Source organism: Kribbella sp. NPDC050470 (assembly GCF_044458365.1).
Taxonomy (GTDB): Bacteria; Actinomycetota; Actinomycetes; order Propionibacteriales; family Kribbellaceae; genus Kribbella.
In genome coordinates, this window is record NZ_JBITHV010000012.1 from 54,629 (window position 1) to 109,546 (window position 54,918).

Consider the following 54,918-nt stretch of genomic DNA (forward strand, 5'->3'; position numbering starts at 1 on the left):
CCGCCATGCGTGGCGAACTAGGGCACCAAGCTGACCCACACATCAGTCAGAAGAGCCGGTTAACCCCAGCAGCAATGGACAACACGTCCGCAGCCTCGAGCGCCTTGGAATCGGCCCGCCACTGAGCAAGGGCATCCGGGTGATCGGTCTCGTTGAGCATGCCAACCCCGTCGTCAATCAGCCGCCGAGCCTCCGCCGGCCCAATCTCCGTATACGAGAACCAACGCTCCATGTAGCTCGTCTTCTTCCACCAAGTAGCGCCTCATCGGAGGTCCGCGACGACGGTGGCGAACACCTGCTCGGGGACGAATGCCTTGGGGTCGGCCCGCCATTCGGTCAGGTGGTCTGCCATCACGTCAGGGTCGAGCGGGTCGAGGCCGGCCTCGATCAGCGCCTTGGCTCTGGACACGGTGATCTGCTCGTACTGAAGCTCCTGCTCAACGAAGAAGTCGCCCCGCAGGCCCTCGTTGCGGTGGAAGTTCCCCGTCTCCGGCACAAAGCCATAGACATCCTCACCGACCACGGCCACCACCCACAGGAGGCGCTCCCCATCCCTCACGACGTACAGACTCATATGTCTAGGCGAGGTCCGCTGCCATGGAGGCGAAGACGACCTCGGCGTGCATGCCGTCCGGGTCGTCGCGCCACCGCTGGAGTGAGTCGGCAAGCTCCTGCTCGTCAACTGTGCCTATCCCGGAACGGATCAGACGCTCGGCCTCGGCGATGCCGATTTCGGCGTACTCCAGCTCGTTCAGAAAGTAGAAGTCGTGCCGGGCACCCTCGTTCCGGTGGAACTTGCCCGTGTTGACGACGTACGTCCACACGTCCTCATCCACCAACGCAGCCACCCACAGCTCCCGCGCCCCATCCTTCACGAGATACAAGCGCGTCATGTCAGCGGTGGTAGCCAGCGGCTATGGAGAGTACGTCGGTGGGGTCGAGGGGTTTGGGGTCCGACTGCCAGATCGCGAGGTCTTCCGCCTCCTCGACCTCGTCCAAGCGACCGATGCCGTCATCGATCAGCCGCCTGGCCTCAGCCGGCCCGATCTCCTCGTAGCTGAAGTGCCGTTCCATGTAGTAGTCGTTGCGCAAGGCATTGTTGTCATGGAACTTTCCCGTGTTCGCCACGTACCCATACATCGTCTCGTGCGCCAGCGCCGCGACCCACCGCGGATCGTCCTCTTCCTTCACCAGATAGAGCTTCATCGCATCATCCCGTCGTTCTTCGTGATCACTGGCAGGTGCTCCGTCGCTGGTGATGAGTCGGCCGACAATTGCTCGGGGGCATTCGGCCGCTGTCGGGAGTCACTGTAGTTGCAGACCGCCACCGACCGGCCGCCGAGCACGGTCAGGCTCTCGATGCCCCTTGGAGGTGACAGCGTCGCCGACAGATCAACGCATTTCTGCCGCGCGGCGGCGCGCTCCTCCTTCGGGAACTCGCCGCTGCGCTCGATCTCGTACCAAGGAGTCGTCAACTCCTTGACGTTCACAGAATCGGCGGAGTGAAACTGCACCTCGACCCGCTCGATCCCGTCGGCGGCGAGGTAGGCATGAAGCCCCTTGTAGCGGGATCCATCGGTGTAGGACTGCACGGCGTACTTCACCCGCCACCCCTGGTCCGTCAGGCTGTCAATCGCACGGCGTGCGGCCTCGACCAGTTCGTCGGGCGAGGCGGTGAGCGCCGTGTAGCGCAGCACGTCGTCCAGTGGCACCCGCCGCCGCTTCGTCGCGGTGTTCTGGATCTTCCGGGCGAGCGATTCCGGTGACTTGACGCGGCGGGCGAGGTGGTACGGCGATGCAGATGGCGGCAGCGAGGCGAGGAACTGGGCAGTTATCCGGGGCTCGAGGCCGACTGTGTGCTCCAGCAGCCGAAGGCTCCTTCTCGTGGCCTTCGCGCCGTGAAGCCGGGCGATGTCTGCCGCGGACACGACGTTGTCGCCCCAGTCGACAGGGCCGTTGCGGCGGAAGGCTTCGTGGAGGGCGGACGGCTCGGGTGGGCGGTCCGGAGCGGGTGGCATGTGGTCTCCCCAGGTCGATTGGTGCTTTGACCGTAGTGAGTGGGGGAGGGGGTTGTGGGGTGGAAAACGGGATCTGTGGATAAGTCGGGGTGGTTACGGATGGGGTGGGGGTGTGACTTGGGATGGGTGGGGTCGTTGGAAATCGGGTAGGGACCCAACCGGAAGTGGGATTCGGGGGTAGACGAGGTATGCCGACGATGACGGAAGAGCCGGCTGTGGTGGTGGGGCCGCCTTCGGACGGGGCCGGGTTTGCGGAGTGGGTGCGGCCGCACCTGCCAGCGATGGCTCGGTTGGCGGCTCGGCTTGCCGTGGGCGCGGACCGGGACGACATCGTGCAGGAGGCGCTCGCGCGCGCCTGGGCGAAGCGGAGTCAGTACGACGCCAGCCGTGGGACTGCCTCGGCCTGGCTGCTCGCGATCACCGCGGACCAGGCCCGGAAGGCGGCCCGGCGGTTGCGCCCGGCCGCGGAGCTGGACGAGCACGACGGGCCGATGTCGCGACCGGATCTGGACGCCCGGATGGACGTGGACCACGCGCTCACGAGCCTGTCGGCACGGCAGCGCCTCGCGGTGGACTGTTACTACTTCGCCGACCTGTCGATCGCCGACACGGCCGCGGTGATGGGCTGCTCCGAAGGCACCGTCAAGTCCACCTTGTCCGATGCGCGGGCCCGCCTGCGCACCCTGCTGGAGGTCAGCGAATGAACCCGACCGACGAGGTCGACGACCTGCTCACGCGGGCCGGCGCGCGATGGCGCGCGGACCAGCCGTCAGCTCCCGAACCAGACCTGGACCGGATCATGGGCGGTCGCCGCCGCCCTCGCGCCTGGGTCCCGGCCCTGGCGGCCGCCAGCGTCGCCGCGATCGCCGCGGCCGCGCTCACCGTCCTGCCGGGTGGCGAGCAGGAGCCCACGGCCGGACCGCCATCAGTTGCTGAGGGCAACGCGACACCGCAGCTCGCGGAAGCGCCGGCGGATCCGGCGAATGATCAGTTGCTCGTCCGCCCTGGCGACAAGGTCCAGGCCGGCGGCGAGATCATCGCCGCACCCGGCCAGGACCCCGTCTTCTGCCCGTCCCGGCCGACGAACCTGGTGGGATATCCGCCCGGTCAGGAACCAGCCCCGGTCTGTCCGGCGGAGCTCGCTGTGACCCTGAAGAATGTCGACCTCGACCGGCTCGGCAACGTCAGGACGACCAAGGGAGTACGAACGGGCACCGCGACGCTGACCGGGACCTGGGCCGATCGGTCCATCGAGGTCCAGGAGCAGAAGGCCTTCGTCCCACCGCAGGCCACGCCGTTGCCGACACTGCCGTGCCCGCCGCCGACGGGCGGTTGGGTGGCCAAGCCGAGCAACCTGAACTCACCCGCGGTCCTGGCGTTCCTCGACGCGCACAGCGACCAGATCGCCGACCCGGTCGTCCAGCACCCGAGGGGTCATGGCCGGGGCAAGCCGGTCGTTGTCCAGATCGGCGTTGCCCACGGGGATCTCGCCGCTTTCCAGACCAGCTTCGAGAACGTGTACCACGGCAACCTCTGCGTCTCCCGCGCCCTGCTCAGCCGCGGTGACACCAACAGGATCTACCAGAAACTGACGACTCTGACTGGCCGCAAGGAACTCGGCATGCTCGTGACGACCGCTTCGACCCCGGGTGGTGGCCCGGCGGAGGTCGGGGTCGTGGTCTACACCGAGCAAGTCAAGGCCGCGCTCGCGCCGGTCGGGCTCGAGTTGCTGAAGATCAACCCGGCGGTGAAGCCGCTCCGTTGAGGCGGTGACGTCCCGGGTGGATGGCGTGTGAGCTACCCCTCGAAGCGGTCCCGGTCGTGGAAGAACCGCACCAGGAGCTTCGCGGTCGCGGCCGGTTGCTCGATGGCGGGGGAGTGCAGGGCGTCCGGGATGACCTCGGCCTCGACGCCCAGCCCCTCGGCCATTGCGCGCTGGACCGGAAGCGGCCAGCCGTCGTCGCCCTCGCCGTACAGGACCTGCGCGCGTACGCCGGACTTCGCTAGCTGATCGGTCTTGTCCTGCGCGTCCATCAGCCGCCGGGTGATCTCGGCCAGGCTGACCGGGACGTTGCCGGTGAACCGCTTCCGCAGGAAGGCCGCGATCTCCTCGGGCGGCGCGATGTATCCGGCGGCCAGGCTGTCGTGCTGGAGCTTCAGGTCGTACACCTGCTCGATGGGCAGGTTGTCCAGCCCGTACGCCAGCATCTGCAGGCCCTGCACCTTCGCCTCGTCAGTGAAGGCCGCCGGGCCGGAGCACAGCAGGCTGATCGTCGAGAACACCGACGGATCGGTCAGCACCGCCTCACGGGCGACCAGCCCGCCGAACGAGTGCCCGACCAGCTGGCTGTAGCCGCCGAGCGCCATGCTCATCGCGACCACGTCCGCGCCGAGCTCGGCCAGCGCGTACGCCGAGGGGTCAGCCGGGCCGGCCGTCTCGTACTGACCGCGCTGGTCGACCGCTACCGTGCGCCAGCCGTAGCGGCACAGGTGGTCCACCAGCGGCGTGAAGTCCTCCTTGCTGCCCGTCCACCCCGGCACGAGCAGCACCGTGCCCAGCGGCGTGCCGATGTCCGGCACCGCCATCAGGGTCGCAAAGGACCCCCGGTCGGTCTCGAGGGTCGCAGGGTGAACCCCGTCGGGCAACGTCAGCGAACGCGGCGTACTCACAAGTAAAGAGGGTATCCGCTCAGTCCGTCCGAACCAGTGTGGCCGTGGCCACGCCGAGCAGAATCACGATGGCCGCACTGACGACGACCGCCAGCTGTACGCCGTTGGTGTACGCGTCACGCGCGAGCGACAGCAACTGCTCGGCGGCCGGACCAGGCAGGCGATCCGCAGCCGCAATCGCACCACTCAGCGTGTCGCGCGCAGCGTCCGGCGCGTCCGCCGGGACTCCGGCCCGGTAGACGGCCGTGACCAGGCTGCCTGCGATGGCGATCCCGAGCGCCATGCCGAGCTCAGTGCCCGTCTCGCCCATCCCGGACGCAACACCGGCCCGCTCGGGCGGCGCACTGCTCACGATGACGTCGTACGTGAGGGCCAGCACCACCTGGATGCCCAGGCTGGCGACGGCCAGGCCGAGCACCACCGGCAAGCGGTCCGTCAGAGCCATCAAAGCCAGCCCTGGTACGGCGGCCGCGAAGCCGAGCGTCATCGCCGTACCGGCCCGCAGGTGACGCACGACCCACGGCGCACCGAGCGTGCCGGCGATCCCGGTCACCATCATCGGCAGCATCCACAGCCCGGCCTCGAGCGGCGACATGCCGAGCACGAGCTGGAAGTACTGAACCGTCAGGAACTGCATCGCCGCCAGCACGTACAACCCGAACGTCTGCGCCCCGAGCGACGCGCCGAACGCGGCCCGCCGGAACAGCCGCAGATCGATCAGCGGCTCGGTGAGCTCCAACTGCCGCCGCGCGAACACCCATCCCAGGAGTACGCCGGCCACGGCGATCCCCAGGTTGCTCAGGTGGAAACCCGTCCTTCGCGGTCTCCTTGATCGCGTACACGACCGGGAGGATCGCGCCCGTCAGCAGCGCGACGCTGGCCAGATCGATCCGCCCGGCGTGCACGTGGCGGAACTCCGGCAGCAGGATCGGCGCGGTCACGAGCAGCACGATCAGCGGCGGCACGCCGATCAGGAACACCGACCCCCACCAGAAGTGGTCGAGCAGGATGCCGCCGACGAGCGGACCGGCCATCCCGCCGATCATGAAGTTGGTCATCCAGATCGCGATCGCCAGCCGCCGCTGACCGGGGTCGCGGAACATGTTGCTGAGCAGGGACAACGTCGACGGCATCAGCGTCGCACCGGCCAGGCCGAGCAGCGCGCGGGCCGCGATCAGCAGCTCAGCGCTGGTCGCAAACGCGGCCAAGACCGACGCGGCCAGGAATCCGGCGGCGCCGAACATCAGCAGCCAGCGACGGCCGATCCGGTCGCCGACCGTCCCCATGGTTACGAGCAGGCCGGCCACCACGAACCCGTACACGTCGATGATCCAGAGCAGCTGGGAGGAGCTGGGCGCCAGGTCGGCGCTGAGCGCCGGGGCCGCGAGGTGCAGCACCGTGCCGTCCATGCCGATCAGGATGGTGGGCAGCGCCAGTACGGCGAGCCCCAGCCACTCCCGCCGCCCGGCCTTGACCTCTGTGGTCGCTGTCATCTGGTCCATGCCAACCGATGGTGGGAGTTAAAGCAGGGTTGAGGTCAACCCCCGGGGTGCGGTCCGGCGTTCCGGAGTGCGGCACAATGGCCGGGTGCCTCGCACCATGGTGGTAGCCAACCAGAAAGGCGGCGTGGCCAAGACGACCACCGTCGCGACGCTCGGCGCTGCCCTGGCCGAGCGTGGTCAACGGGTGCTTCTGGTCGACCTGGACCCGCAGGCCTGCCTGACGTTCTCGATAGGTATCGATCCCGAGGACCTGGACAAGTCGATCCACCACGTGCTGCTCGGCGGCGTGAAGGCGCGCGAGGTGCTGGTCGAGTTCGACGAAGGTCCGGATCTGCTGCCGGCCACGATCGAGCTCGCGACCGCCGAGGTGCAGCTGGCCCGCGAGAGCGGCCCGGAGCAGGTGCTGCGGACCGCGTTGCGCCCGCTGCGAGCGTCGTACGACTGGATCATCGTCGACTGCCCGCCGACGCTCGGCCTGCTGACGGTGAACGGGCTGTCGGCGGCGTCCGACGTACTGATCCCCTTGCAGTGCGAGACGTTGGCACATCGTGGCGTAGGGCAACTACTTGACACGATCCACGACGTACAGCGGCTGACCAACCCGAGCCTCAACGTTCTCGGCGTGCTGCCGACCCTGTACGACGGCCGGACGACGCACGCCCGCGCGGTGCTCGAGACGATCGCCGACACGTACTCGCTGGATGTGCTGGAGCCGGCGATCCCGAAGTCGATCCGGTTCGCGGAGGCGCCGGCGATCGGCGAGACGGTGCTGACCACGTCGCCGGCCTCGCCCGGTGCGAAGGCCTACCGGGCGCTGGCCGGCGCGTTGCTCTGACCTACGGCCCGCTGACGGACGGCCCGCTGTCCGGCGCCGGCTGCCGCCGGACCCGGTTCCGGAACTTCCACAGCGGTACGGCGATCAGCGCGATCAGCACCAGGAACGGCAGAAGTGCGCCAAGTGCCGTCGCCAGGAAGGCGAACGCCGCGGCGAACGCGTCCCAACCGCCCTTCAGCCCGGCCACGAAGCCACGATCCGGGTCGGTCGGCACCGGCGGCTCGCCCTTGGCCGTCAGGGTGAGCGCGAGCGTGGCGAGCTCGGTCTGCAGGGCGAGGTTCTTCTGCTTGGCCAGCAGGGACTCGAGGTCGGCCTCGCGCCGGGTCAGCTCGGTCTCCACGGAGACGATCTCGCCGATCGTGTTGGCCTTGGTGAGCAGGGTGCGCATCCGCTCCAGGCTGGCGCGCTGGGAGGCGATCCGGCTCTCCACGTCGACCACCTGCTCGGTGACGTCGCTCGACTCCTGGTGGATCTGCATCCGCTTGCCGAGCTCGGACAGCCGCTGGATCGCGGTCTCGTACGACGCGGTCGGCACCTTCAGGACCAGGTTCGCCCGGGTGATCTTGCCGTCGTCGTCGCTGCCGGTGTCCTCGGAGGCGACCTGGCCCTTGAGCCCCGAGATCACCGTGATCGCCTGCTGCCGCTGGGCGTCGACGTCCTCGGCCTCGATCGTCAGCGACCCGGTCTTGATGATCGCCCGGGTCAGCGTCGGCTGAGCTGCCGCCTTGTCCTGCCCCTGTGGTGCAGTGCCTGACGCGTTGCCGTTGGCCGACTCGTTGGAGCCGGTGTCCTGCCGGTCAGCGGGTGCAGCAGTTCCGGCCTCGCTGTTGCCGCTCTCGCCGGAGCACCCTGCCAGCAGCACCATCCCCAGCAATGCCACCCCGGCCGCGGCAGTCTTGATCCGCCTCATCACCCATGCCCCTCTCTCGTGGTTACCGCTAGGACGGCCACCGAGGGGCAGGGTGTTGCAGGCTCAGATCACCGTTCAGCCACGGTCGGGCGACGGGCAGGTCACTCCGGAGCGGTGAAGGTCGGCAGGGTCGGGCTGGTCCCAGGGGCGGGCAGCTCAGCGGCGGGTGCCTCAGCAGCCGGCGCGTCGGCAGCGGGTGCCTCAGCAGTCGGTGCTTCGGTAGTCGGGGCCTCGGCCTTGGCGGCCGCGGTCTTGCGAGTGCGGCTCCGGGTGCGCTTGACCGGCTTCTCGGCCGGCTCGTCCGCAACCACCTCGGCGGCAGCCTCGGCCACGACCTCGTCGGCAACCTCAGACACGACCTCGTCGGCAACCTCGGCCGGCGCCTCCGCGGTCTTCCGGGTCCGGGTGCGCTTGCGGGGCTTGCGCTCGCGCGGCGCCTCGGCGGCCTCGGTCGACGACTCCTCGGTCGGCGGCACCTGGGTCTTGGCGGTGACGTCGGCCTCGGACTTCTCGTCGCCCTCGACCGGCTGCCCCGAGCGAGTGCGCTTCCGCGTCCGGGTGCGCTTGCGCGCCGCCGCCCGCTCGCCGCTCTCCTCGGTACGGCGCCGCGGCTTGTCCTCCCGCGGCTCGCGAGCCTCGCGAGCCTGTCGGATCCGGCCCTTGGCCTCGTGCGGGATGCCCAGGTCGTGGTAGAGCTCCGGCGACGTCGAGTAGATCTCCTGCGGCTCGTCGTACGGCAGGTCGAGCGCCTTGTTGATCGTCTTCCACCGGGTCACGTCCGGCCAGTCGACGAAGGTGATCGCGATCCCGCTCGCCCCGGCCCGGCCGGTCCGGCCGATCCGGTGGATGTAGGTCTTCTCGTCCTCGGGGCAGGTGTTGTTGATGACGTGGGTGACACCCTCGACGTCGATCCCGCGGGCGGCGACGTCGGTGCAGACCAGGACGTCGATCTTGTCGCCGCGGAACCGGGTCAGCGCCCGCTCCCGGGCCTGCTGGTTCAGGTCGCCGTGGATCGCGGCCGCCTTGAAGCCGCGGTCCTGCAGGTCGTCGGTCAGCCGGGACGCCTCGCGCTTGGTCTTGCAGAAGATCATCACCCGGCCGCGGTCCTCGGCCTGCAGGATCCGGGCCACCACCTCGGGCTTGTCCAGGTCGTGCGCGCGGTAGACGAACTGGGCCGTGGTCGGCACCATCTGGGTGTCCTCGTGCGACTCCGCCCGGATGTTCAGCGGGTGCCGCATGTGGGTGCGCGCCAGGCCGATCACGGCCGACGGCATCGTTGCCGAGAACAACATCGTCTGGCGCAGCTCGGGAGTCTTGCGCAGGATGCGTTCGACGTCGGGCAGGAAGCCGAGGTCGAGCATCTCGTCGGCCTCGTCCAGCACCAGCACCTTGATGTGGCTCAGGTCGAGCACACCGCGGTTCGCCAGGTCCAGCAGGCGGCCCGGGGTGCCGACGACCACGTCGACACCGGTCTTGAGCGCGTCCAGCTGTGGCTCGTACGCGACCCCGCCGTACACGGTCAGCACCCGGACGGTCCGGACGGTGGATGCGGTGGTCAGGTCCTTGGCGACCTGGATGGTCAGCTCGCGAGTCGGGGTGACGACCAGCGCCTGCGGCTTGCCGGGCGCGGCGAGTTCCTCGTAGTCGGCCTCACCGGGGGAGATGGTGCGCTGCAGCAGCGGGATGCCGAAGCCGAGCGTCTTACCGGTCCCGGTCCGGGCCTGGCCGATCAGGTCGGTGCCCATCAGGGCGACAGGGAGCGTCATTTCCTGGATCGGAAACGGCTCCACGATGTTGACGCGGTCGAGCGCGTCACAGATCTCGGGCAGCACCCCGAGCTCTCGGAAGGTGGTCAGGCTGATCGCCTCTCACATGCTTGTGCGGACAGTTGCATCAGTGGCCGGGCGCCTGGGGCTCTGCAGCCCCGTCGTGAGGCGCGGGGACACTGTGCAAGCACCTCGCACCAGCTTGCCCATCTGGGCGCGTCACCGGCGAATCGCCCACCAGTGTAACTGCTGAAGCTGTCAACGCCGCTTCGTGTGGTTTGCGCCACTCGTGGCGGTGGACAGATAAGGTGCCGGGCATGGAGCAGACGGCCTTTGATGATCCCGCCTACCGGGCCGCGGCGGTGGATCTGCTGGGAGTGCTCGCGTACGGCGAGCTGATCGCCTTCGAGCGGATGGCCGAGGACGCCAAGCTGGCGCCGACGCTGAACGACAAGGCGGAGCTCGCCGCGCTCGCGACGACCGAGTTCGGCCACTTCCAGCGGCTGCGGGACCGGCTGGTCGCGCTCGGGGTGGACCCGATGGAGGCGATGCGGCCGTTCGTCACCCCGCTGGACGCGTTCCACGACCACACCGCCCCATCGGACTGGCTCGAGGGCCTGGTCAAGGCGTACGTCGGAGACGGCCTCGCGAACGACTTCTACCGCGAGATCGCTTCGTTCGTGGACGCGGAGACCCGGTCCCTGGTGCTCGAGGTGTTCGCCGACTCCGGGCAGGCCGAGTTCGTGGTGGACCGGGTCCGGGCCGCGATCGAAGAGGACCCGAAGCTCGGTGGCCGGCTGGCGCTGTGGGGACGCCGCCTGGTCGGCGAGGCCCTCAGTCAGGCGCAGCGGATCGCCGCCGACCGCGACTCGCTGGCCGCGCTGCTGGCCGGCAGCGTCGACCGCCCAGGCCTGGACCTGGCCGCGATCGGCCGGATGTTCACCCGCCTCACCGAAGCCCACACCGCCCGAATGACCGCCCTCGGCCTCCAGGCCTGAGCACGGCAACGGCCGCCTGCCCTTGAAGGGCGGCGGCCGTTGGGAGAGTGCGTCAGGCGGCTGATGGTTTGCTGTTGCGGGCGGAGATGACCGCGATCACGATCGCGGCGCAGACGATCTGGATCAGGTACTGGATCCAGTCCGGGCCGCTGGTGTCCTTGACGCCGAGGAAGTAGGCGATCAGGCCACCCAGGAAGGCGCCGATGCCGCCGCCCAGGATGGTCCAGCCGAGGCTGATGTTCTGCTTGCCGGGGAGCACCAAGCGGGCCAGCGGCCCGAAGATGATGCCCGCGATGAGGCTGACGATGATCATCCAGACCCAGTACACGGTTCCTCCTTGAGGGATGGCTGACCTGCGCCCTGTCCGGTGCCCCGTGACCAAACCAGACCACCGCAACGCAGGTCTACCGCCATCGTGCCCATTGCACGGCACTCCGCAACCGGGACACGCGCGACTGTGTCCGGACCGGGATCAGATCGCGCCGAAGCCGACCTTGCGGATCGACACCTCACCGATCTCGACGTACGCGAGCCGGTCGGCGGGCACGATCACCCGGCGGCCCTTGTCGTCGGTCAGCTGCAACAGGCCGGACTTGCCGCTGAGCGCGTCGGCGACGGCCTGCTGCACCTCGTCCGGGCTCTGCTCGCTCTCCAGCACCAATTCACGATTGGCGTGCTGCACGCCGATCTTGACCTCCACGAAACCCTCCGGGCACGTTCCGACCGGCGGCTCTCGCCGGTGACTGTTCGAGCCTATCCGCTGCACGCCGCCAGCTCTCACCCGTCCGCCGAGAGCAGAACGGGTCCTGCGGCCGCGCGGTCAGCCTTCGGTGCGCGGGAAACCGCCGATACCGCGCCAGGCCAGGGACGCGACCAGGTTGGCGGCGTTGTCCTGGGTCAGCGACGGGGTGTCCGCGGCCAGCCAGTAACGGGCGCTCACCTGGGCCATGCCGACCAGGCTGACTGCCAGCACCATCGACTGCTCCCGGTTCAGGCCGGCGTCCGCGCTGATCACCTCGGACACCGCCTCGGCGCAGGTGTGGGTGACCCGGTCGACCCGCTCCCGCACGGCCGGCTCGTTGGTCAGGTCCGACTCGAACACCAGCCGGAAGGCGCCCTGCGCGTTCGCCACGTACTCGTAGAACGCGTGCATGGTGGCCGCGACCCGCTGCTTGTTGTCGTCGGTCGACTTCAGCGCGTCCCGGACCGAGGCGACGATCGCGTCGCAGGACGTGTCCAGCAGCGCCAGGTACAGCTCCAGCTTGCCGGGGAAGTGCTGGTAGAGCACCGGCTTGGAGACGCCGGCGCGGTCTGCGATGTCGTCCATCGCGGCGGCGTGGTAGCCGTTGGCGACGAAGACTTCCTGGGCGGCCTCGAGCAGCTGCGCACGGCGGGCCAGCCGCGGCAGGCGGCTACCGCGCTTCGGCGCGGTCTCGGGTGTCGTCGACACGTCGGCTCCTTCGGTGGTGCGGCACCGGCGGCTCGGGCTCGACCGCCGGGTCGTTCCCCGAATCCTACCCAGCAGTCCTTCCGGCCAGTAGCTTCCCCGCCGATGGGGGTTTCCATCGTGGTACTGCGCGTCCTTCCGGCGTACTGATCCACGCTCAGCGGTAGTCGTCCTCGTCCTCGTCGCCGATCTCCCGGCGCTGCTCGTCCACATCGGCCGGGTCGGCCTCGATCGGCGCCCCGGACTCCCCGGAGTGGTCGTCCACCACGGTCGAGCTCTGGCGTTGCTCCAGCACGTCGGCCTCGGGCGCGTCATCGGGGACGCTGTCGAAGCCGGGACCCTCGTAGTCGGTCTCGCTGGTCATGCGACTCAGTCTCCTCTCGGTGGAACGGCGGTCACGAACAGTTACTGCGGGAGGGGCTTCGGGTCGTCGTACATGCCGTCCAGGACGTCGCCGTACTCCTCGATCCGGGCCAGCACCTCGTGCGGGAGGAACCTGAGCTCCTCCGGGCTGGTCGCCGAGGCCACCTCGTCCCAGTCGATCGGCGTGGACACCCGCGGCTCGTCGGAGCCGCGCAGCGAGTACGGCGCCAGGGTGGTCTTGGCGCTGGCGTTCTGGCTCCAGTCGATGAACACCTTGCCGGGCCGGAGCGCCTTGGTCATGTTGGCGGTCACATTCTCCGGCAGTGCCTCGGCCAGCTGCTCCGCGAGCTGCTTGGCGAACGCGCTGGTCTGCTTCGACGGCGCCGGCTCGATCGGCACGTACAGATGCATGCCCTTATTGCCGGACGTCTTCGGCCATCCCTCCAGCCCGAAGTGGCTGAGCAGCTCCCGCAGGGCGAGCGCCACGTCGCAGCACTCGACGATCGTGGCTCCCGGCCCCGGGTCGAGGTCGAACACGATCAGGTCGGCCTGCGGATCCTTGCCGTGGTCCGACAGGCCGATCCGCCATTGCGGCACGTGCAGCTCGAGTGCCGCGAGGTTGGCCAGCCACACCACCGTCTGTACGTCGTCAGCCACCACGAACTCGGCCTCGTCGCGCCCGGTCGAGCTGCCGGGCGTCGGCAGTGTGACGGTCCGCACCCAGGCCGGCGTACCGCGGGGAGCGTTCTTCTCGAAGAAGTACGCCGCCTCCGTGCCGTCAGGCCACCGCTTACGGGTCAGTGGACGGTCGGACAGGTGTGGCAGCAGCAGCGTGGCGACCTGGTGGTAGTAGTCGATCACCTCGGCCTTGGTGAAGCCGGTCTGCGGGTACAGCACCTTTCCGAGGTTGGTGAGCTTCATCGTCTGCCCATCGACCTCGGTCGTCAGTTGCTGCGCTGCGGCTGCCATGCCTCCCAGTCTCCACCCGCAACCCGTCCTAACGTGTGCTTCTTCCTCGTGGGCTGGGGCGGTTGCTGGTACTGCGTCCTGCCTGGAGTGTCCCGGACCTAGGGGTCTTACCATGGGACTCGTGGAGAGTTACGCGTCAGTAACCGAAAGCGGCGTGCCGCTCGGCGCGCAGGAGTGGCCGGCCCGGCAGGTGCCGGTCGCAGGGGTGGATCTCCTGGTCCGAGAGGTCCCTGGGGTCGCGGCGGACCTCCCGCCCGCGCTCTTCGTGCACGGCCTCGGCGGATCATCGCTGAACTGGACCGAGCTCGGGCTGCGGCTCAGCGACTCCGTGCGCGGCATCGCACCGGACCTCCCCGGCTTCGGCCGTACGCCGCTTGCCGGGGCTGCTGGGATCCACGGGCAGGTCGAAGTTCTGATCGAGTTGATCGAGCGCGAGTGCGGCCAACCGGTGCACCTGTTCGGCAACTCGATGGGCGGAGCGTCGTCGGTGGCGCTGGCCGCGCGCCGGCCCGACCTGGTCGCGTCGCTCACCCTGATATCGCCCGCGCTGCCACATCCGCGGGTCTCCGCCAGTGCGCTGTGGTTCACCGCGGTCGCGACCCCGCGGCTCGGCCGGGTGGTGCTGGAGCGGACCCGGCGGCTGCCGTTCGACCGCCGGTTCCGGGCGTCGCTGGCGATGGTGTTCGGTGAGCCGCGGATGCTGCCGGCCGAGGTGCGGGCGGCGTACGAGGCCGAGTTGCGCCGCCGCGACGGCGACCCGTGGGGGATGCAGGCGATGGTCGAGGGCGCCCGGAGCATCCTGCGCTCGTCGGTCGCCCTGCCGCACCGGTCGCTTTGGGCCGTCGCGGCCCAGGTCGAGTGCCCGGTGCTGCTGGTGTACGGAGGCAAGGACCGCCTGGTCGACCCGCGGATCCGGACCAAGGCCCAGCGCAGCTTCCGGAACGCGCGGTCGCTCTACATCCCGCAGTCCGGGCACGTCGCCCAGATGGAGCACGCGCCTCAGGTCGAGCGCGCGTTCCGCCAGTTGATCGAGTCCTAGCTGTGGTCGTACTGAGACACGGTTGAGCGCCTGGTCGGATCAACTTTCCTCTCGCCCATGAAGTCGGACGAACATCGAGTTCGTCGAACGAGAGGACCACTGTGCGGGTAACGGGCAGACTCATCAGAAGCCTGTCGCTGGGGATGGTCGCACTACTGGGTGTGGGGGCGCTGCAGGCGCACGCCGCACCACAACTTCCGCCATCATCAGTTGCTACTGGCAACAATTGGGACGTGCAGCCGGTGGCCGGGGGTTACCGGCTCACCTTGCGCCTCGAAGCGCCGGCGCCGATGCGCGCGTCGCTGCCGCTGCTGGCCGTGAACGGCACACCGGTCGGTGTGGCGAGGCAGTCGCCGGACCAGCGGACGCTGACCCTGGTCACGACTGATCCGGCTGTGCTCAAGGCGCGCGACGTACGCCTGGTCTGGTCGGGTGACCTCGGCAAGAGCGCCGGCCGGAACCGCGGCCAGGTGGCTGGGCCGACCGACGCCGACTGGCTGAAAGCGAAGCAGGGGCCGCTGCTGAAGGACGATCCCGGTGCTTCGGGCAAGTATCAGGTCGACACGGCCGAGTACGACCTCGGCGACGAGGCCGTCTACCTGCCGGGAATCAAGCAGCGGGCCGAGATGCGCGGGAAGGTGTACTCGCCGCGTGGTGCGGTCGGGCCGCGGCCGCTGGTGGTCTTCCTGCACGGCAGGCACCAGTACTGCTACGGCGAGGACGTCGAACAGCCGGAGAAGCCGTGGCCGTGCCCGGCCGGCATGAAGGCGGTGCCGAGCTTCCGTGGGTACGACGGTCCGGCAGCGGCGCTCGCGAGCAACGGCTACCAGGTCGTGTCGATCAGCGCGAACGCCGTGAACGCGTACGACGGTGACGTCTACGACTCGGGTGCGCAGGCGCGGGCCGAGCTGATCCTGGATCACCTGGCGTTGTGGAAGAAGTGGTCGACGACCGGCGGTGGACCGTTCGGACGTCAGTTCGTCGGCAAGGTGAACCTGCAGAACGTCGGTCTGATGGGCCACTCGCGGGGTGGCGAGGGCGTCGCGCGGGCCGCCGTACTGAATGCTGATCGCGGTGGGCAGTACGGCATCCGCGCGGTGCTGCCGCTGGCGCCGACCGACTTCGCGCGGGCGACCGTGCCGGGTGTGGCGATGAGCGTGCTGCTGCCGTACTGCGACGGTGATGTCGCTGACCTGCAGGGGCAGAAGTTCTACGACGACACGCGCTACTCCGTCAGCGGCGACACCGCACCCCGGTCGACAGTGACCGTGCTCGGTGCGAACCACAACTTCTTCAACACCGAGTGGACTCCGGGGCAGTCCGAGGCGCCGTCGGGTGACGACTGGTTCGGCGAGGAGAAGGAGTCGCCGTGCGGCGCGAAGTACGCGGGTCGGCTGGCGGCCAAGGAGCAGCAGGCAGTCGGTACGGCGTACGTCGCGGGCTTCTTCCGGTTGCAGCTTGGGCACGAGAAGCAGTTCCTGCCGCAGTTCGACGGGTCTGACTCGCGGGCGGCGTCGGCGGGCCGGGCCGTCGTACGGGTGGTGTCGCAGGCACCGCTGGTGTCGCGGCGGGACGTGAACGCGCTCGACAAGGCGCTGCCGGCCGGCGCGGTCACTGGCAAGGCGTCGGCCGAGGTGTGTGCGGGGCTTAGCGAGCCGTCCGGTCGGGCTGCCGCGGCCGCGACGTGCATGACGACCGACGACTGGGCCAACGCGCCGCACTGGGTCGCTTCCTGGTACGCCGCACGCACACCCACCACTGCGGTCACCAAGCTGAAGTGGACGGGGAAGGACGGGGTCCTGCGACTCAACCTGCCCGCTTGGCAGCGTGACGTACGGCCCTTTGCCGCACTGTCGTTCCGTGCGGCTCCGGACCCGGTTGGTGCGCCTCGGACCGATCTGAGTGTGCGTGTGGTCGACGGGAAGGGCCGGGCGGCCGCCGTACCGGTCTCCAGTGTGAGTGATGCGCTGGTGCGGATGCCGGGGAGTGACGGCAGTGGGCTGCCGAAGAACCTGCTGCGGACCGTGCGGATCCCAGTGGGATCGCTGAGCGGTGTGAACCTGCGGGACGTCCGTGCGGTGGAGTTGCGGACGGATCGGGTGGCCAGCGGGTCGGCGTACGTGAGCGATGTCGCGTTCTCGTCGCCTGGGGTGGGGCTGTCGGCGCCGGCGCGGTTGCTGCCGCAGTTGTCCGCGTCGAGCGTGACGGTGAAGGAGGGCGACAAGGGCACGAAGTCGATGGACTTCTGGGTGACGATGTCGCGCCCGAGCATCCGCCCGGTGAGCGTGTACGTCGAGACCAACGGGGACCTGGGGACGGCCGTCGGGGATGTCGCGCGGCAGCTGGTGTTCAAGCCGGGGCAGGTGCGACAGAAGGTGAGCGTGCCGGTCGCCGGGAACACGCGGGACAGCTACGACCTGCCGTTCAGCCTGGTGCTGTCGGCGCCCCGGAACGGGTTGCTGAACCAGTCGTTCGGTCACGGGCTGGTGCTCGACGACGACGCCACGCCGACCCTGACGATCGGGAACGGGACGGCGTCGGAGAAGGCGGGCGCTGTGCGGTTCCCGGTCACGCTGTCCGCGCCCAGTGACAAGTACGTCAACGTCCTGGGCCAGCTGAAGGACGGCACGGCGGTGATCCGGAAGGACTACATCGGCGAGCACGACCACGGCGAGGACCCACCCGACCGCGGCGTCAACGGATATGTGGAGCCCGGTCGGACCACCGGTGAGCTCGTCGTCCGCCTGGTCGACGACAAGCTGAAAGAACCCGCCGAGACCTTCACCATCCAGGTCACCGCGGTCGAGGAAGCCGAAATCAGGCTCCCGCTCACGCTGAAGGGCGCCATCACCGACAACGACTGAGGTGGGGGCGGACCTGCAGGCCACACCAATCGAGCCCGCGAGCTGCTGCCGAGCGTGGCGCCGCTCACATCGGGCGCGTTGTGATGGCCTGCAGGTCCGCATCCCACCGTGAGACATCGGTCCCGCGATACGGACCCGGGCCGGGGTGCTTGGGGATGTGCGGGAACATGGAGGTGGGACGGATGGTTGAAAACCGGAGAGCCTGACTTACATCGTTCACGAGGAGCCGACAACGTGTCATTGCCACCGCTGGTCGAACCGGCTGACGAGCTGACCATCGACGAGGTTCGCCGGTACTCGCGGCACCTGATCATCCCCGAGGTGGGGATGGCCGGGCAGAAGCGGCTGAAGAACGCGAAGGTGCTGGTGATCGGTGCCGGCGGCCTGGGCAGCCCGGCGCTGCTCTACCTGGCCGCGGCCGGGGTCGGCACCCTCGGCATCGTCGAGTTCGACACCGTCGACGAGTCGAACCTGCAGCGCCAGATCATCCACGGCCAGTCCGACGTCGGGAAGTCCAAGGCGCAGTCGGCCAAGGAGTCGATTCTCGAGGCCAACCCGTACACGAACGTGGTCCTGCACGAGGAGCGCCTGGACAACGACAACGTGTTCGGGATCTTCGAGCAGTACGACCTGATCGTCGACGGCACCGACAACTTCGCCACCCGGTACCTGGTGAACGACGCCGCGGTGCTGCTCGGCAAGCCGTACGTCTGGGGCTCGATCTTCCGCTTCGACGGCCAGGTCAGCGTCTTCTGGGCCGAGCACGGCCCGTGCTACCGCTGCCTCTACCCCGAGCCGCCGCCACCGGGCATGGTCCCGTCCTGCGCCGAGGGCGGCGTGCTGGGCGTGCTGTGCGCGTCCGTCGGCGCCGCACAGGTGACCGAGGCGATCAAGCTGCTCACCGGCATCGGCGACCCGTCGCTGGGCCGGCTGAACATCTACGAGGCGCTCGACCTGAACTGGCGCGCCCTGAAGGTCCGCAAGGACCCGAACTGCGCGATCTGCGGTGAGAACCCGACCGTCACCGAGCTGATCGACTACGAGAGCTTCTGCGGCGCGCTGACCGAGGAGGCGGCCGACGCGGCCGTCGGCTCGACCATCTCCGTCAGGCAGCTGAGCGAGTGGATCAAGCTGAAGGACAACGGCGAGAAGGAGTTCGTGCTGATCGACGTCCGGGAGCAGAACGAGTACGAGATCAACCGGATCCCGGGCTCGGTGCTGATTCCGAAGGCGGAGTTCCTGACCGGCGTCGCGCTGGAGAAGCTGCCGCACGACAAGCAGCTGGTCTTCCACTGCAAGTCCGGCGTCCGCTCGGCCGAGGTCCTCGCCATCGCGAAGGGCGCCGGCTTCGCCGACGCCGTCCACGTCGGCGGCGGTGTGGTCGCGTGGGTCGACCAGATCGACCCGAGCCAGCCTGCCTACTAGAAAGGCATGCGGCAGCTTGCGACCGCCTCGGCGGCCAATGGGTCGCCGGTGACGACTGGGTTGTCGTCGCGGCCTGACAGCGTTCGCATGTAGCTCACCGCGTCCACGGCGGCGCGGCCGACCGGCTCGTCCCTCCCCAGCCGGTAGGTCCCGCCGCCCTGGCCGGTGAGCTCCAGCACGACACTCGGCCGCTCACCCCAGAACGGCAGCGTGTCCACGTCGTACACGACCTGTGCGATCACCTCGTCGGCGTACGGACCGGCGTCGAACGGCCGCCCGAGCGCCTGGCACATGTCGTCGCGGTGCATCCACAGGTCCCGCGCGAGCAGGATGTCCTGGATGTACCCGAGGGCCATCGGAAGGCCCTCGACGTTCATGCTGATCCGCCGGAACAGCTCCGGATTGCGCGAGATCTTCCGCGTCGCCTTCGCCCACACCTTGTCGAACAACGCCCGCAGTTCGGCCGGCGGCGTACCCCGGTGCTCGTCGGCCTGGACCATCATGTGCGCGTCGAACCGCGGCTTGTCCGGGTACACGCGCTTCGCCTTGCGGAACCGGCGCGGGAACGACCACGGCGTGTTCACGTCCTCCGCCTGGCCGATCAGGTGCCCGGCGATATCCGCGACGTCCCATTCGTCACACACCGTACGGCGGTGCCACTCGGACCCCTCGATCGACGCCAATAGCTCGTGCCACGCCTCGAGCTCGGCGTCCCGGTGCACTCGGCACCGTTCCCGGCCGGCTCGGCCGATCTCCCCCGCGAGTACTGCAGTCATGACTACCCCCTGGTCGGTGCATACCGCTGATAGAACATCTCGAGTACGACGGGCAGCAGCCGAATGAACCGCCCGTCCTCGAAGGACGCGTCCGGCTGGTTCGCGATCTGCTGCGAGAGCAAGCCGGCCAGCATCGAGGTGTAGAGCGCCACACCCTCCTCGCTCGCCACCTCGGGCCGGAGGCGGCCGGCGTCCACCATCAACTGCAGGTAGTCCCGCAGGTCCTGGATCGACTCCTGGGCCGGCGCGAACGCCTCCGGGCTCGGCTCGAAGCCGGGGATCGTCCGCCAGAACAGCAGCTGGGCGTACACCTGGTGGTCCAGGCACCAGCGGCAGAACGCAGTGGCGGTGACCAGTCCGACCTCGAGTGGCTCGTCGGTGTTCGCGGACGCGTAGGCGGCCCGGTAGGCGTCCCGCAGCTGCTCGTTGCCGCGTTGGAAGAGCGCGTCGTAGATCGCCATCTTGGACGGGAAGTACTGGTAGAGCGACGGCGGCTGCATGCCGAGCTGCCGGGCCACTGCGGACAGGCTGAGCGCCGCGACGCCCTCGGTCTCCATCAGCGTGATGGCGACCGCCAGGATCTCCTCGATGGTCTCCTGGCGGCGGCGGGTCCGGCGGTCCAGTCCGGAAGTAGTGCTCATGCACTGAGGAAAACCTAAAGGTATTAGGGAAGTCAATAGCCTGTAGGACATCGTTTGGTCCGCGTGGCCACGTACTGTCGTGACATGTGCAGAAACATCACCGTCCTGAGGGGACTCGAGCCGGCCGCGACCTCTGAGGAGATCTACGCGGCCGCGTTGCAGTACGTGCGCAAGGTGACCGGCGTCGGCTCGCTGAGCGGGGCCACCCGGGAGCCGATCGAGCGCGCTGCGACCGAGGTCGCGCGGATCACCGAGCAACTGCTGGCCGAGATGCCGCAGCGCCGGAACCCGCCGCAGACCGTGCCGCCGCTGCGCCGGCCCGAGGTGCGGGCCCGGCTCGGGCTCGACTGAGCCCGACCGGGGGGCGGGCTCATGGGGGAGGCGCCGCCGGCCGGTCGGCACCGGCAGGCGGTGGTGTTCGGGGTGCTGGTCGCCGGTGTGCTGCTGTCGACGATCAACACCAACGCGCAGGCCGAGCTGATCCGCCGGCGGCAGGACAGCTGCGACGGCACGATCCCGTTGCCGACGTCGGCGTACGTCCTGGGCTTCGCCGGCCTGGCCGCCGGCGCGGTCGCGCTCTTCCTGCTGCTGCGCTGGTTCCGGCACAACCGCCAGCTCATCGTGATCGTCCTGTTCGGCACCGCGACGGCCGCGCTGATCTTCGAGGCCATCGCCGTCGTCACCGCCTTCCAGGAAGGCCGCCCGGTCGTGCCGATGTGCGGCGGCTAGCCGGCCAGCTGTGGCAGGAACGCGGCCAGTGCGCTGATCAGCAACGGCGCGATGACGCTCAGAATGGTCAGCGGGTTGCGCAGGATCGAGATGTCCAGGTGCAGCAGGTGCTCGATCCGGTGCCGTTCCTCCATCCACTCCTCGGTCGGTCGGCCGTCCTCCGGCAACGGGCACGCGTGATCGAGGAGCTCCTCGGCGCGCGTCCGCCAGGCCAGCGCCATCGGTACGGCGATCACCGCGAGACCGAGCGCGAACATCCCGCCGTACAGCAGGACGTTGGACGGCGGGAACTCGCCGGCCCGGTCCGGATGTGCTGCCACGAACGCACCGCGCAACGCACCTGAGGTCGCGACCGCGGCGACCACGCCGACGGTGAACGCGCCGACGCACAGCACCAGCAGCTGCCACAACCGCAGGAGTCGTTCGACGGCCGGGCGGAGGTGCGCCGGGTCGCCGTTCGACTCGTCCATGAGGGTCCGGAACGCGTCACCGGACCGCCGGTAGCTGTCCTTGCCGAGGTCGTGGCACTCGGCGTGCGCGAGCCACACGATGGTCAGCCACGGAATGCTGGCGAGCAGGCCGGTCACCAGCACGATGCCCGTGCGCAGGTGCAATCCCTGAATGGGCAGGTCCGGGCTGACCTCCGGGAAGAGCAGCCGGTAGGCGGTCACCGCGGCAGCGCCGACGGCCGCGCTGATCAGATAGCGCCAGCTGCGCTCGCGGCTCGGGTACATGCCCCAGTTGGCCGGGTGCTGCAGGACGCGGATCGCCTGGATGGTCAGTACGACGAAGACGACCAGAGCCGCACCGGCGACGACGCGCCAGATCGTCCACGGCACGCTGGTCACGAATGTGGTGCTCGCACTGGTCCCGTCCGACCCGGCGATGCCGAGCAGCGCCGCGAACGCGAACAGCAGTCCGAACAGGATCATGCTGCGCGCGGGTGGCGGCAGTCGCACCCAGAAGGTGTCCTCGATCAGCTCACGCGGGAGGTACCTCGCCATGCCAACCCCTTTGCCCCAGACCTGTTCCAAGTCTTCCGGTCCGCGGCCCGCCGCGGTGGGCGAGCCCGGCGTGCCCTGCCTTTTCGGGCGGCTCGTGCGGGTTCGGTCGAAGGGGTAAGGTCGGTCGCGGCGGGCAAACGGTTACCTAGGAGGCGGTCATGCGGTTCGCGATCAAGACGAGGCCGGAGCACACCACCTGGCAGCAGATGCGGGACGTGTGGATCGCCGCGGACGACTTCGAGATCTTCGAGTCCGCGTGGCACTGGGACCACTTCTACCCGCTGAGCGGCGACATGGCCGGCCCGAACCTCGAGGCCTGGACCACGCTGGCCGCGCTCGCCCAGGCGACGCACCGGATCCGGATCGGGTGCCAGGTGAACGGCATGATCTACCGCCATCCCGCGGTCACGGCGAACATGGCCGCGACCACCGACATCATCTCCGGCGGCCGGCTCGAGCTCGGCCTTGGCGCCGGCTGGAACGAGATGGAGACCGCGGCGTACGGCATCGACCTGTACGGGCTGAAGGAGCGCTTCGACCGGTTCGACGAGGGCGTGCAGGCGATCATCGCGCTGCTCACCGAGAAGGTCGCGAACTTCGACGGCCAGTACATCAAGCTCACCGACGCGTACTGCGAGCCGAAGGGCGTGCAGACCCCGCACCCGCCGATCGCCATCGGTGGCAAGGGGCCGAAGCGGACGCTGCGCGCGGTCGCCCGCTGGGCCCAGCACTGGAACGTCATCGTGCCGAGCCCGGAGGAGTGGAAGCCGCTCAAGGACATCCTCGTCCAGCACTGCGCCGACGTCGGCCGCGACGTCAACGAGATCACCTGCTCGGTCAACGTCCGGATCGAGCCCGACCAGCCCCTCGACGCAGCGGTCGCGCAGGCGGCGGCGTACGGCGAAGCAGGTGTCGACCTGGTCGTGATGAACCTCCCGCTCGACGCGCCGCCGTCGGTCGTGGAGCCGCTCGCGAAGGCGCTGGCGCCACTGGCCTGAGCTGTCGGCGGTTGCCGCTAGGTTGGGGCCGTGGACAGGGAGGAGTACGTCGAGGCGGTGCTGCGTGCCGTGGAGTCGATCCCGCCGGGCAGCGTCGCGACGTACGGCGACATCGCCGAGTTCGTCGGTCAGGGCGGGCCGCGCCAGGTCGGCGCGATCATGCGCGAGTACGGCGGCAGCGTGCCGTGGTGGCGGGTGATTCGGGCCAGCGGTGTGCCGGCCGACGAGGTCGGTGACGAGCAACTGCACCGGCTGCGCTCGGACGGCGTCCGCGTCACGAACGGCCGGGTCAACCTGCGCCAGGTGCGCTGGGATCCCGGGGAATGACGGCACCGGGTGACGGCACCGGCGGTGCGCCGGCCCCGCCCCGGACCTCCGCACCGCCGATGCCCGACCGGCCGTTGAGGGTGCCGGTCTTACGCACCACTTGATGCCGCGAACGGACCGGAAGTTGTCCGCAGTCCGGCGAGGTTCGTCGTACGCGGTGTGTGCCCCCGCGGATTGTCGGTGGGCTCTGATGGGATGTGGCGGTGGTCAGCAGACAGGGGTCCCGGAATCCAACGCGGTACAGGTTGGTCCGGGCGGAGGGGCGCAGCGCGGATGCTCCTGTCCTGGATGCGGATCAGCAGGCGGTGGTGGATCATCCGGGCGGACCGTTGCTGGTGCTGGCCGGACCGGGGACCGGGAAGACGACGACGCTCGTCGAGGCAGTCGTCGACCGGGTGCGCAATCGCGGGCTGAGTCCGGACCAGGTGCTGGTGCTGACGTTCGGGCGCAAGGCGGCGACCGAGTTGCGCGACCGCATCACCGGCCGGCTCGGGCGGACCACGCGAGTGATGCCGTCGATGACATTCCATTCCTTCTGCTACGCGTTGCTGCGCCGGTTCACGCCGGCTGACGCGTTCGACGTACCACTGCGGCTCCCGTCCGGGCCGGAGCAGTCGCTGCGGTTGACCGAGGCGCTGTCGGGCAGTCGTGAGGTCGGCGCGGTGCACTGGCCGAGCAGCTTGCACCCGGCGTTGAAGACGCGCGGTTTCACCGACGAGGTGCAGGCGGTCATCGGCAAGGCGCGGCAGCTCGGGCTCGACCCCGAGGACCTGTCCGCGATCGGGCGGTCCGCCGAGCGCGCCGAGTGGGTCGCGGTCGGCGACTTCTTCGAGGAGTACCTGCAGATCCTCGACCACGAGCAGGTGCTCGACTACTCCGAGCTGATCCACCGCGCCGTGATCCTCGCGCAGCAACCGCAGGTGAAGGCCAAGCTGCGCAGCGAGTTCAAGGCCGTCTTCGTCGACGAGTACCAGGACACCGATCCCGGTCAGACCCAGCTGCTGCAGGCGATCGCGGGCGACGGCGGCGACCTGGTCGTGGTCGGCGACCCGGACCAGTCCATCTACACCTTCCGCGGCGCCGACGTCCGCGGTCTGCTCCGCTTCACCGACGAGTTCCGTACGGCGACCGGCGCGGAAGCCGACCAGATCGCGCTCGGCACGACCAGACGGTTCGGTACGACGCTGCAGCGCGTCTCCCGCAACGTCGTCAGCCGACTCGGTGTCCCGGGGACGCTGGACCGCGACACGTTCGAGCGCTTCCGGAACCCGGATGCGAGTGGATGTGTCTACGGCTCCGGCAAGGTCGAGGCCAACCTGTACTCGACCAGCGGGGCAGAGCTCGAGCACATCGCGGACCTGCTCCGGCGTGCCCATGTGCAGGACGGGGTCGGTTGGCACGAGATGGCGGTGCTGGTGCGGTCCGGCAGTCGGTCGATCCCGCCGTTGCGTCGCGCGCTCGCGGCGGCCGGGATCCCGGTCGACGTGGCCGGTGACGAGTTGCCGTTGTCGCGAGAGCCCGCCGTACGTCCGATGTTGCTGGCGTTGCGGGCCGTTGCGGATCCGTCGACGCTGACGGTGGACGTCGTACGGGCGCTGGCGTTGTCGCCGTTGGGGGCGATGGACGCGGGCCAGTTGCGGCGGTTGGCTCGGGTGCTTCGGCGGCGGGATCGCGAGGCCGCGGGCGGTCAGCGGTTGCCGCGGTCGTCGGACGAGCTGCTGCGGGAGGCGCTGCTGAATCCATTGCTGCTCGACGAGCAGTCGTCGCCGGCCGAGGCCCGGTTTGTGGCCCTCGGCGAACGGTTGCTCAAGGCAAGGAACATCGTAACCGCCGGCGCCGCGCCGGACGAGGTGATGTGGTCGCTGTGGTCGGAGTCGCCGTGGTTGCGGCGGCTTCGTGGGCAGGCGCACTCAGGTGGTGAGCAGGCTCGGACGGCCAACCGGGACCTGGACTCGTTGTGCGCGTTGTTCGACGCGGCCGGCCGGGCCGAGGAGCAGGTCGGGTTCAAGGGGGTGTCGGCGTTCCTCTCGGAGCTCGAGTCGCTGGACATCGCCGGGGACAACCGGTTCGACGGGACGTATCGCGAGGCCGGCGTGCAGCTGATGACTGCACACCGCTCGAAGGGGCTGCAGTGGCGGCTCGTCGTCGTGGCGAGTGTGCAGGAAGGGCAGTGGCCGGATCTGCGGCGGCGCGGGTCGCTGCTGGAGCCGGACCGGCTCGGGCCGGACGGCCTGGTGGATCCGTTGTCGGCGGGTGCGCTGCTCGCGGAGGAGCGGCGGCTGTTCTACGTCGCGATCACGCGGGCGCGGGAGCGGCTGATCGTGACCGCGGTGCAGGCGCCGGAGGCGGACGGGGATCAACCGTCGCGGTTGCTGGCCGAGCTGGACATTCCTTTGAAGCTGGTCGCGGGACGGCCGCGGCGACCGCTGTCGTTGCACGGTCTGGTCGCGGATCTGCGGTGCGTGCTGGCGGATCCGTCGTCGTCTCCTGCCCTGCGTCGTGTCGCGGCTGATCGGTTGGCGCAGTTGGCGGATGCGGTGGACGAGCGCGAGCAGCCCCTGGTGCCGACGGCGGATCCGACGCGCTGGTGGGGTGTGCGAGAGCGGACTCGATCCGAGCAGCCGATCGCCGACCCCGACCAGCCGGTGCCGTTGTCGGGGAGTGCGCTGACGACGATCGTGGACTGTCCGCTGCGCTGGTTCCTGCAGCGCCGGGCAGGCGGCGAGACACCCAGTACGTCGGCCATCGGCTTCGGCATGGTGTTGCACACGTTGGCGGACGCGGTCGCGACGGGGACGCTGCCGCCGGACTCGGACGAGTTGAACGGCTGGCTCGACAAGGTGTGGACGCAGCTCGAGTTCGAGTCGACGTGGATCTCGGACCGCGAGCGGGTCGAGGCCGAGGACGCGTTGCGGCGGTTCGTCGCGTGGCACAAGGGCCGGCCGGACCGGCGGCTGGTCGGGACCGAGGTCGACTTCGACGTCCTGCTGCCGGACACCGACAAGCCCGCCGTCCGGGTGAAGGGCCGGATGGACCGGATCGAGGAGGACTCCGAGGGCACGATCCGGGTGGTCGACCTGAAGACCGGGCGCTCGATCCCGACCAAGCCGGCGCTGGAGCGGCACGTGCAGCTGGCGATCTACCAGCGCGCGATCGCGTCTCGGCAGCTGCAGAAGCTCGGTGAGGATCCGGTCGCGGGCGGCGCGGAGCTGGTTCAGCTGCGCCACGACGACAGCGGGTTCCCGAAGGTCCAGCACCAAGGTCCGCTGGAGTCCGACGAGGACGGCCGCACCTGGCTCGACGAGGCCGTCGACGACGCCGCGGCGATGGTCCGCTCCGAGGAGTTCGTCGCCAAACGCAACGACGGCTGCAGCCGCTGCGACGCCCGCCCGCTCTGCCCCATCCAACCCGAAGGCCGAGAGATCCTCTGATGCGCGCTCACCTGAACACGACGGCTGAGTTGTGCGACCTGCTGGGGATTCCGTTCAGTGATCAGCAGTTGGCGGCGATCACGGCTCCGCTGGCACCCGGCGTCATCGTGGCCGGCGCCGGGTCCGGGAAGACGACCGCGATGGCGGCTCGGGTGGTGTGGCTGATCTGCACCGGGCAGGTGAAGCCGGAGGAAGTGCTCGGGCTGACGTTCACGAAGAAGGCTGCCAACGAGCTGGATGTGCGCATCCGCGACGACCTCACGAAGGCCGGCGTGCTCGGGTCGACGCTGCCGAAGGACCAGCACCCGATCCTCGCCGCGCACCTGCGCAGCAACGTGCCGAACTGGGAGCCGGAGGAGCCCGGTGAGCCGGTCGTGTCGACGTACCACGCGTTCGCCGGCACGTTGATCGCCGAGCACGGTCTGCGGCTCGGGCTCGAGCCGGACGCCCGCGTGCTGGCCGACGCGACCAGGTTCCAGCTTGCAGGTCGCGTCGTACGGCGCTCCGCCGGGCCGATCCGGCACGCGTCGCATCACGTGCCGACGCTGGTCAACAGCTTGCTCGCGCTGGACGGTGAGCTCGCGGATCACCTGCTGCGCGCGGACGACGTACGCGAGCACGACGAGGCAGTACGACGGGAAGTCGCGGCGGCGCGGAAGCAGACGATCGAGGTGCGCAAGCTCGGGGAGACCGCGTTGAAGCGCGGCGAGATCCTGCAACTGGTCGAGGAGTACCAGGCGTACAAGGCCGAGCGTGGAGTCGTGGACTTCGCGGACCAGATGGCGCTCGGTGCGCGGCTCGCGGAGGAGTGCCCGGAGGTCGCGGTCGCCGAGCGGTCGCGGTACAAGGTCGTGCTGCTCGACGAGTATCAGGACACCTCGGTGTCGCAGCGCCGGATGCTGACTGCGCTGTTCGCCGGGCCGGACGGTCGCGGTCATCCCGTGACGGCGGTCGGTGACCCGTGTCAGGCGATCTATGGGTGGCGCGGCGCGTCCGTTGCCAACCTGGACGAGTTCCCCGAACACTTCCCTCAGGCCGATGGCACTCCGGCTCAGCGCTATGTGTTGAGCGTCAACCGGCGGTGCGGCAGCCGGATCCTTGCCGCGGCCAACCAGCACGCGGCCGAGCTCTACGAACAGCACCCCGGGGTGATCCCGCTCGAAGCGCCCGAGAATGCGCCGGAAGGTGCGATCACGGTCGGCCTGTTCGAGACGCGCTCGCAGGAGATCGAGTGGGTCGCGGACGCGATCGTCGCCGCGCACCGGACGCCGAACCGCCGGTGGAAGGACATCGGCATCCTGATGCGCACGAACGTCGACCTCAGCGCGGTCCACGAAGCCCTGATCGCCCGCAAGGTCCCGGTCGAGGTCGTCGGCCTGGGCGGGCTCCTCGCGCTACCCGAGGTCGTCGACGTCGTCGCCACCCTGCAAGCGGTGAACGACCTGACAGCGAACGCCGCGATGCTGCGGATCCTCACCGGTCCGCGGTACCGGATCGGTCACCGCGACCTCGCCCTGCTCGCGAACCGGTCCCGCGCGCTCGCCGACTCCGGTGACCGACCGGACGCGGACGACCTCGTCGCCGCGCTGGATGCGGCGGTCGCCGGGATGGACTCGACCGAGGTGATCTCGCTCGCCGAAGCGGTCGACGATCCGGGGCCGCTGCCGTACGCGCCGGAGGCGCTGGTCCGGTTCAAGGAGCTGTCCACCGAGCTTCGCGAGCTGCGTGCGCACGCGGCGGAGCCGCTGCTCGACCTGGTGCGCCGGGTGATCAGCACGATCGGCCTGGACGTCGAGCTCACCGCGACACCCGACCACGTCGACTCCGGGCGCCGGGATCACCTGGCCGCGTTCATGGATGCCGTCGGCAACTTCGTGTCGACCGAGTCGGACGGGTCGCTGGACGGCCTGCTGGCGTACCTGGCGGCCGAGGAGGAGTACGCCGCCGGCCTCGATCTCGCCGTACCGAGTGAAGCCGACTCGGTGAAGTTGCTGACCACGCACCGGTCGAAGGGCCTGGAGTGGCCGATCGTGTTCGTGCCGACGCTGGTGCAGAAGGTGTTCCCGTCGGATCGCGGCCGGGACAAGTGGACGACGAACGCCAAGGTGCTGCCGTGGCCGCTGCGCGGTGACGCGGACACGTTGCCCGACTTCCACGACCTGTCCAACGCCGGGCTGAAGGCGTTCGCCGAAGAGTGCAAGGACGTGAACGCGCTGGAGGAACGCCGGCTCGGGTACGTCGCTTTCACGCGCGCCAAGGAGATCCTGGTCGCGACCGGTCACTGGTGGGGGCCGACGCAGAAGCGGCCGCGCGGGCCGTCGTCGTACCTCGAGCTGCTGAGGAAGCACGCGGGGGAGCGGGTCGTCGCGTGGGCCGAGCAGCCGGAGCTGACCGAGGAGAACCCGGAGCTCGCCGAGCAGACACAGGCGCCGTGGCCGGCGCAGTACGACGCCGAGGCTTATCAGCGCAGGTTGGACGGAGTGGCGCTGGTGCAGTTGGCGCGCTCGGAGGGTCCGTCGCTGGAGGCCGAGGAGTCGTTGCTGCTGGACGAGCAGGCGACGGTCGCGCGCTGGGACGCCGAGATCGAGCGGTTGTTGTCCGAGGCAAGGGTAAGCCGGAGCCGGAAGGCGTACGACGTGGAGCTGCCGACCGCGTTGTCGGCGACCCAGGTGATGCGGCTGGCGAAGGACCCGGACGGGCTCGCCTCCGAGCTGGCCCGGCCGATGCCGCGCAAACCCAACCGGGCGGCGCGGTTCGGCACCCGCTTCCACGCCTGGGTGGAGAGCTACTTCGGCCAGCAGCTGCTGCTCGATCCCGACGACCTGCCGGGCGCCGCGGACGAGGACATCGTCGACGACACCGACCTCACCGACCTGATGGACGCCTTCCGCACCGGCCCGTTCGGCGAGACCACGCCGTACGAGATCGAGGCCCCGTTCGCCCTCGCCATCGCCGGCCGCGTCGTCCGCGGCCGCATCGACGCCGTCTACCAGGTCGTCCGCCCCGACGGCTCCCGCGGCTACGAGGTCATCGACTGGAAAACCACCCGCACCGAAACCGCCGACCCCCTCCAACTAGCCATCTACCGAGTCGCCTGGTCCGAGCTCCACAACATCCCCGTCCACCAAGTAACCGCCGCCTTCTACTACGTCCGAACCGGCGACATAATCCGCCCCCCAAACCTCCCCGACAAACAAGCCTTGACCACCCTCCTGAACGGCTAGTCCACCAGGTCCGCGGGGACGATCCGCACCGGGAAGGGAAGCTCGGCGTCGAACGCGTCCTTGCCGGTGACCACGGCTCGCTCGTCATAGGCGCCATTGACCAGTTCGAGCACGGTGAGCTCTACCTTGGCCGGATCGAAGGTCCAGTACGAGGTCACGCCGGCCTCCTCGTAGAGGCTCCGCTTGAGGACGAGGTCCGTCGAGCGGGTGGCCGGCGAGAGGATCTCGACGGCAAGGAGCAGTGGCTTCTCGATCGCCTTCGGACCGACGTCCACCCGGCGGCAGACAAGCACGTCCGGCTGGAGGGAACGGCGAGATGTGGGCTGGAAGTCCAGTGGCGCAACGAACACCCGCTGGTCATCCGGGCAGCTTTGCCGGAGCAGGACCGTCAGCTCGACAACAGCAAGCTGATACATCGGCAGTGGTGCAGGTGTCACCAGCAACACTCCGTCAACCAGTTCGTACCGCTTCCCGTCGTCGGGAAGATCTTCGAGATCGGCCAAGGTGAACGTTCCCGGCTCATGTGTTTCCACGGACACAATGGTGCCTCCTTCTCGGTCACTCGACCAGCATGGTGGGTGTCCGTGGGTGGTCGGTGCCAAATCGGCGATCTGCCCCGGGTTGCCCCGGGATGCCCTGGGTCAGCGGGTGAGTTCGGCTGGGGTGAAGGTGATGGGGAAGGGGGTTGTCGTCTCGAAGGGTTCTTCGGCGTGGACGACGGCCAGGCAGGTGTAGCCGGTGGGGGTCAGGTGGAGGACTGTCAGTTCTTGGTGGGTGGGGTCGAGGAGCCAGTAGGTGGGGACGGCGTGGGTTTCGTAGAGGGTGCGTTTGAGGACTACGTCGGTGGTCCGGGTGGAGGGGGAGAGGACTTCGACGGCGAGGAGGGGTGGGGATTGGAGGAGGTGGGGGCCGGCGGTCTCGCGCGGGCAGACGAGGAGGTCGGGGCGGAGGGAGATGGTGCGGGTGGGGCGGAAGTCGAGGGAGCCTACGGAGACGAGTAGGTGCGGTGGGCAGGCTTGTTTGAGGCGGATCATCAGGGCGATGACGGCTGAATGATGGGCGGGTGGCTGGACACCTGTGACCAGCAGCCGGCCATCCACGATCTCGTACCGGCGGCCGTCCCTGGGCACCTCAATCGTCTGTTCGCTGCGCACCACCCCAGCTTGACCGAGTCCCCCGACCCACCGCAGAAGTTATCCACAGCCGCCCCACGACAGACCGCAGTCGCGGTACGACGAAGAGCCGGGGACTCAGCATGGAGTCGCCGGCTCTTGGTGGGGTGGGTGGGTCAGGGTTTGCGGGCTACGCCTACCCAGAGGCTGCACATAACGTCGGTGAACTCGCCCTTTTCGACGAGCTGGTTGGTCTCGGCGTCGGGGTGCCAGCGGAAGGGGGCGGAAACGCCGGGGTCGATCAGCTCGAGGCCGTCGAAGAAGCGGGTGACCTCTTCCTTGCTGCGGACCTGGGCGTCGCCGCCGTCGGCCTTGTAGACCTGGATCGCCCGCTCCCACAGGTCCGGAGCGAAGTCCGGCGTGCAGTGCGAGAAGATCAGGTACGACCCCGACGCGAGCGGTTCGAGGAGCTGCTTCACCAGGTCGTACGGCTTCAGCGCGTCGGGCAGGTAGTGGAAGACGCCGACCAGGCTCAGCGCGACCGGCTTGCTGAGGTCGAGGGTGTCCTTGACCTCCTGCGAGCCGATGATCGACGCCGGGTCGGTCACGTCCGCCTCGAGGTACGTCGTCTTGCCCTCGGGACGGCTGGTCAGCAGCGCCCGTGAGTGCGCGAGCACGATCGGGTCGTTGTCGACGTAGACGACCCGGGCCTCGGGCACGACCTCCTGCACGACCTCGTGCAGGTTCGGGCTGGTCGGGATGCCGGTGCCGACGTCGAGGAACTGCGTGACACCCTCCTCGGCGACGTACCGGGCGGAGCGGTGCATCCACATCCGGTTCGACTGCGCGGCGGTGCGGAACCCGGGGAACGCCTGCAGCAGGTGCTCAGCCGCCTGCCGGTCGATCTCGAAGTTGTCCTTGCCGCCGAGGAAGTAGTCGTAGACCCGCGCGCCGTGCGGCCGGTCCAGCTTGAGTCGCTCGTACATGGCAGGTACTTCGTTGTCGGCCATCGATGGCTACTCCCTACTCCGGTGCTGTCGAACGCGGCAAGTGCGATCGTAGCTGATTTGCGACAGTACGTGACCAACGCGGGACAACCTTTGCCTGGATCGAAGGTGCGCCGATCACTGAGCGAAGCTAGGCATCGGCAAACCCGCAGCGGACAGGCCGACGAACGACGGCTCAGACGTGAGAATCTCCAGCGCGTCCCAGACCTCCAGCCCGTCCGCCACAGACACCGGAGCGGACAGTACGGCGCCCGAGAACAGCACCTGTCGTCCTTCGACCAGCGTCGGCACCACCGGCGTACCTGACGTCAATGCAGCCAGCGCAGCGTTCGAGCTCTCGATCGCGGCATCCCACCGGACATCGTCGGCAGCGTCTGCCCAGGACGCCTCCAACTCGGCGGCCGCAAGAGCCTCGAGGAGTACGACACGCGCCGGCGCCTGAGGCGGACCGGGGACGAACACCCGCGAGCCCCACTCCAGGTAGAGCCGCTCGATCGCATCCCCACGTCCGGCGTCGCGCAGGGCTTCGAAGACGCGCATCACCCGCACGGATTCCTTGCTCGCAGCAACAGCCACCGCGCGGACGAACTCGGGCACGCCAGGTGCCTGGTCCGAGCCGTCGCGCATCCAGAGGCTGAACGAGCGGAACGTCAGTTGCAGCTCCCGCTCCGGCGCGACCGCGGTGAGCCAGCGGACCGCGAGCCAGCTCCACGGGCAGGCCGGATCGGCGTACAGCTCCAGTGTCTTCATCAGATCCCCCATCTGTTCATCAGAGTAAGACTATGATGAACAGAGTGATAGATTCTTGACGTGGCTGTCAAGGAGGAATCCCACCGCGCTCGCCAGGCACAGGCGACCAAGGAGCAGGTCGCGCGGGCGGCCCGCGAGCTGTTCGCGGAGCAGGGGTATGTCGCGACGACGATCGCGGCGATCTCCGAGGCGGCCCGGATCCCGGCGCAGACCATCTACTCGGCGTTCGGCAACAAGGCCGCGATCCTCAAGGAGATCTCCCGGATCTGGATCGTCGAGGCGGAGACCCGGCGGCTGGCCCAGGAGTCGCTCGCCATCGCCGACCCGGCCGCCAGGTTGCGCGCCGCCGCGCACTGGCAGACCCGGCAGTTCGAGACCGGCGTCGACGTGATCCGGATCTACCAGGAAGCCGCCCGCGTCGACGCCGAGATCGCCGAGCAGTTCGAGCGCATGCTGTGGGCCCGCGAGCAGGAGCTCGAGATCTACCTGAAGTCGTTCAAGGGCCAGCTCAAGCCCAAGGCGCTGGACCTCTTCATCGCGTGCACGGCGGCGGAGATCTACCGCACCCTGGTCCTCGACCGGAACTGGCCGGTCGAGGACTACGAGCGCTGGCTGGCCGACACGCTGGTCAGTCAGCTGCTTCGGTGACCAGCGGGTTGTCGAGCGTCCCGACGTACTGGAGTGACCCGGCAATGTCCGTCAGGTCCACCATCTGCTGGTTGTTCTTCAGCTGCAGCCGGTTCAGGCACGACAGCGCGAACGACGGCGCAAAGACGTCGTACTTCGCGAACGCGTCGGCCAGCTCGGGCGTCGCCGCCTGGTAGTCCCGCACCGCGGCCGCGACCACGGACCAGAACTCCGACGGCGTCAGCAGCCCCTCCCGGTCCAGCATCGGCGAGAGGAACCGGAAGATGCAGTCGAAGATGTCGGTGAAGACGCACAGCAGCTTCTCGTCGTGCGGTACGTCGGCCCGCACCCGCTCGGCGTCGGCCGGCAGCGGCGTGTCCGGGCTCATCACCGCAATCTCCTCGGCGATGTCCTTCATGATCACCCGGATCGGCACGGCGTCCCGCAGTGCGAGGATCAGGTTCTCGCCGTGCGGCATGTACACCAGCTCGTAGGCGTAGAAGCAGTGCAGCAACGGGATCAGGTAGGCGTCGATGTACGACCGCAGCCAGTCGGCCGGCGCCAGGCCGGATGCCCGGATCAGCTCCGCGGCCAGCGACGTGCCGTCCCGGTCGACGTGCAGCAGGCTCGCCATCGTCGCGAGTCGCTCGCCCGGCTCGAGCGTCGGCACCGGGCTCTCCCGCCACAGCGCCGACAGCATCTTCCGGTACGGCGACGTCTTCTCGGTGGCCGCCTCGTAGTACCGGTTGTGGTACCCGGCGGCCGCGATCTCCCGCAGCACCGAGAAGCCGTACCGCTTCAGCACCAGGTCGTTCGCGACCAGGCCGAACACCCAGTCGTTGATCGCCGGCGTCGCGGCCATGTACGTCGGCGACAGCCCGCGCATGAACCCCATGTTCAGCACCGACAATGCCGTCTTCACGTAGTGCCGCGACGGCTCCGTCCGGTTGAAGAACGTCCGGATCGACTGCTGTGGCTGGTAGTCGTCGTCGCTGGACCCGAGGTGGATGATGTGCCGCTGCGCGATGTCGGCCGCGAACGTGATCGACGTCTTGTTCTCCCACTGCCACGGGTGCACCGGCAGGTACACGTAGTCCGCCGGGTCGGCGCCCGCGGCAACGATCTCCGCGGCGAAGCGCTCCAGCACGTCGGGTCCCAGCTCGGTCCGCAGCAGGTCGTCGTACGTGATCGTGGTGCTGTGCGAGATCGTCGCGCGGTCCTTGCGGGCGGCGATCCAGGTCAGCCGGACCGGCTGCCCGGTCTCCGGCGCGAAGGCCCGGAAGTCGGTGACGCCGAAGCCGAGCCGCCCGTTGTTCGCGACGAAGCACGGGTGCCCCTCGGTCATCGCGGACTCGATCACCTGGAAGTCCGCGTCGACCAGGTCCCCGGCGGTCTGTGCAGGCTTGGACAGCTTGTACGCCGTACTCGCGAGCGTGCTGCTGATCTCCTCGAGGTACACCGGCAGCATCGCGGCGCCGATGCCGAGCTGCTCGTGGAACTCGGTGACGAAGTCGAGCGCGTCGACCGGGCGGTCGCCGTCCCGCTGGATGGACTCGGCGTCCACCTCCCAGTGGTTCAGCGGGTAGCGGGTGGCCGCGAAGGTGTACCGGCTGCGCGCGCTCGCCACCTCGTACAGGTTGCCGACGGCAACCGGCTCGAGGATCCGCTCGTGACTGAACTCGGCCAGCGCCTTGCGGACCAGCGCGCGGTTCGCGACGGCCCAGGCCTCGGGGGTGAGATGTTCGGTGGTCATCGGTCAGCCGGCCTCGTTCATCCTGGTCGCCTCGGCGTACTGGTCGCGGGTGCAGAAACTCAGCCAGGCCTGCTTGTCGGGCAGGTCCACGATGCTGTGCTTGCGGAACCCCATCCGCTCGTTCAGCGCCTGGATCTTGGTGTTGCGGACGTCCGGCTCGACCACGACGCGGTCGATCAGCGGGTCGCTGAACAGGCTGTCCAGGATGGTCTCGAAGATCGCGCCGGTGAAGCCCGGGATCCGGGCCTGCGGCGGCGCAACGAGGACGTGCATCCCGACGTCGCCGGGCGCGACGTCGTACGTCTTGGCGACGGCGTCGTACGACGGTTCGTAGCGCTCCATCAGGAACGCCGGGCGGCCGTCGTGCTCGCCGAGGAAGGCGCGGTGGTGTCCGGTGCTCTCGATCCGGCGGTACTCCGCGCGCACGTCGTCGACCGAGGCGTCCAGCAGGCCCCAGTACTGCGCGTAGGGCTGCGTGACCCAGCCGTGCAAGGTCGGCACATCCTCGGTCAGGTCGAACGGCCGGAGGCTGAGGGTGCCGATGCCGGCGAAGAAGCGCCGGTACATCGGCTCGGGCAGTGCTCTGGTCATGGCGGTCTGCTTTCGAGGTGGGCGAACCTGTTAGCTAAGGCTTACCTTACTAGATAGTCAACGCGTCAAGTTCCGGCGTCCACCTCCAGGCTCGACGGGAGGCGGAGATCACAGGTAGTCCGCGAGGCGGATGTGCGCCCAACACCCGTTTGCCTACGTTGGACACATGTTGATTGCCGAAGATCTCTTGCTGCTGCTGTACGACGACGAGAGCGGTAAGCCGATCACCGGGTCGCCAGGGCTGGACTACGCGCTGGCGGGGGCCGTGCTGATCGAGCTGACCATGCTCGGGAAGCTGGACGTCGCTGGTGAGGGCGAGGAGGTCAAGCGCGGCCGCCTCAAGGTGCTGGACGCCACCCCGACCGGTGACGGCATCCTGGACGAGCGGCTGGCCTACGTGGCCGGCAAGCCCGGCAAGCGACCCAAGGACCAGATCGGCCGGCTCTCGAAGAAGCTGCGCGAGCAGGTGCTCGCCAGGCTCGCGGAGCGCGGCGTGCTGGAGGCGGACCAGGACAAGGTGCTCGGCCTGTTCCCGGTGACCCGCTGGCCGGCCAAGGACGCGCGGCACGAGGCAGAGATGCGTACGGCGCTCGAGAGCGTGCTGAAAGTGGGTACGACGCCGGACGAGCGCACCGGGGCGCTGGTCGCCTTGCTGAGCGCGTTGAACGTCGTACCGAAGATCGTCACCGACGCGGTCGACAAGAAGGCGCTCAAGCATCGGGCGAAGGAGATCGCCGAGTCGGACTGGGCCGCCGACGCTGTGAAGAAGGCTGTCTCGGAGATGCAAGCTGCGGTGACCACTGCGGTTGTCGTGAGCACCGGGGCGGTCGCGGCCGGCAACTAAGTCAGGCGCTCCTTGATCTCGGACTTGAGCACCTTGCCGACCTTGGACCGGGGCAGGTCCGGCCAGACCAGGACCTCCTTGGGCGCTTTCACGCTACCGATCCGGGCCTTCACGAACGCGATCAGCTCGCGTGGATCGACGTCGCCGCCGGCCAGCGGCTGGACGACCGCGACCACCCGCTCGCCCCACTTGTCGTCCGGGCGGCCGATCACCGCGCAGTCCTGGACGGCGGCGTGCGCCAGCACCGCCTGCTCGACCTCGGTGGAGTACACGTTGAAGCCGCCAGTGATGATCATGTCCTTGGCGCGGTCGACGATGTAGAGGTAGTTGTCCGCGTCCAGGTAGCCGATGTCGCCGGTGTGGTGCCAGCCGTGCCGCGACGCCTCCGCGGTGGCCTCGGGGTTGCGGTAGTACCCCTGCATCACCAGCGAACCGCGGACGACGATCTCACCGCGGTCGCCGGGCGGCAGGAGGGATCCGTCCGGCGCCATGATCGCGGTCGTGACGAGTGGGGACGGACGGCCCGCCGACGACAGCCGCGACCGGGCGATGTTGCCGTCGGCATCGAAGTGGTCGGCCGGCGCCATCGTCGAGATCATCATGGGGGCCTCGGTCTGGCCGAACAGCTGGGCCATCACCGGGCCGATCCGGGACAGCGCTTCTTCGAGCCGGGCGACCGACATCGGCGCGGCGCCGTACCAGAAACACCGCAGGGACGTGAGGTCGGTGCTGTCGAGCTCCTCGGCAGCTAGCACCATGTAGATCAGCGTCGGCGGCAGGAACGTGTGGGTGACGCGGTGCCGTGGGATCAGCTCCAGGAACGCGTGCACGTCCGGGGTGCGCATGATGACGATCTCGCCGCCGCAGGACAGGACGGGAAAGCACAGCACGCCGGCCGCGTGGGTCAGCGGCGCGAGCGCGAGGTAGACGGGCCGGTCGCCGAACGGGTAGCCGATCAGGGTCAGCGCCGTCATCGTCTCCAGGTTGCGGTTGCTCAGCATGACGCCCTTCGGGCGCCCCGTGGTCCCACCGGTACCGACGATCAACGCCAGATCGTCGGGCCCGGTGAGATCGACGGCCGGCTGGGACACGCCCCCGCAGAACGCGTCCCAGCCGACACTCCGGCCACGGACGTGGGGGTCTCGGCCGGAGTCGGGATCGGCATCCAGGCAGACGAAGGTGTGCACCTTCGGCAAGGCCTCCCGGATCCGATCCACCAGGGGCGCGAAGGCCGCCTGGTAGATCAGCACTTCACAGTCGAACTGGTCGAGCAGCTCGCGGTTCTCGGCCGCCTCGTTGCGCGGGTTGATCGGGCACCAGACCGCACCGGCCCGGCTGATCCCGAACACGCAGCTGAAGGCGATCGGGTCGTTCGCCGACAGGATCGCGACCTTGCCACCCGGTCGTACGCCGGTCGCCGCGAGACCGGCCGCGATGCGGTACGACAGCTGCTGCACCTCGCCGTACGTGAGCGTCTCGCCGTCGGTGGTCAGGCACGGTGCGTCCGGACCGAGCGAGGCGCCCTTGTCGAGGTAGTCGACCAGTCTCACTGCAACCCCTTCAGTGCAGCACGGTCAGCTGTGGCTCGGAGACCAGCCCGAAGCTGCGCAGTACGCCGAGCAGCTCGCGATGACCGAACGCCTGGCAGCCACTGGCGAACCCGACCCGCTTCGGCGGAGTCTGCAGCAGCGAGTACGCCGCGTAGGCCTGCAGCAAACCGGTCTGCTGGTAGTTGCTGTTGCCGTGGATGACACAGTGCGCCCGGCCGAGCGGTCCGGAGGCGTGCACGGAGTCCAGGGTCTTGTTGACGCGTGGGTTCTCCCGGGGCGGCATCTGGTTCATCACCTGGCGGGCGGTCTCGGTGAGCGCCGCGTTGCGCTCGTCGGGAGCCATGTCCTTGGTCGCTTCCAGTGCAGCGGCGACGATCTGCGGCACGCCGTTCATCAGGGCGGCGTTGAAGACACCGCCCTGTGCCTTGCAGTTGGCCACGCGCGGGTCGCGCTTGAACCAGACCGGGTGCGACATGCCGCCCCAGGGCAGGGACAGTGCCAGTTCATGGTGACCGGGAACCACCAGTGGCACCAATCCCTGCTCTGGGAACTCGGTGTACTCGTTGTGCTCGAGGTAGTGGGCCTTGGAGGTGGCCGCATTGACCAGGATGGTGCGCGTCGACGCGATGGTCGGGCTGCCGCCCCAGAACACTGCGATGTCCAGCGTGTCCAGGCCCGGCTGCTCCAGACACAGCTGTGCAGCGATCTCGCTGGTCGTGTACATCTGCGCGATGCCGGGCGCGAGGAGCAGTCCGGCTGCGGCGAAGTCCGCGCCGTACTTCTCGTCGCAGGTCATCAGCCAGTCCTGCTCACCGGTCGTGTCGGTGTAGTGCGCTCCTGCAGCGAGCGCCGCCTCCACAGCCGCGGGACCGAGCTCACTGAACGGCCCGACAGTGTTGAGTACGACGGACGCGCCCTTGAACAGGTCCGTCAGCGCAGCCACGTCGTGGTCGACGACGGCGACCTCGTAGTCGGCGGTCTCGATTCCCGCCACGTGGGAGTCCATCGACTCCTTCAGCTTCTCCTCACTGCGACCGGCGGCCACGAACGGGACGTGGTACTGGCGGAGGAACTCACAGACCAGGCGGCCGGTGTAGCCGGAAGCGCCGTACACGACGACAGGCTTGGTGGTCATGGGGCCTCACATCCCCATTCCGCCGTCGACCGGCAGGCCGGCGCCGGTGATGAACCGGGCCTCGTCCGAGGCGAGGAAGACGACCGCGTCGGCCATGTCGGTGACCTCACCGAGCCGGCCGGCCGGGGTCAGCCCGACGACTGCGGTGACCGCTGCCTCTGGGGACTCGAACAGTCCGAGCCGGGCCACGTCGTTGGCCAGTCCGGCGCCCATTGCGGTCGGCACCAGGCCGGGGTAGATGCAGTTGACGCGGACGCCGTACCCGAGCTTGCCGGACTCCATCGCGGCGACCCGGGTGAGCCGGTCGACCGCGGACTTGGTCGCGGAGTAGACCGCGATGCCGGGGAACGCGATGGTCGCGGCGACCGACGCGACGTTGACGATCGCACCGCCCTGGCCGGCCAGCCCGTCCGGCCGCATCGTGCGCAGTCCCCACTTGATGCCGAGCGTGGTGCCGAGGATGTTGACGTCGAGCATCCGGCGGATCTCGTCGGCGGTGACCTCGGTGAGCAGGCTGGTGATCTCGATCCCGGCGTTGTTCACCAGGATGTCCAGGCCGCCGAGGATGTCGTTCGCGGCGACGACCGCGTTCTCCCAGCTGCCCTCGTCGGTGACGTCGTGGGCGACGAAGCCGTTGCCGGCGCCGTACTCGCTGTCCAGCGCGTCGGCGACCGCCTCGCCGGTGTCCTTCTGGATGTCGCTGACCACCACTTTGGCGCCGGCCGCCGCGAGCGCCTTCGCCATCCCTTCGCCGAGCCCCTGGGCTCCGCCGGTGACGAGGGCCTTGCGGCCGGAGAGGTCGAGTCCGCCCATCTGAAGCTCCTTTGCTCGAAGCATCGCGCTTGCTTTTCACTCTGGAGAATCCTTTGACAGTCGTCAAGACTTTGTTTGACACTTGTCAAGAAATCTCCCACCGCGGGTCGCGCCTGGGTCCGCGGCGGGTAGATTGACGCTCGACGCACTGGGAGGTGGTTGGTCTTGACGTCAGCGGAGGCCGCTGAGCCGGATCGGCCCGCCCGGGTGTCCGGGATCGACAAGATCGAGCGCCGCCGGGTCGCGCTGGCCGAGTCGGCGCTGAAGACGCTCGGCGAGCTCGGGTACGCGCGGACCAGCCTGCGGGAGATCGCGAACAACTCCGAGTTCACCCACGGCGTCGTGCACTACTACTTCCGCGACAAGATCGACCTGATCAGCTACTGCGTGCGGTACTACAAGACCAAGTGCGCGCAGCGGTACGACGAGGTCGTCGAGACCGCGGCCTCGGCCGACGAGCTCGCGACCGGCTTCCTCGCCAAGATGACGCAGACGCTGGTCGAGGAGACCCCGATGCACCGGCTCTGGTACGACCTACGGGCGCAGAGCATGTTCGAGGAACAACTGCGCGACGACGTCACCGCGATCGACCAACTGCTCGAGCAGATGATCTGGCGCATCCTGACCCGGTACGCCGACCTGGTCGACGGCACGCCGACGGTCGACGCCCCCACGGCGTACGCCTTGATCGACGGCCTGTTCGAGCAGGCCGTCGTCGGCTACGCCGCCGACCCCGACGAGGTCCCGACCCAGCTCACCGACCGAGTCAGCCAGGTCCTTCCCAAACTGATCGCGACTTGACGGGGCCCCAGGCTGCGGCCGGAGCCTACTCGGCCTGACAGTTCGTCTTGCAGAGTTTGTCGGTGAGGGTCAGGTGTACGCCGGGTTCCTCGGTGTCGACCTCGGCCGAGATGTCGACGAGCCAGTCACCGAACGCCTGCTGGGCGATCGGCTTGCCCTTCTGCTGGTCGAACCAGCCGGCGATCTCCGGCTGGTTGACGTGCGCGAGCTCCAGGATTCGCGGCAGCGAGTTGGAGATCTCGCCCCAGGCGACGTCCACCTGACCGGACGCCTGCACCGACAGCACGGGCGGTCGCGGGTGCGTTCCGGTGAGCACCCCGATCGAGGTGATCCCCTTCCGGCAGACCGCGTAAGCGACGTCCGTCGTGCAGTCGTAACCGTCCGTCTTCAGCGCGCTCACAACCTGCGTGGCGGTGAGATCCGGCAGCACGGTCGGCGTCGGACTGGAAGACGACTCGGTTGCCGCCGGCTCGTCGTTACCTGAGCAGGCAGTCAGGAGCAGCAGGGTGGCCAGGGCGGTGACTGTGCCCAGACGCCGGTTCAGACCGGCACCTCGATCGCCGCGTCGAGGGCGATGGTGATCATCTCGGAGAACGTCGTCTGCCGCTCCTCGGCGGTCGTCTCCTCCTTGGTGATCAGGTGGTCCGACACCGTCATGATGCCGAGCGCCCGGCGGCCGAACTTCGCCGCCAGCGTGTACAGCGCGGCAGCCTCCATCTCGATGCCCAGCACGCCGTACGCCGCCGTCTGCGAGACCAGCTCGGGACGGTCGTTGTAGAACAGGTCGCCGGAGAACACCTGGCCGACGTGCACGTTCAGCCCGCCCGCCTCGGCGGCGTCCACTGCGGCCCGCAGCAGCTGGTAGTCGGCCGTCGGCGCGTAGTCGATGCCGTGGAAGCGCAGCCGGTTCATCTGCGAGTCGGTGCTCGCGGACATCGCCACGATCACGTCGCGGACCCGGACCGCCTCGGTCAGCGCGCCGCAGGTGCCGACCCTGATCAGCGTCTGCACGTCGTACTCCGCGAAGAGCTCGTGCGCGTAGATCGAGGCGGACGCCTGGCCCATGCCGGAGCCCTGGACGGAGATCGGCTGACCCTTGTAGGTGCCAGTGAACCCGAACATGTTCCGGATCTCGGTGTAGCAGATCACGTCCGACAGGTAGGTCTCCGCGATCCACTTGGCTCGCAGTGGGTCCCCCGGGAACAGCACCCGCGGTGCGATCTGCCCCTTCTTGGCGGCGATGTGAATACTCATGCCGGGATGCTCTCACGGTGCCGGGATATGTTGAGGTATGTGGCCTACTCCATCGCACGTGGTTCGCTAGCCCTGTCCCGGTCCGTGCTGGACCGCGCCGCCGATCGCAGGCGCGACCACGACTGGCTGGAGAAGGCCTGGGTCGCTCCGGACACGCAGGTGGCGCTCGTCGCCGGTGACAAGCTCCAGGTGACCGCCGACCGCAGCGCGCTGAACCTGGTGCACCCGTCCGAGGCGCCGGAGGGTGTGCGGGTCTTCCTGGGCATCGACCGGGAGTCTGGTGCAGGGCAGACCGCAGAGGGTCGCGCTGTGTTCGCCGTACTGGTCGACACAGAGGCCGACGAGTCGTACGGCGGGCTGCGTGAGATCGGCGCCGTACTGAACGATCGCGAGGCCGGTATGGCGGTCCACGTGGTCGGGCTGTCCAACTGGCACGGCGTGCACACGCACTGTGCGAACTGCGGCGAGCACACTGAGGTGGCCGAGGCAGGCCATGTGCGGCAGTGCCCGGCGTGCGGTCTGTCGCACTTCCCGCGCAGCGACCCGGCGATCATCGTCCTCGTCACCGACGACCAGGACCGCGCACTGCTCGGCCGCAACGAGGCCTGGCCGGAGGGCCGCTACTCGACCCTGGCCGGCTTCGTCGAACCGGGTGAGTCGCTCGAGGCCGCCGTACGGCGGGAGGTGCTCGAGGAGACCGGTGTGCTGGTGGGGGAGGAGATCGAGTACGCCGGCAGTCAGCCGTGGCCGCTGCCGTCCAGCCTGATGCTCGGCTTCTACGCCAAGGCGGTGAGTACTGACATCGAGGTGGACGCCGACGAGATCGCCGAGGCCCGCTGGTTCACCCGGGAGGACCTTCGTGCGCTGGTCGAAGCCGGCACGATGGCCCTCCCCGGCAACATCTCCATCTCCCGCCGCCTGATCGAAGGCTGGTACGGCGAGGAGCTCACCGGCAGCTGGTGATCAGCGGCCGACGTCGGAGCGGGCGGCGGCGAGCCGGATCAGGGCACCCTCCCAACGTTCGATCGTGCCTGCCTTCTCCAGCTCTCTGGCCTTCTTGTCCACCGCGATGACGTAGGCGGCGTGGCTGGGCCAGTCGGCCTTCGCATCGGGCAGTACGTCGGTCAGCGTGCAGCCGTACTCCACGTGCCGGTTCGTCACGTGGCTGTTGATGTTCCCGGTCCACACGGTCGCCCGGAGGTCGGACTGCGGACACGGATCGGTCGGTGGGGTGTAGGAGGCCAGGTTGGTCGGGTTGGTCCAGCCGTCCGGTCGCAGCAGCGTGTAGTACGTGCCGTCCGGGGTCTGGGTGAGCCGGTTGAGACCGTGGTCGCGCAGCATGATCGACACGCCACCGAGGCTGTCCACGACGAACAGTCGCCCGGCCGTGACGCCGTACAGGTAGCCGTCACGCCACTGCAGGGCTCCGTCGTTCGCTCCGGCGCGGCCGCTGAAGACCGGGATCTGTCGCAGTACGGCGCCGGTCGTCGGGTCGGCGACGAACACGATGCCGTCCGCCAGGCCCCACAGGTTGCCGTCCGGACCGATGGTCAGCTCGTTGATGCTGGCCGCATTAGGCACGGGTACGACGTCTGTGAGTACGGCGCCGGTGGACGGGTCGACCTTGACCAGGTGGGCCTCGGTGGCGATCGGCTCAGTGCCCTGGCCGCCCTCGATGCCGGAGCCGGCCCACACTGCGGTGCCGACTGGTAGCAGTGAGGAGATGGTCTGGTCGGCCACCAGGTTGCGGTAGACGGTGAACGCTCCGGTCGGAACGTCGTACACCGTGAGGGCTCCGCCGTACTCGCCGTACGCCGGAGTGGTGCCGACGTAGACCTTGTCGCCCGCAGGGACTACTGCAACGGGCCGGTTCTGGTGGTGGCTGTCGACGAGGCTGAAGAGTTCCTTCGGGTTCGTCGGCGTGGCGGGTGCGTTCGGATCCCACAGCGACAACCTGCCGTAGGGGTAGATGCCGACGTACATCTTGCCGTTGCCGTCCCAGGCCCAGTCTTCGACCTGGCCCTGGCGCGTCGTGACCGTGGACTTGCCGGTGGCTGGGTCGTAGACCGACGTCGAACCGTTGAGGTACGCGTTGACGAAGACCTTCCCGGTCGCCGGGTCCGCGAGCGCGTGCATGAGGGCTACCGGGACGTACTGGAACGGTGAGCTCCACTGCGCGAGCGTGCCGTCCTGTGGGTTGTACCGGAAGGTTCCGCCGGAGTAGTTGCCCGCCAAGCCGTACAGCACCTGGCTGCCGTTCTCGGTAACCCAGCCGTAGCCGATCGATGCACCACGGGTCACCGTGCGGGGCGGTGACACCGGACCGACGGTGTTCGTGTCCAGGTCGTAGTGGGTGAGGGCGAGCGTGTTGTTGGTGAAGTACACGCCACCAGGTCCCGCTGCGGACACACCGCGGGCGGCGATCGGGTAGTCCATCACCAGACTGCCTGTGGCGGCGTCGGTGAATTTGACCTGCTCGCCGGTCACCGCGTCGACCACGACCAGCCGGCTGCTGGCGTTGGCGAAGACCCGTCCGTTCGCGTAGTCGAGGTCGATGAAGTCCTTGGCCGTCGTACCGGGCGGAGTGATGTCCTCGACCTGCCGGGTCTCCACGTCGATCCGGAGCAGCCTGGCGTTCGGGGTGGAGATGCCGACGAACAGCTTGTTGTGGTCCGGGTCGTAGACGGTCGACCGTGCGTACTGCTGCACCGGGTCGAGTGAGCCGTAGTCAGTCACCTGGCTGGTCGACGGGTCGTACTTGAAGGCATGGGCCGTCGGGTAGGTGCCTGCGTACACGTTGCCGTTCTGGTCCGCGGTGAGGCCGTAGATGACCGACTCACCGGGGATCGGCTGGCCCAGGTCGGTGACGGTGCCGGTGCCCGGGTCGTAGCGATACAGGTGGGCGTTGGGGTAGGTGCCGACGTACAGGCGGCCGTCGGGCGCGACCACGATCGCCCACGCACCCGCTGCCCCTGCCAGTGGCAGCGCGTGGATCAGCTGGCGGCTGTGCAGGTCGACGACGTTGAGCTGGGCGTTCTCACCGGCGGGTACGGCGTACACGACGTCGCGGCCGTCCGGCGTCCGGCCGACGGCGCCCTCCATCACGGTGAGCGAGCTGATCGGGGCGCCGAGGTCGCGGACCGGATCCTCGGCGGCGATGCCGATCCGGCTGTCGTCCTTGCGGATCGGTCCGGTCTCGGACGGGAACGGCTCCGGCCGCTGCGGGTCCGGGCCGGCGGAGGCGGTGCGGCCGCCGGTGGCGAGGAGGCCCAGCATCAGGGCGCAGGCCAGAGCGGCACGAATCAGGACATGGCGGAAATGACGGCGCGGAATCATGGGCGGGCTCCCTGCGGCGTTGTTCCGAGGAAGGTATAACGGTCATGACCGTAAAGTCCATAACTCGCGCCCTATGAGTGTGCGGGCAGCACGAACGGCGCCGCCCGCTCGGGACGGCGCCGTGATCGCGGGACCTAGGCGGCGAGCTTCTCGGCGACCTGGGCCAGCGACGGGTTCGTCATCGCGGTGCCGTCCTCGAAGACGACGGTCGGAACCGTCTGGTTGCCGTTGTTGATCTTCTCGACGATCTTCGCGGCCTCCGGGACCTGCTCGATGTCGACCTCGGTGAACTCGATCCCGGCTCGCTTGAGCTGGCCCTTGAGGCGGTGGCAGTAGCCACACCAGGGGGTCGAGTACATCGTGAAAGCCGCCATCGGCTGACTCCTTCGTGCGGTGGGAGGGGGTTTCTGTCGGGCCGCCCGTCTAGGGTTGCTCTCGACGTATCCGAACCGGCTCGCAGGTGGTGCTGTTCCCGAATGTCCCCGTCCGTGAGCGATCTCACACGTTCCGCGTTCCCTGACCGGGGTGGTGGGGTGGGAAACGTATTGAGCCCAGATGACCTCCTGGAGGCGCTCGACCCTGAGCAGCGGGCGGTCGCGACCGCGCTGAACGGGCCGGTCGTGGTGATGGCGGGGGCGGGGACCGGCAAGACGCGGGCGATCACCCACCGGATTGCGTACGGCGTGCGTACCGGCACGTTCGACCCGCTCCGGGTGCTCGCGGTCACCTTCACCCAGCGAGCCGCGGGGGAGATGCGCGGCCGGCTCGCGCAGCTCGGCGTCGAGGGCGTGCAGGCGCGCACGTTCCACTCCGCCGCGCTGCGGCAGGCGAAGTGGTTCTGGCCCAAGGTGTACGGCGGGGAGCTGCCACCGATCGCGGACCGCAAGTTCCCGCTGCTGACCGAGGCGGCCTCGCGCTGCCGGGTCCGCGTGGACACTCCGGCGCTGCGCGACCTCGCCGGCGAGGTCGAGTGGGCCAAGGTGAGCAATGTCCGGCCGGACGACTACGCGAAGCTGGCGCCCCGCTCGGGCCGGACGCTGGCCGCGTTCGACCCGGCCACGATCGCCCGGGTGTTCGCGGCGTACGAGGATGTGAAGCTGGAGCGCGGCCGGATCGACCTGGAGGACGTGCTGCTCTGCGCGGTCGCGCTGCTCGCCGAGGACGAGCGGGTGGCGGCGGAGATCCGGCGGCAGTACCGGACGTTCGTCGTCGACGAGTACCAGGACGTGAGTCCGCTGCAGCAGAGCTTGCTCGACCTGTGGCTCGGCGGGCGCGAGGACGTCTGTGTGGTCGGCGACCCGGCGCAGACCATCTACTCCTGGGCCGGCGCCGAACCGGAGAACCTGGTCCGCTTCGCCGCCCGGCACCCGTCCGCGACGGTGATCAAGCTGGTGCGTGACTACCGGTCCACCCCGCAGATCGTCGACGTGGCCAACAAGATCCTCGACGCGACCGGTCCGGCCGGGCTGCCGGGGCGAGTCACGCTCCGGTCGCAGCGTGAGGCGGGCCCGGCGCCGGTGTACCGCGAGTACTCCGACGAGGTCGCCGAGGCCGATGCGGTGGCGCGGGCGGTCACGCGGCTGCAGGACGAGGACGTGCAGTTGCGCGACATCGCCGTACTGTTCCGGACGAACGCGCAGTCGGAGAACTTCGAGCAGGCGCTGGCCGAGCGGAAGATCCCGACCGTGCTGAAGGGGGCCGAGCGCTTCTTCGAGCGCGCCGAGATCCGGCAGGCCGCCGTACTGCTGCGGGGTCAGGCGAAGGCCGGGGATGTGTCCGACGACCTGGTCGAGGTGGTGACCGGCGTGCTGGGCGGAGCCGGCTGGACTCCGGAGCCGCCGACGGGCACGGGCGCCGTGCGGGATCGGTGGGAGTCGCTGAGCGCCCTGGTGACGATGACGTCGGACTTCGCCCGCGAGAACCCGTCGGCCCGGTTGCCGGAGCTCATGGCGGAGCTGGACCGGCGGGCGTCGATCCAGCACGCGCCGCTGGCCGAGGGCGTCACGCTGGCGACGCTGCACGCGGCCAAGGGGCTGGAGTGGGACTGCGTCTTCATCGTGGGCGCGCACGAGGGGACGCTGCCGATCAGCTACGCCCAGACGCCGGCGCAGGTGGAGGAGGAGCGGCGGCTGTTCTATGTCGGTGTGACCCGGGCGAAGCAGCAGCTCTTCATCAGCTGGTCCACCTCACGGTCCCCGGGCGGCCGCGGTCAGCGCGGTCCGACGCGCTTCCTCGACCCCATCGGGGTGCGTACGCCGTCCCGGCCGACCACCCGGGAGCCGTCAGGCGAGCGATCGACCAAGGCCGGCAAGCCGATCCCGAAGTGCCGGGTCTGCGGGCGTGGCCTGCTCGACCCGGGTGCGCGGAAGCTCGGCCGCTGCGAGGACTGCCCGTCATCGATCGACCAGGAGCTGTACGACGCGTTGATCGCCTGGCGGACCGAGCAGGCGGCGAGCGAGCGCATGCCCGCGTTCGTCATCCTGACCGACGCCACACTGACCGCGATCGCCGAGACCCGGCCCACCGACGAGCAGGCTCTGCGCCGGATCCCCGGCATCGGTCACACCAAGCTGACCAAGTACGGCGAGCGGATCCTGCTGCTCTGCACGCGCTGACTCAGGGCGTGGGCGCGAGCAGACGGCCTGCGTCCTCACTGGGCGGGACGCCGTACTGGCGGCGGTACTCGCGGCTGAACTGGGACGGACTGTCGTAGCCGACCTCGTGAGCGACGGTGGTGATGTCGCGCGGGTGGGATGCGAGCAGCAGCCGCGCCTGCTGCAGCCGGATCTGCTTCTGGAACTGGATCGGGCTCAGCGCCGTGACGGTCTGGAAGTGCCGGTAGAACCCGGACGGGCTCATGCCGGTCAGCCGGGCCAGGTCCTCGACGCGGAACGGTTCGGCGTAGTGGTCGCGGATCCAGCGGGCGGCGCGGGTGATGTGGCTGAGGTTGCTGTCGGCCAGACCGAGCTGGCGCACGGCTACGCCCTGCTCGCCGGTGACCAGCCGCCAGAGAATCTCCCGCTTGACCATCGGTGCCAGCACAGCCCGATCCCGCGGGCGCTCCAGCAGCCGAACGAGCCGGACCAGGCTGTCCACCAGGTCGTCGGTCAGCGCACCGACCGCAATGGCCGGTACGGCGCTTGCGCGCGGGCGGGGCAGATCGCCCGGCGCGGCGTGCAGGAGCAGGTCGGCGATCAGCGAGGGCTCGAGCGTCAGCGCGAGGCCGAGCGCAGGGTCCTGCGGGGTGGCGTCGACGAAGTGGCCGGTGACGGGAAGGTCGACCGAGGCGACCAGGTAGTCGCCTGGGCGGTACAGGTACACACGGTCGCCGACGACCAGGCGCTTCGCACCCTGCACCAGAACTGCCAGGACCACGCCCGACATCGACGGCGCCGGTGGCCCGGACCGCTCGACCTTCGCGATGTAGAAGCCATCGATCGCAGTGGACTCGTCCGCGCGGACATGCCGAACCAGCAGGTCCCGGAGCTCGTCGAGTGCCACCTTGGCAGGTTACTCGGGGACTGAGTCGGCCTTCGCTGCATTGCGCCGGCCGAGCGGCATCGGTTCACCCCTGGTGGTGTCGCGGGCTGTTTGCTGTTCGGCTTCCGCGTTGATCTCGGCTCCGAGGAGGACGGCGTACGCGGTGAGCCACAGCCAGAGCATCAGGATCGCGACGGCGGCCAGGCTGCCGTAGGTCTTGGCGTAGTTGCCGAACGTCTCGACGTAGATCGAGAACCCGACCGAGGCGGCCAGCCAGATCACCATCGCCACGGCCGCACCGATGGACACCCAGCGCATCCGCGGCGCGTCCCGCGACGGAGCGACCCGGTAGACGACCGCCAGCACGACGAGGATCAGCAGCACGGCCAGCGCGAACCGCGCGACCTGCAGGCCGACGCGGACCGGTCCCGGTACGTCGTCGCCGATCGCAGCGCCGGCGGCGAACAGCGCGACGGCCAGCAGGACGAAGACGATCGCCCCCAGGGTCATGCCGAGCGCGAGCAGCTTCTGGCGGACGAAGCCCCGCGACTCCTCCTCGTCGTACGCCATGTTCACCGCGGTGACCAGGTAGCCGACGCCGCCGGAGGCGCTCCACAACGCGACGACTACCGCGACGGCCACGCCGATGCCGAGACTCCGGCTGGGCGCCGAGGTCAGCGCGTCGATCTGCTGGAGGAGCAGGTCGCGTCCCGCAGCCGGCATCGCCTTGCCCAGCTCCTCCGCCTGGGTGCGGATCTGCGCCGGGTCGGCGATCAGCCCGTAGGCCAGCACCGCGGCGACGATGGCCGGGAACAGCGACAGGAACCCGAAGAAGGCCACTCCGGCCGCCAGCAACGGGACCTGATCGGCCTTGGCCTCTTTCCACGCCCGCTTGATCACCTGCCACCAGCCGGCCGCCGGAATCTGTCTCGGGGTCTCCGCCTCGACCCCCGGCACCGTGGCTGCTCGTTGTTCCGGCACGATCCCCACCCTTCTCCCCAGGTCGTCCTGCAGGTATCCGCGCGGCTGCCGTGGAAAACCTGCCGATCCGGCCCTGCCCGTTCGGGCAGGTCGAAGGAAATGTGTTGCCAGAGTGGGTGGGGAAGGCGCATGGTGGAGGACGTGCCGGGTTCTGCTCACGGCAGACGTGGCATTTAGGTGACAGAAGCAACGATCCCGGAGCGTGCGGATGACGTCCCGGAGCGTGCTGGAAGTGTGCTGTGGCAGCCAGTTCCGGCCACCTCGGCGGCAACTTCCGGCCAACTTCGCGAACTGGCGTTAAATAGTTTGCGGGCTCCGCTGGGGACGGCGTACTGTTCTTTCTGCGGTCGAAGCCTGGCCGAAAACTTCAAACCACCATAGCGATCGAGCTAACCGCCCGCTTCGCCACAACGAGAGGAGGTGCCCTGGAAATGATCACCAACACGGTCAAGAAGCCGTTCAGCGACGCTGCCGCGCTGCCGTGCGCCCCGATTCAGGGTGCCTCGCCGCGCCTGCACGTCGCGACCGTTGTGCTCATGGCTTCCGGCGCTGCCCAGTTCAAGGGCGGAGCTGTCGGCGATGTGAAGTACGGCGGTTCGGGTTCTCGAGCATGGAGTCCACCGGTCTGACAGACGTCAGAGCCGGCACCTCCAAGGCCGCGGAACCCGAAAAGGGTCCCGCGGCCCTTTTGTTTGTCCCTGATTTTGGCGGTCATCAACCGTTGACCGTCACCGACGACAAGAGATCAGCACCAAAGTCACTGGGAGGTGACCGGAATGAGCGTGAGCTTCCTCGATGTCTTCACCGAGGTGGCCTCGTCGCAGGACCTGCCCTGTCGGTCCTACGCGCCAGAACTCTTCTTCGCCGAATCGCCGGCGGACGTCGAGTACGCCAAGTCGCTGTGCACCACCTGCCCGCTGAAGGCCGAGTGCCTGGCCGGAGCGCTCGAGCGTTCCGAGCCGTGGGGAGTGTGGGGCGGCGAGCTGTTCGTCCAGGGAGTGGTGGTTCCGCGCAAGCGGCCCCGTGGGCGTCCCCGCAAGAGTGACACCGTGACCGCTGCCTGACGATCCCAGATCCGAATCGAGACCCCAGACCATGACGAACCAGACTTCACCCAGGAGAACTGAGATGCATTTACTCAATGAAGATCTTGCCCGTGCTCATTGTCGTTCCAAATTGAACGACGCAGAGCAGAACCGGCGCTTCTACCTCGCGCTCTCGATGGAGCGTGCGCAGAAGCGGGCCGAGCGGGCCAGCCGGCGAGCGGAGAGGGCCAGCGCACGCGCGCGCCTCGCGCTTGCCCGTCTGGTCTGATCCACCAGCACGACCGAAAGCCTGCGGGCGGTCCGAAAGGGAGGACCGCCCGGCAGGCACCCCAGCCTGACCAGCTGAACCACCGAGGGGCGGCATCCACTGGATGCCGCCCCTCGGCCAGTTCATAGTGGATGGGGGAAGGCCGGAGGGGGAACCGGCGTGGGGGAGGTGCACACTGATGCGCGTGATCAGAGCTACGTGTTCGATGTGTGGTCAGCAGGCAGAGACCGAAGAGGTGCCGCTGACCTGGGGAACCTCGGTGGAGAACGGCCGGAAGCTGCTGTACTGCGACCGCTGCGCCAGGGAGAACGTTCGCAACATCGAGGGGAAGCTGGACTCGGTCTACTGGTAGGGCGAATTCCGGGCCGGGTGTCGATCCGGCGGTGATCCGTCCGACGCAGGAGTGAGAGCAAGAACTCCTGCGAAAGGACCGGATCAATGACAGTCACCGAGAGCGCGGCCGGAACAGCGACCCGGCGGCAGTGGATCGGGCTGGCCGTGCTGTGCCTCGCCACGCTGCTGGTGTCACTGGATCTGTTCGTGATGCTACTGGCTGTGCCCGCGGTGACCGCCGCGCTCGGCGCGACCGGCAGCGAGCAGCTGTGGATCCTGGACGTCTACGGGTTCATGGTGGCCGGGCTGATGATCACCATGGGCAACCTGGGGGACCGGATCGGCCGGCGCCGGCTGCTGCTGGCCGCCGCTGCGGTGTTCGGGGTCGCTTCGGTGGTGGCGGCGTACTCGACGAGTCCGGAGATGCTGATCGGTGCCCGGGCCGTGCTCGGGATCGCAGGTGCGGCGATCGCGCCGTGCACGCTGTCGCTGATCTCGACACTGTTCCCGGACGCGCGGCAGCGGGCGTCCGCGCTGGGTGTCTGGGCGGGCTGCTTCACGGTGGGCGCCATCGTCGGCCCGGTGCTGGGCGGGGTGCTGCTCGACCACTTCTGGTGGGGTTCGGCGTTCCTGATCGGCGTCCCGGCGATGGCGGTCCTGCTGGCGGTCGGGCCGTTCCTGCTGCCGGAGTTCCGCGACGAGCAGGCGGGCCGCCTGGACCTGGTGAGCGTGGTCCTGTCGCTGGCTGCGATCCTGCCGGCCGTGCACGGGCTGAAGCAGCTGGCCTCGCACGGCGTGAGTACGACGGCCGTCGGCGGGCTGGTCGTGGGCGCGGTGTTCGGTGTGCTGTTCGTACGGCGGCAGCGGCGGCTTGCTGACCCGCTGGTCGACGTGCGGCTGTTCATCCGCCGGACGTTCGCGGTGACGTTGGGCAGCATGATGACGTACTCGATGCTGTCGGGCGGCGTGATGGTGTTCGTCGCGCAGTACTTCCAGTTGGTGCAGGGGATGACGCCGCTGACCGCAGGGATCGCGCTGGTGCCGGGCATGGTGACGTCGACCGTGGCGTTCCAGCTGGCGCCGCGGCTGGCCCGCCGGATCCGTCCGGGCGCGCTGATCCCCGGCGGGATCGCGTTCACGGTCGTCGGGATGGCGGTGATGAGTCAGGCGGAGTCGACTGCCGTCCTGGTCGTCGCGTTCGCCGTGGAGTGCATCGGTGCTGCGCCGCTGGTGACGCTGGGCACCAACCTGGTGATCGGGTCGGTGCCGCCGGAGAAGGCCGGCGCGGCTGGTGCGCTGACCCAGACCTCGAACGAGTTCGGATACTCGCTCGGCATCGCCGTACTGGGCAGCGTGGTCGCTGCGACGTACCGCAGTCAGATGGACGGGCAGGGCGGCAGTTCGCTCGCCGAAGCGCCGACCGCCGTACTGGACGCTGCTCGCGATGCCTTCACCGACGGTCTGCACGCGGCGGCTGGGATCACTGCGGTCGCCCTGACCGTCGTCAGCATCCTGCTGGCCCGCACGCTCCGGTCAGTGCCTGCGCTTGACCAGCCCTAGTCGCGGGTGAAGCCCGGGAGGAACTCGTCCAGGACGGAGCGGAACGGCGCCTCGGCCTCGAGCTGGGACAGTACGGCGACGCCGCCGATCCACACGCGGTGGATCAGCAGGTACGACGGCGGCAGGTTGAGCTTGAGCGCCAGCGACGCGTTCGGGCTGCGGAAGTCGCTGGTCCGGTTCGCCTGCTCGCGCATCCAGGCGCGGCTGAACTGGAACGTCTCCGTCCGGGCCGGCTCGGCGAACGGCCGCAGGTAGTCCATCAGCTGGTCCGGGTCGATCTCCATCCGGGGCTTGATGAACCCCTCGGCCCGCAGGCCGTCGCGGACCGCGGTTCCGTCACCGGCCAGCGAGATGCTCAGCAGCCGCCCGATCGCCGGCGGCAGCCCGTCCGGCAGCCGGGCGCACAGCCCGAAGTCGACCACGCCGAGGCGGCCGTCCGGCATCACCCGGAAGTTCCCGGGATGCGGGTCGGAGTGCAGCAGGCCGGCCAGCCTCGGGCCGCTGAACATGAACCGGACGTACTTCAGCCCGATCTCGTCCCGCTCCTGCTTGGTGCCGTCGGTGATGTACGACGACAGCGGCCGGCCCTCGATCCACTCCGACACGATGACGCTGGGGGAGTGCTTGATGACCCGGGGGACGACGAACTCCGGGTGGCCCTTGAAGGCGTCGGCGTACTGCTGCTGGGCCTGCGCCTCGCGGTCGTAGTCGAGCTCCTCGCCGATCCGCTCCTGGAGCTCGGCGACCAGCGGCTTCATGTCCAGCCCGGGGACCAGCGTGCCGAACGTCCGGGCGAACCGGCCGAGCTGGCGCAGGTCCGCGCGCAGCGCCTCGGCGGCGCCCGGGTACTGCAGCTTGACCGCGACCTCGCGGCCGTCCTTCAGCGTGCCGCGGTGCACCTGGCCGATCGACGCGGCCGCGGCGGGCAGGTCGTCGAACTCCTCGAACCGGTCCCGCCAGCGCCGGCCAAGCTCGCGCGACAGGATCGTGTGAACGGTCGACGCCGGCATCGGCGGTGCGGAGTCCTGCAGCTTGGTCAGCGTCGCCCGGTACGGCGCCGCGAGCTCCTCCGGCATCGCCGACTCCATCAGGCTGAGCATCTGCCCGAACTTCATCGCGCCGCCCTTGAGCTCGCCCAGGACGGCGAACAGCCGGTCGGCGGTCTGGCGCTGGAACTCGGCGATCACGGTCTCGGCGGGCGCACCGCCGATCCGCTTGCCCAGCCCGACCGTGGCTCGCCCGGCGGCGCCGAGCGGCAGGCTGGCAAGTTTCGCGGTCCGGCTCAGCGCCTTACGAGGGAGGTCCGACACCCTCCCATTCTGTCCGGTCGCCCAAGCCCGGCCCCGGCCGGGTGGCCCGGCGGGTCCGACGGCCCTCCGGGAAGGACGAGGGGCGGCGTCCGGCACGGGTGTGCCGGGCACCGCCCCACGACTTGGTGCGTCAGGCCTTGCCGAGGATCCGGTTCAGGTTCGTACCGCACTCGGGGCACTTGGCCTTGGCCATGCGCGTGCCCTTGTCGTTGACCTTGACCTCGCCGTCGGCGGTGCGCTTGGCCTTGCACTTGACGCAGTAGAACTCGCCGCTCCAGGTCTCTGCCATGAGGGCCCTCTCCTTGCTCTGAATTTCAGCCCGGGGTTCTCACCCCAGGCAGTCGTGGATGCTAACGGCAGACCGTCCTGCCGTAGGCCGTTCGGCCCAGTCGGGATTCACCCTACGGCAGCCAGGCGCACGCTCAAGCGCA

The 54,918-nt window shown here is 69.0% G+C and carries 56 protein-coding genes and 1 pseudogene; 22 read left to right on the top strand and 35 right to left on the bottom strand.

What is annotated here, in order from left to right; genetic code table 11:
* Positions 1-46 precede the first annotated feature (46 nt).
* Genes ACIBGM_RS33835 through ACIBGM_RS33855 form a run of 5 tightly spaced genes read right to left on the bottom strand, consistent with a single transcriptional unit; the run spans position 47 to position 2,018 of the window.
* Entirely contained in the window at positions 47-232 is a 186-nt protein-coding gene (locus ACIBGM_RS33835) for a hypothetical protein (protein WP_360523132.1), read from the bottom strand.
* A 30-nt stretch (positions 233-262) separates the two neighbouring features.
* Positions 263-574: a hypothetical protein gene (locus ACIBGM_RS33840; RefSeq protein WP_396387843.1), complete on the bottom strand. Its 312-nt coding sequence runs from the start codon at positions 572-574 to the stop codon at positions 263-265.
* A gap of 4 nt (positions 575-578) precedes the next feature.
* The gene (locus tag ACIBGM_RS33845) at positions 579-893 is read right to left on the bottom strand and encodes a hypothetical protein (protein WP_360523126.1); all 315 of its coding nucleotides are present in this window, start codon (positions 891-893) and stop codon (positions 579-581) included.
* A 1-nt stretch (position 894) separates the two neighbouring features.
* A complete protein-coding gene (locus ACIBGM_RS33850) occupies positions 895-1,206 on the bottom strand; it encodes a hypothetical protein (protein WP_360523123.1) in 312 nt (103 codons plus the stop codon).
* Complete coding sequence (locus ACIBGM_RS33855) at positions 1,203-2,018, bottom strand: hypothetical protein (RefSeq protein WP_360523120.1); 816 nt, start codon at positions 2,016-2,018, stop codon at positions 1,203-1,205. The genes ACIBGM_RS33850 and ACIBGM_RS33855 overlap by 4 nt, the downstream gene beginning before the upstream one ends.
* 197 nt (positions 2,019-2,215) lie before the next feature.
* On the opposite strand from ACIBGM_RS33855, the gene ACIBGM_RS33860 reads away from it, so the two are divergent.
* Both ACIBGM_RS33860 and ACIBGM_RS33865 read left to right on the top strand, forming a co-directional pair.
* Positions 2,216-2,722 (top strand): RNA polymerase sigma factor, encoded by a 507-nt coding sequence (locus ACIBGM_RS33860; RefSeq protein ID WP_360523117.1) that lies wholly within the window; start codon positions 2,216-2,218, stop codon positions 2,720-2,722.
* A complete protein-coding gene (locus ACIBGM_RS33865) occupies positions 2,719-3,783 on the top strand; it encodes a hypothetical protein (protein ID WP_396387844.1) in 1,065 nt (354 codons plus the stop codon). The genes ACIBGM_RS33860 and ACIBGM_RS33865 overlap by 4 nt, the downstream gene beginning before the upstream one ends.
* 32 nt (positions 3,784-3,815) lie before the next feature.
* Here ACIBGM_RS33865 and ACIBGM_RS33870 read toward each other — a convergent pair whose 3' ends face one another.
* The 3 genes and pseudogenes from ACIBGM_RS33870 to ACIBGM_RS33880 form a co-directional block, all read right to left on the bottom strand.
* Positions 3,816-4,688 carry an alpha/beta hydrolase gene (locus ACIBGM_RS33870; protein ID WP_360523111.1) on the bottom strand — a complete coding sequence of 291 codons (873 nt, stop codon included), beginning with the start codon at positions 4,686-4,688 and terminating at the stop codon, positions 3,816-3,818.
* 19 nt (positions 4,689-4,707) lie between these two features.
* Complete coding sequence (locus ACIBGM_RS33875) at positions 4,708-5,469, bottom strand: MFS transporter (RefSeq protein ID WP_396387845.1); 762 nt, start codon at positions 5,467-5,469, stop codon at positions 4,708-4,710.
* A gap of 184 nt (positions 5,470-5,653) precedes the next feature.
* A pseudogene (locus ACIBGM_RS33880) lies at positions 5,654-6,190 on the bottom strand (MFS transporter); the annotation flags it as partial.
* Between the two features lie 85 nt (positions 6,191-6,275).
* Here ACIBGM_RS33880 and ACIBGM_RS33885 point away from each other — a divergent pair.
* Positions 6,276-7,025: an AAA family ATPase gene (locus ACIBGM_RS33885; RefSeq protein ID WP_360523105.1), complete on the top strand. Its 750-nt coding sequence runs from the start codon at positions 6,276-6,278 to the stop codon at positions 7,023-7,025.
* A 1-nt stretch (position 7,026) separates the two neighbouring features.
* Here the strand turns inward: ACIBGM_RS33885 and ACIBGM_RS33890 are convergent, their stop codons facing one another.
* Both ACIBGM_RS33890 and ACIBGM_RS33895 read right to left on the bottom strand, forming a co-directional pair.
* Positions 7,027-7,935: a DUF4349 domain-containing protein gene (locus ACIBGM_RS33890; RefSeq protein ID WP_360523102.1), complete on the bottom strand. Its 909-nt coding sequence runs from the start codon at positions 7,933-7,935 to the stop codon at positions 7,027-7,029.
* Positions 7,936-8,036: 101 nt separating this feature from the next.
* On the bottom strand, positions 8,037-9,701 hold the full coding sequence (locus ACIBGM_RS33895; protein ID WP_360523099.1) for a DEAD/DEAH box helicase: 1,665 nt from the start codon (positions 9,699-9,701) through the stop codon (positions 8,037-8,039).
* Between the two features lie 317 nt (positions 9,702-10,018).
* Here ACIBGM_RS33895 and ACIBGM_RS33900 point away from each other — a divergent pair, with 317 nt between their 5' ends.
* Complete coding sequence (locus ACIBGM_RS33900) at positions 10,019-10,699, top strand: ferritin-like fold-containing protein (protein WP_360523096.1); 681 nt, start codon at positions 10,019-10,021, stop codon at positions 10,697-10,699.
* A 52-nt stretch (positions 10,700-10,751) separates the two neighbouring features.
* Here the strand turns inward: ACIBGM_RS33900 and ACIBGM_RS33905 are convergent, their stop codons facing one another.
* From ACIBGM_RS33905 to ligD, 5 genes are all read right to left on the bottom strand, one after another.
* Entirely contained in the window at positions 10,752-11,027 is a 276-nt protein-coding gene (locus tag ACIBGM_RS33905; RefSeq protein WP_360523093.1) for a GlsB/YeaQ/YmgE family stress response membrane protein, read from the bottom strand.
* Between the two features lie 144 nt (positions 11,028-11,171).
* A complete protein-coding gene (locus ACIBGM_RS33910; protein ID WP_132326680.1) occupies positions 11,172-11,399 on the bottom strand; it encodes a DUF3107 domain-containing protein in 228 nt (75 codons plus the stop codon).
* Between the two features lie 120 nt (positions 11,400-11,519).
* Positions 11,520-12,149, bottom strand: coding sequence for a TetR/AcrR family transcriptional regulator (locus ACIBGM_RS33915; RefSeq protein WP_360523089.1), 630 nt, complete (start codon positions 12,147-12,149; stop codon positions 11,520-11,522).
* 154 nt (positions 12,150-12,303) lie between these two features.
* The gene (locus tag ACIBGM_RS33920; protein ID WP_360523086.1) at positions 12,304-12,510 is read right to left on the bottom strand and encodes a hypothetical protein; all 207 of its coding nucleotides are present in this window, start codon (positions 12,508-12,510) and stop codon (positions 12,304-12,306) included.
* 41 nt (positions 12,511-12,551) lie between these two features.
* The gene (gene ligD / locus ACIBGM_RS33925) at positions 12,552-13,478 is read right to left on the bottom strand and encodes a non-homologous end-joining DNA ligase (RefSeq protein ID WP_360523083.1); all 927 of its coding nucleotides are present in this window, start codon (positions 13,476-13,478) and stop codon (positions 12,552-12,554) included.
* A 121-nt stretch (positions 13,479-13,599) separates the two neighbouring features.
* Between ligD and ACIBGM_RS33930 the strand changes: the two genes are divergently transcribed.
* The 3 genes from ACIBGM_RS33930 (at position 13,600) to moeZ (ending at position 18,806) form a co-directional block, all read left to right on the top strand.
* Positions 13,600-14,517 carry an alpha/beta hydrolase gene (locus tag ACIBGM_RS33930; protein WP_360523080.1) on the top strand — a complete coding sequence of 306 codons (918 nt, stop codon included), beginning with the start codon at positions 13,600-13,602 and terminating at the stop codon, positions 14,515-14,517.
* Positions 14,518-14,750: 233 nt separating this feature from the next.
* On the top strand, positions 14,751-17,381 hold the full coding sequence (locus ACIBGM_RS33935; RefSeq protein WP_360523077.1) for a Calx-beta domain-containing protein: 2,631 nt from the start codon (positions 14,751-14,753) through the stop codon (positions 17,379-17,381).
* A 234-nt stretch (positions 17,382-17,615) separates the two neighbouring features.
* Positions 17,616-18,806: an adenylyltransferase/sulfurtransferase MoeZ gene (gene moeZ / locus ACIBGM_RS33940; protein WP_396387846.1), complete on the top strand. Its 1,191-nt coding sequence runs from the start codon at positions 17,616-17,618 to the stop codon at positions 18,804-18,806.
* Here the strand turns inward: moeZ and ACIBGM_RS33945 are convergent.
* Both ACIBGM_RS33945 and ACIBGM_RS33950 read right to left on the bottom strand, forming a co-directional pair.
* Positions 18,803-19,582 (bottom strand): maleylpyruvate isomerase family mycothiol-dependent enzyme, encoded by a 780-nt coding sequence (locus ACIBGM_RS33945; protein WP_396387847.1) that lies wholly within the window; start codon positions 19,580-19,582, stop codon positions 18,803-18,805. The genes moeZ and ACIBGM_RS33945 overlap by 4 nt on opposite strands.
* A gap of 2 nt (positions 19,583-19,584) precedes the next feature.
* Complete coding sequence (locus ACIBGM_RS33950) at positions 19,585-20,223, bottom strand: TetR/AcrR family transcriptional regulator (protein WP_360523068.1); 639 nt, start codon at positions 20,221-20,223, stop codon at positions 19,585-19,587.
* Between the two features lie 84 nt (positions 20,224-20,307).
* Here ACIBGM_RS33950 and ACIBGM_RS33955 point away from each other — a divergent pair, with 84 nt between their 5' ends.
* Both ACIBGM_RS33955 and ACIBGM_RS33960 read left to right on the top strand, forming a co-directional pair.
* The gene (locus ACIBGM_RS33955) at positions 20,308-20,574 is read left to right on the top strand and encodes a DUF2277 domain-containing protein (RefSeq protein ID WP_360523065.1); all 267 of its coding nucleotides are present in this window, start codon (positions 20,308-20,310) and stop codon (positions 20,572-20,574) included.
* 21 nt (positions 20,575-20,595) lie between these two features.
* Positions 20,596-20,952 carry a hypothetical protein gene (locus ACIBGM_RS33960; RefSeq protein ID WP_396387848.1) on the top strand — a complete coding sequence of 119 codons (357 nt, stop codon included), beginning with the start codon at positions 20,596-20,598 and terminating at the stop codon, positions 20,950-20,952.
* Here ACIBGM_RS33960 and ACIBGM_RS33965 read toward each other — a convergent pair.
* Positions 20,949-21,956, bottom strand: coding sequence for a hypothetical protein (locus ACIBGM_RS33965; protein WP_396387849.1), 1,008 nt, complete (start codon positions 21,954-21,956; stop codon positions 20,949-20,951). The genes ACIBGM_RS33960 and ACIBGM_RS33965 overlap by 4 nt on opposite strands.
* A 158-nt stretch (positions 21,957-22,114) precedes the next feature.
* Here ACIBGM_RS33965 and ACIBGM_RS33970 point away from each other — a divergent pair, with 158 nt between their 5' ends.
* The 4 genes from ACIBGM_RS33970 to ACIBGM_RS33985 all read left to right on the top strand — a co-directional run bounded on the left by ACIBGM_RS33970 (position 22,115) and on the right by ACIBGM_RS33985 (position 29,936).
* Positions 22,115-22,954 carry a TIGR03560 family F420-dependent LLM class oxidoreductase gene (locus ACIBGM_RS33970; RefSeq protein WP_360523056.1) on the top strand — a complete coding sequence of 280 codons (840 nt, stop codon included), beginning with the start codon at positions 22,115-22,117 and terminating at the stop codon, positions 22,952-22,954.
* A gap of 30 nt (positions 22,955-22,984) precedes the next feature.
* Complete coding sequence (locus ACIBGM_RS33975) at positions 22,985-23,281, top strand: MGMT family protein (protein WP_360523053.1); 297 nt, start codon at positions 22,985-22,987, stop codon at positions 23,279-23,281.
* Positions 23,282-23,589: 308 nt separating this feature from the next.
* Positions 23,590-26,712, top strand: coding sequence for an ATP-dependent helicase (locus tag ACIBGM_RS33980; RefSeq protein WP_396387850.1), 3,123 nt, complete (start codon positions 23,590-23,592; stop codon positions 26,710-26,712).
* Positions 26,712-29,936 carry a UvrD-helicase domain-containing protein gene (locus ACIBGM_RS33985; RefSeq protein WP_396387851.1) on the top strand — a complete coding sequence of 1,075 codons (3,225 nt, stop codon included), beginning with the start codon at positions 26,712-26,714 and terminating at the stop codon, positions 29,934-29,936. Before ACIBGM_RS33980 ends, ACIBGM_RS33985 begins: the two co-directional genes overlap by 1 nt.
* Here the strand turns inward: ACIBGM_RS33985 and ACIBGM_RS33990 are convergent.
* The 4 genes from ACIBGM_RS33990 to ACIBGM_RS34005 form a co-directional block, all read right to left on the bottom strand.
* Positions 29,933-30,469, bottom strand: coding sequence for a Uma2 family endonuclease (locus tag ACIBGM_RS33990; protein WP_396387852.1), 537 nt, complete (start codon positions 30,467-30,469; stop codon positions 29,933-29,935). The two genes, ACIBGM_RS33985 and ACIBGM_RS33990, sit on opposite strands and share 4 nt — an antisense overlap.
* 108 nt (positions 30,470-30,577) lie before the next feature.
* Positions 30,578-31,090 carry a Uma2 family endonuclease gene (locus ACIBGM_RS33995; RefSeq protein ID WP_396387853.1) on the bottom strand — a complete coding sequence of 171 codons (513 nt, stop codon included), beginning with the start codon at positions 31,088-31,090 and terminating at the stop codon, positions 30,578-30,580.
* Between the two features lie 134 nt (positions 31,091-31,224).
* Positions 31,225-32,058 carry an SAM-dependent methyltransferase gene (locus ACIBGM_RS34000; protein ID WP_396387854.1) on the bottom strand — a complete coding sequence of 278 codons (834 nt, stop codon included), beginning with the start codon at positions 32,056-32,058 and terminating at the stop codon, positions 31,225-31,227.
* Positions 32,059-32,172: 114 nt separating this feature from the next.
* Positions 32,173-32,805 carry a DsbA family protein gene (locus ACIBGM_RS34005; protein WP_396387855.1) on the bottom strand — a complete coding sequence of 211 codons (633 nt, stop codon included), beginning with the start codon at positions 32,803-32,805 and terminating at the stop codon, positions 32,173-32,175.
* 60 nt (positions 32,806-32,865) lie between these two features.
* Between ACIBGM_RS34005 and ACIBGM_RS34010 the strand changes: the two genes are divergently transcribed.
* Positions 32,866-33,453 (top strand): TetR/AcrR family transcriptional regulator, encoded by a 588-nt coding sequence (locus ACIBGM_RS34010; RefSeq protein WP_396387856.1) that lies wholly within the window; start codon positions 32,866-32,868, stop codon positions 33,451-33,453.
* Here the strand turns inward: ACIBGM_RS34010 and ACIBGM_RS34015 are convergent.
* Together ACIBGM_RS34015 and ACIBGM_RS34020 are read right to left on the bottom strand one after the other, a co-directional pair.
* Positions 33,434-35,185, bottom strand: coding sequence for an IucA/IucC family protein (locus ACIBGM_RS34015; RefSeq protein ID WP_396387857.1), 1,752 nt, complete (start codon positions 35,183-35,185; stop codon positions 33,434-33,436). The genes ACIBGM_RS34010 and ACIBGM_RS34015 overlap by 20 nt on opposite strands.
* A 3-nt stretch (positions 35,186-35,188) precedes the next feature.
* Entirely contained in the window at positions 35,189-35,776 is a 588-nt protein-coding gene (locus ACIBGM_RS34020; RefSeq protein WP_360523027.1) for a GNAT family N-acetyltransferase, read from the bottom strand.
* 166 nt (positions 35,777-35,942) lie between these two features.
* Here ACIBGM_RS34020 and ACIBGM_RS34025 point away from each other — a divergent pair, with 166 nt between their 5' ends.
* Positions 35,943-36,620: a GPP34 family phosphoprotein gene (locus ACIBGM_RS34025; protein WP_396387858.1), complete on the top strand. Its 678-nt coding sequence runs from the start codon at positions 35,943-35,945 to the stop codon at positions 36,618-36,620.
* Here the strand turns inward: ACIBGM_RS34025 and ACIBGM_RS34030 are convergent.
* From ACIBGM_RS34030 to ACIBGM_RS34040, 3 genes are read right to left on the bottom strand one after another with little or no spacing between them, the layout of a single operon-like run.
* Entirely contained in the window at positions 36,617-38,170 is a 1,554-nt protein-coding gene (locus ACIBGM_RS34030) for a long-chain fatty acid--CoA ligase (RefSeq protein WP_396387859.1), read from the bottom strand. The two genes, ACIBGM_RS34025 and ACIBGM_RS34030, sit on opposite strands and share 4 nt — an antisense overlap.
* Positions 38,171-38,180: 10 nt before the next feature.
* Positions 38,181-39,305, bottom strand: coding sequence for a DUF5938 domain-containing protein (locus ACIBGM_RS34035; protein WP_360523018.1), 1,125 nt, complete (start codon positions 39,303-39,305; stop codon positions 38,181-38,183).
* Between the two features lie 6 nt (positions 39,306-39,311).
* Positions 39,312-40,118, bottom strand: a complete 807-nt coding sequence (locus tag ACIBGM_RS34040) for an SDR family oxidoreductase (RefSeq protein ID WP_360523015.1) — start codon at positions 40,116-40,118, stop codon at positions 39,312-39,314.
* A 165-nt stretch (positions 40,119-40,283) separates the two neighbouring features.
* On the opposite strand from ACIBGM_RS34040, the gene ACIBGM_RS34045 reads away from it, so the two are divergent.
* Positions 40,284-40,919 carry a TetR/AcrR family transcriptional regulator gene (locus ACIBGM_RS34045; protein WP_360523012.1) on the top strand — a complete coding sequence of 212 codons (636 nt, stop codon included), beginning with the start codon at positions 40,284-40,286 and terminating at the stop codon, positions 40,917-40,919.
* Between the two features lie 25 nt (positions 40,920-40,944).
* Here the strand turns inward: ACIBGM_RS34045 and ACIBGM_RS34050 are convergent, their stop codons facing one another.
* A complete protein-coding gene (locus tag ACIBGM_RS34050; RefSeq protein ID WP_396387860.1) occupies positions 40,945-41,349 on the bottom strand; it encodes a hypothetical protein in 405 nt (134 codons plus the stop codon).
* A 110-nt stretch (positions 41,350-41,459) separates the two neighbouring features.
* Positions 41,460-42,173, bottom strand: a complete 714-nt coding sequence (deoD, locus tag ACIBGM_RS34055; RefSeq protein WP_360523006.1) for a purine-nucleoside phosphorylase — start codon at positions 42,171-42,173, stop codon at positions 41,460-41,462.
* A gap of 27 nt (positions 42,174-42,200) precedes the next feature.
* Between deoD and nudC the strand changes: the two genes are divergently transcribed.
* Positions 42,201-43,136, top strand: coding sequence for an NAD(+) diphosphatase (nudC, locus tag ACIBGM_RS34060; RefSeq protein WP_360523004.1), 936 nt, complete (start codon positions 42,201-42,203; stop codon positions 43,134-43,136).
* Here the strand turns inward: nudC and ACIBGM_RS34065 are convergent, their stop codons facing one another.
* Both ACIBGM_RS34065 and ACIBGM_RS34070 read right to left on the bottom strand, forming a co-directional pair.
* Positions 43,137-45,509: a hypothetical protein gene (locus tag ACIBGM_RS34065; RefSeq protein ID WP_396387861.1), complete on the bottom strand. Its 2,373-nt coding sequence runs from the start codon at positions 45,507-45,509 to the stop codon at positions 43,137-43,139.
* Positions 45,510-45,643: 134 nt separating this feature from the next.
* The gene (locus ACIBGM_RS34070; RefSeq protein ID WP_360522998.1) at positions 45,644-45,883 is read right to left on the bottom strand and encodes a mycoredoxin; all 240 of its coding nucleotides are present in this window, start codon (positions 45,881-45,883) and stop codon (positions 45,644-45,646) included.
* 102 nt (positions 45,884-45,985) lie between these two features.
* On the opposite strand from ACIBGM_RS34070, the gene ACIBGM_RS34075 reads away from it, so the two are divergent.
* Positions 45,986-48,124: an ATP-dependent DNA helicase UvrD2 gene (locus ACIBGM_RS34075; RefSeq protein ID WP_396387862.1), complete on the top strand. Its 2,139-nt coding sequence runs from the start codon at positions 45,986-45,988 to the stop codon at positions 48,122-48,124.
* A gap of 1 nt (position 48,125) precedes the next feature.
* Here the strand turns inward: ACIBGM_RS34075 and ACIBGM_RS34080 are convergent, their stop codons facing one another.
* Positions 48,126-49,010, bottom strand: coding sequence for an AraC family transcriptional regulator N-terminal domain-containing protein (locus ACIBGM_RS34080; RefSeq protein WP_396387863.1), 885 nt, complete (start codon positions 49,008-49,010; stop codon positions 48,126-48,128).
* A 9-nt stretch (positions 49,011-49,019) separates the two neighbouring features.
* Entirely contained in the window at positions 49,020-49,970 is a 951-nt protein-coding gene (locus ACIBGM_RS34085; RefSeq protein ID WP_396387864.1) for a YihY/virulence factor BrkB family protein, read from the bottom strand.
* A 431-nt stretch (positions 49,971-50,401) separates the two neighbouring features.
* Between ACIBGM_RS34085 and ACIBGM_RS34090 the strand changes: the two genes are divergently transcribed.
* The 4 genes from ACIBGM_RS34090 to ACIBGM_RS34105 all read left to right on the top strand — a co-directional run bounded on the left by ACIBGM_RS34090 (position 50,402) and on the right by ACIBGM_RS34105 (position 53,177).
* A complete protein-coding gene (locus ACIBGM_RS34090) occupies positions 50,402-50,599 on the top strand; it encodes a hypothetical protein (RefSeq protein ID WP_131467411.1) in 198 nt (65 codons plus the stop codon).
* A gap of 147 nt (positions 50,600-50,746) precedes the next feature.
* Positions 50,747-51,034 carry a WhiB family transcriptional regulator gene (locus ACIBGM_RS34095; RefSeq protein WP_132151798.1) on the top strand — a complete coding sequence of 96 codons (288 nt, stop codon included), beginning with the start codon at positions 50,747-50,749 and terminating at the stop codon, positions 51,032-51,034.
* A gap of 434 nt (positions 51,035-51,468) precedes the next feature.
* Positions 51,469-51,636: a hypothetical protein gene (locus ACIBGM_RS34100; protein ID WP_396387865.1), complete on the top strand. Its 168-nt coding sequence runs from the start codon at positions 51,469-51,471 to the stop codon at positions 51,634-51,636.
* 86 nt (positions 51,637-51,722) lie between these two features.
* Positions 51,723-53,177: an MFS transporter gene (locus ACIBGM_RS34105; protein WP_396387867.1), complete on the top strand. Its 1,455-nt coding sequence runs from the start codon at positions 51,723-51,725 to the stop codon at positions 53,175-53,177.
* Here the strand turns inward: ACIBGM_RS34105 and ACIBGM_RS34110 are convergent.
* Both ACIBGM_RS34110 and ACIBGM_RS34115 read right to left on the bottom strand, forming a co-directional pair.
* Positions 53,174-54,487: an AarF/ABC1/UbiB kinase family protein gene (locus ACIBGM_RS34110; protein ID WP_360528326.1), complete on the bottom strand. Its 1,314-nt coding sequence runs from the start codon at positions 54,485-54,487 to the stop codon at positions 53,174-53,176. The two genes, ACIBGM_RS34105 and ACIBGM_RS34110, sit on opposite strands and share 4 nt — an antisense overlap.
* Before the next feature lie 130 nt (positions 54,488-54,617).
* Complete coding sequence (locus ACIBGM_RS34115) at positions 54,618-54,776, bottom strand: DUF5679 domain-containing protein (protein WP_012922897.1); 159 nt, start codon at positions 54,774-54,776, stop codon at positions 54,618-54,620.
* Positions 54,777-54,918 lie beyond the last annotated feature (142 nt).

What these genes read in the sequence shown, in the direction of transcription:
- ACIBGM_RS33835 (WP_360523132.1), bottom strand. Translation starts at nt 232, where the DNA reads ATGGAGCGTTGGTTCTCGTATACGGAGATTGGGCCGGCGGAGGCTCGG.
- ACIBGM_RS33840 (WP_396387843.1), bottom strand. Translation starts at nt 574, where the DNA reads ATGAGTCTGTACGTCGTGAGGGATGGGGAGCGCCTCCTGTGGGTGGTG.
- ACIBGM_RS33845 (WP_360523126.1), bottom strand. Translation starts at nt 893, where the DNA reads ATGACGCGCTTGTATCTCGTGAAGGATGGGGCGCGGGAGCTGTGGGTG.
- ACIBGM_RS33850 (WP_360523123.1), bottom strand. Translation starts at nt 1,206, where the DNA reads ATGAAGCTCTATCTGGTGAAGGAAGAGGACGATCCGCGGTGGGTCGCG.
- ACIBGM_RS33855 (WP_360523120.1), bottom strand. Translation starts at nt 2,018, where the DNA reads ATGCCACCCGCTCCGGACCGCCCACCCGAGCCGTCCGCCCTCCACGAA.
- ACIBGM_RS33860 (WP_360523117.1), top strand. Translation starts at nt 2,216, where the DNA reads ATGACGGAAGAGCCGGCTGTGGTGGTGGGGCCGCCTTCGGACGGGGCC.
- ACIBGM_RS33865 (WP_396387844.1), top strand. Translation starts at nt 2,719, where the DNA reads ATGAACCCGACCGACGAGGTCGACGACCTGCTCACGCGGGCCGGCGCG.
- ACIBGM_RS33890 (WP_360523102.1), bottom strand. Translation starts at nt 7,935, where the DNA reads ATGAGGCGGATCAAGACTGCCGCGGCCGGGGTGGCATTGCTGGGGATG.
- ACIBGM_RS33895 (WP_360523099.1), bottom strand. Translation starts at nt 9,701, where the DNA reads ATGACGCTCCCTGTCGCCCTGATGGGCACCGACCTGATCGGCCAGGCC.
- ACIBGM_RS33900 (WP_360523096.1), top strand. Translation starts at nt 10,019, where the DNA reads ATGGAGCAGACGGCCTTTGATGATCCCGCCTACCGGGCCGCGGCGGTG.
- ACIBGM_RS33920 (WP_360523086.1), bottom strand. Translation starts at nt 12,510, where the DNA reads ATGACCAGCGAGACCGACTACGAGGGTCCCGGCTTCGACAGCGTCCCC.
- ligD (WP_360523083.1), bottom strand. Translation starts at nt 13,478, where the DNA reads ATGGCAGCCGCAGCGCAGCAACTGACGACCGAGGTCGATGGGCAGACG.
- ACIBGM_RS33945 (WP_396387847.1), bottom strand. Translation starts at nt 19,582, where the DNA reads ATGACTGCAGTACTCGCGGGGGAGATCGGCCGAGCCGGCCGGGAACGG.
- ACIBGM_RS33950 (WP_360523068.1), bottom strand. Translation starts at nt 20,223, where the DNA reads ATGAGCACTACTTCCGGACTGGACCGCCGGACCCGCCGCCGCCAGGAG.
- ACIBGM_RS33955 (WP_360523065.1), top strand. Translation starts at nt 20,308, where the DNA reads ATGTGCAGAAACATCACCGTCCTGAGGGGACTCGAGCCGGCCGCGACC.
- ACIBGM_RS33960 (WP_396387848.1), top strand. Translation starts at nt 20,596, where the DNA reads ATGGGGGAGGCGCCGCCGGCCGGTCGGCACCGGCAGGCGGTGGTGTTC.
- ACIBGM_RS33965 (WP_396387849.1), bottom strand. Translation starts at nt 21,956, where the DNA reads ATGGCGAGGTACCTCCCGCGTGAGCTGATCGAGGACACCTTCTGGGTG.
- ACIBGM_RS33970 (WP_360523056.1), top strand. Translation starts at nt 22,115, where the DNA reads ATGCGGTTCGCGATCAAGACGAGGCCGGAGCACACCACCTGGCAGCAG.
- ACIBGM_RS33985 (WP_396387851.1), top strand. Translation starts at nt 26,712, where the DNA reads ATGCGCGCTCACCTGAACACGACGGCTGAGTTGTGCGACCTGCTGGGG.
- ACIBGM_RS34000 (WP_396387854.1), bottom strand. Translation starts at nt 32,058, where the DNA reads ATGGCCGACAACGAAGTACCTGCCATGTACGAGCGACTCAAGCTGGAC.
- ACIBGM_RS34005 (WP_396387855.1), bottom strand. Translation starts at nt 32,805, where the DNA reads ATGAAGACACTGGAGCTGTACGCCGATCCGGCCTGCCCGTGGAGCTGG.
- ACIBGM_RS34015 (WP_396387857.1), bottom strand. Translation starts at nt 35,185, where the DNA reads ATGACCACCGAACATCTCACCCCCGAGGCCTGGGCCGTCGCGAACCGC.
- ACIBGM_RS34020 (WP_360523027.1), bottom strand. Translation starts at nt 35,776, where the DNA reads ATGACCAGAGCACTGCCCGAGCCGATGTACCGGCGCTTCTTCGCCGGC.
- ACIBGM_RS34025 (WP_396387858.1), top strand. Translation starts at nt 35,943, where the DNA reads ATGTTGATTGCCGAAGATCTCTTGCTGCTGCTGTACGACGACGAGAGC.
- ACIBGM_RS34035 (WP_360523018.1), bottom strand. Translation starts at nt 39,305, where the DNA reads ATGACCACCAAGCCTGTCGTCGTGTACGGCGCTTCCGGCTACACCGGC.
- ACIBGM_RS34040 (WP_360523015.1), bottom strand. Translation starts at nt 40,118, where the DNA reads ATGGGCGGACTCGACCTCTCCGGCCGCAAGGCCCTCGTCACCGGCGGA.
- deoD (WP_360523006.1), bottom strand. Translation starts at nt 42,173, where the DNA reads ATGAGTATTCACATCGCCGCCAAGAAGGGGCAGATCGCACCGCGGGTG.
- nudC (WP_360523004.1), top strand. Translation starts at nt 42,201, where the DNA reads ATGTTGAGGTATGTGGCCTACTCCATCGCACGTGGTTCGCTAGCCCTG.
- ACIBGM_RS34065 (WP_396387861.1), bottom strand. Translation starts at nt 45,509, where the DNA reads ATGATTCCGCGCCGTCATTTCCGCCATGTCCTGATTCGTGCCGCTCTG.
- ACIBGM_RS34070 (WP_360522998.1), bottom strand. Translation starts at nt 45,883, where the DNA reads ATGGCGGCTTTCACGATGTACTCGACCCCCTGGTGTGGCTACTGCCAC.
- ACIBGM_RS34075 (WP_396387862.1), top strand. Translation starts at nt 45,986, where the DNA reads ATGTCCCCGTCCGTGAGCGATCTCACACGTTCCGCGTTCCCTGACCGG.
- ACIBGM_RS34090 (WP_131467411.1), top strand. Translation starts at nt 50,402, where the DNA reads ATGATCACCAACACGGTCAAGAAGCCGTTCAGCGACGCTGCCGCGCTG.
- ACIBGM_RS34095 (WP_132151798.1), top strand. Translation starts at nt 50,747, where the DNA reads ATGAGCGTGAGCTTCCTCGATGTCTTCACCGAGGTGGCCTCGTCGCAG.
- ACIBGM_RS34105 (WP_396387867.1), top strand. Translation starts at nt 51,723, where the DNA reads ATGACAGTCACCGAGAGCGCGGCCGGAACAGCGACCCGGCGGCAGTGG.
- ACIBGM_RS34115 (WP_012922897.1), bottom strand. Translation starts at nt 54,776, where the DNA reads ATGGCAGAGACCTGGAGCGGCGAGTTCTACTGCGTCAAGTGCAAGGCC.